This window comes from Ignisphaera sp., from assembly GCA_038735125.1.
Lineage (GTDB): Archaea > Thermoproteota > Thermoprotei_A > Sulfolobales > Ignisphaeraceae > Ignisphaera.
Genome location: JAVYNU010000001.1, coordinates 459015 through 516152, shown reverse-complemented (window position 1 = coordinate 516152; position 57138 = coordinate 459015). Strand labels below are relative to the sequence as shown.

The window sequence follows — 57138 nt, the reverse complement described above, 5'->3', positions numbered from 1 at the left end:
CTCTAATAGCTCTTGCAAACCAGGGCCAGCTAAACAAGCCTATTAATGTTGCTATTACATGGGGTCCTCGCTGCTCTGGCGGTAGGTAAGACGCTATAAGAACGGCTACCAACCAATTCGGAATGGCCAAAAATATATTTGTAAATGACATGAGGATTTCATCTATTATACCACCTTTTATTCCAGCAACAGAGCCTATTACTAGCCCTGTTGGCGTTGCTATTAGAGCTGCTAAAAGCCCTACAAAGAGAGATGTTCTTATGCCATATAAAAATTGTGCAAATACGTCTCTTCCAAATCCATCTGTGCCTAGAGGATATTCTAGAGATGGTGGCATGTTTCTAGGCCCTCTTTTGAATGGGTCTCTAGTATAAACCAAGGGTCCTACAAGACCAAGTAACACTATTATTGTAAACACCGTAATCCCTATTACAAATCTCTTATTTGTTAAAACAGCGTATGCTATTACTGGGATTTTCATTGCATTATACCCCTCCACCCAGTCTAATTCTAGGGTCTATTAAAGCATAGATGAAGTCTACTATGAAATTCGCTAGAAACACTGTTGCTATAACTATTAAGAATATTCCTTGGATTAATGGATAGTCGAGCGATCCTATAGCTCTTGATAGGAAGTATCCCAGCCCTGGGTAGTTAAATACTGTCTCTACTATTAGTATTCCGGTTATTGAAAAGCCAAGACTTAGTGCAAGCCCTGTTACTTGAGGTAATAACGAATTTCTGTAAGCATATCTAAATACAATCTTATCCTTAACCCCGAGCGAATCCACATAAGCTATATAATCTGAGCCCAGCTCGCCCGCCGTTAAAATTCTCATAGAGCTCATCCAACCCGCTGACTCCACAATGAATATTGATAAAAATGGTAACGTATAATGCCATAGATAGTCGGTAATAAACTGAATAGATAGTGAAGGTCTCATCCCAGCAGAGAACATTCCTCCTGTCGGGAATAAACGCAACTGAAATGCAAAAGCAAATAACAACAACATGGCCAGCCAGTAATATGGAATTCTTGATACAACGAGTGAATAGCCAACAACAATCTTCTCTAACAGCCCACCCCTCTTATACCCCACATATGCACCCACAATATTTCCTACAAACCATGACACCAAAACAGCAGGAACTACAAGAGCCAAAGTCCAGGGTAAGGCCATAGCTATAACATCATTAACCTTCATCGGATACATATCTACAGATATACCAAAATCTCCCCTAAAAGCCCTACTCAAAAAAGTTACATACTGTATATACCAAGGCTTATCAAACTGAAATATATTAAGAAGCTCTTTATAGACTTGTGGAATCAACGTTGGATTTGCAATCCACTGCTGAATAATTTGCTGCATTTTAAGAGCCAATGGATTACCAGGAATTGACCTAGGCAATACAAAAACTATTGTTACTGCTATGAAATATGTAATAATAAGCACAGCAATCCTTCTAGCTAAATATATAACTAAAGATTTATCTATGCCTAGTCTAACCATCAAATCTCTCCTTGTTAAGATAAAGTAGTTTTGTAGTAACTAATAAATTTAACTATAATAAGTTTAACTATTGAGCTTATACATAAGCTTATGTATAAATGGTTAAATACAATCAATAAAAATAAGTATATGAATATGTTGCATGATATGGTAATCTAATAGAATTTTGTTTTAAAAATAAATTAATAATTTATTTTCTTTTTATTATCCATCCGATGGCTATTCCGACTATGAGTAGTACTACTGCTAGTATTGTTGTTGTTGTCCAATCTGTTACTATTACTGTTGTTGGCGATATTGATGTTGTGGCAGATATTATTGTTGATAGTGATGTTATTGTTGCTGTAATTGTTTTTGATATTGTTACTGTTGGTGTTGGTATTGGTGTGGCAACGGTCTGTGTTTGTGTTGGTTTTGGAGATGTTGCAGGAGGTGTTGTTGTGGCTGGGGATGTTGTTGGGGGAGTAGTGGTTGTCGCAGTTGTGACAGGAGATGTTGTTGTGGCAGATGGCTTACCTGATTTTACAACAAAGTTTTCCCCTGAATATATCGATTTTCTGAGATATTCGTTGTACATGCTCATAGATATTATGGCTCCTCCTTCATTATATGGCTTTAGCCACCATGGTTTTTCTATTGGTTGTCCGGCTGGCGTTATGAAGAATAGTAATGGGAGTGATCCCCACCATGATGGGATCCACCATGGTCTCCCTGCGTTTGGCCACCCATCCCAGTATTTAGTGTTGTATACCCAGAACATTGGAGTGTAATATAATGGTATTGATGGTAGATCTTCGAATAATATCTCCTGAATTGCATATGCTAACTCTTTTTCTCTCTCTGGATCTATAAGTGATCTCATCATCTCTTCAAATAGAGCATTGAGTCTATCATTTGAGTATCCAATCCACTTTGCCATATTGCCCCATGAGGCGTATAGTGCATTTCCATAGGAGTTTCTGACGTGTCCTACCTCATATGCACCTGCGCTCCAACACAATGTCGCATCGAATTGTCCATTTTGGAAGTTCTGCCACCATACTCTATAGTCAACAGCTTGAACAGTAACCTGAATGCCGATGTCCTTTAGAGCATCTGCTATTAGAGAAGCTATATTGTTTTGCAAAGCATCGCCTGCAACCGTTAATATTGTGAACTTCATTTTTGTTCCATCTGGGAGCTCTAAAATACCATCTTTATCTATATCTTTTGCACCCACCTTCTCAAGCAACTGTTTTGCTTTTGTAATGTTTTGTCGTAGCAAACAGTCTGGGTTACCCCAATACTTCATACAAGCATCATGATTAACATAATCCTTGTAAACACCTTCAGCTACGAAACCTACAACAGGTGCTTGTTCAACCAATCCAAGTAAGCCATATTCGGTAATATCTTTCCATGGTATAGCCCATGCAATAGCTTTTCTTACTTCAACCTTGCTGAATACACGGTTGTTCAGGTTTAGATACAACCAGTAGATGGATGATGGTATGAAATATGGCTTGGTTTCAGACCATGTCTTTATACCATACTTAGCTTTAAGCTCTTCGACATTTGGTACAAACAAGCCTCCAAGTATTGTGAAACCATCAACATCACCATTAACTAGTGCTGATATGGCTAGGTTCACATCTTTGAAGTAGACAAACTGGAGGTACTTGAATTTTGGAAGACCGAAAATGTCCTTACCCCACCAATTGTCTATCCTCTCATATATAACCGTTGTGGCATCCGCGTAATAGAGTTTGAATGGGCCTGCCACAACCTGTTTTGCAGGATCGTCATTTCTCCAATTGACCCTCATACCCTCGCCCATCTGATCAACAATAGGTCTGAATACATGCACTGGCACCGGCCTCACAAATAGAACACATCCTATGGGCCCTCCAAGCCAGTCAAGGCTGATCTCTTCTCTTGGTGGGGGTTCTTGACCTGGTGACCTAGCTATATAGTATTTTAGTGTTTTATCATCGATTATCTCGTAATTATATATACACCAATCACCCCATAGACCGGCACCTATCTGCCTACTCAATCTGTATCCTTCTATTAAATCATTACTTGTTATAGGGGTTCCATCACTCCATTTAGCCTCGTCTCTTATATGAATAGTTATGGTAATGTCACTTCCATTAAATTCTATTCTATCTATGAGAAAGAGAAGCCAGTCTTGTGTTAAGGTATTTTGAAGAGCTGATGGTGGGTATAGGAGGTGCCATGTGCCCCACTCCATACCTCCAGTTCCTCCAGGTGCAAAGGGATTCCAGTTTAATGTTGGTGCCCCGATACCCCCTTCAATAAATGTTTCGCTTCGTCTCAATTGCTGGGCATATGCTGTTTGAGCTATTATCATATAGAATGTGCTTAAAATCATCAGGATAACAAATGCATATACTACCTTTGGTTTTATATCCAAGTTGTTTCACCTAACCTCCTAACAATGATAGTAAAGATTCGGCCGTTAAAAATTTATCTTTTCGTTAAAACTGTAAATGTAGTTTTATTTCTTCTTAGCCTAATTCTTGTAAGATTGTATTAAGGTTACTAATTATAGCGTTTTTCAATTCGGTTCTCAAATTGTCTTCCTTTACTATACCATTGCGTATAGCATTACTGATTTGGCGAGCTTCGTCTAATGAGAATGCTTTTATTTCCCCTGTTGCTGGGTCTTTAAATTTTGGTGGTTGCCCTATCATCCAAATATACTGGTAATATTCTTCAGTACTTATTTGATTTGATGTATATTTTTCAATTAAACGAGTTACAATATCTTTGAGAATATTTCTAACATCTCTATCAGATACTAGTATGTCTGCATAAAGTGTTATAGCTGGAGAGGCCTCTCCTAATGCAAACTCTAAGTCTATTGGGGGTGTAAAGAGGTTTTGTACAGCTTTTTCCTTGTATATAATTCTAGGATTTGTATTATTGAAGCCTAGAACAGGCATGTTGAAGCTCCAACCAGTTCTATTAAGAAGCATCTTATCTTGCATATCTGTTAAAACCCATTTGATTAGTCTATACATGCCATCTAAACCATCTTTACTGACATTAGCTGCTATGGCTATTGGTGTGAACCAGAAGCCTGTTTCATTCTTAGGAAATTCTATACTGAGTTTATCTGGAAACATAGAGTAGGCTGTATATGCTGTGCTAAACTCTAAAGTTGTTAGTAAAGCTCTTCCAAAGGACACAGAGTCGCTTGCAGCTTTACTACTTGTCTCAAACCTTGATGCTGCACCCATTACAACAGCTATTATAGCCCAGCCCTTCTCCCAGCCATATCTAGCAAGAATAGTGTTTACACTATTTACCATGGGAGCCCTATTGGGGACAGGATAGACTGCCATAAGATAACCTCCACGGGTGATTACAGAAAGATATTCCGGTTTTAGCAAATCAGACCATGTGCTAGGTACCCCAATTCCCATTTTATTAGCATAATCTAAATTAACAAGCCATGTATAAGGAACAAAATACATCGCCACCCAACACAGCTTACCATCCTTTGTATAACCTTTGAATACATCAGGAACATTTTTAGCAAGCTTAATTATCTCAGGGTTTTCTATTGGGTGCAAGGCACCTTCATAACACAAGGTGGTTATATTATACCTGTTTTGCCCTACAAAACCATCAATACTCCCATTAAAACCTGCCTTTTTCCATATCTTAGGATCTTCAACATATATAAAGGTTATATTTGTTATATTCAACACCATGGCAGCAGAAGGTAATACTACACCTGCTCTAGGCATACCGCTTTCGGCAAAGAAATATCTCTTGAAATCATCAATGGTCCACTGACTCCATGTGGTCATAATTTTTAGAGCAACAGGTTTAAGTGCAGAGGTTTGTGCCTGCTCTACCTTTCCGGGCTTCAGCCAATAATTATATAGTAATGGCGTAACTATTACTGCTAATATAATAACTATTGCTATAACTAAAATAGTTCTCTTCTTCACAATATTTCACCTAAACAAAAACCACATAACACAGTTTAAATATTTTTATATCAGGTTACAATATAATTAACAATAACTAGTGTCTAGCCAAATTAGTCAAATTTTAACTACCTTACCTCTTCAACATTCCCAAGTATAATTTCATGTGCATCTAAAAGGCTTTCCTTTTAATGACATAACTTCTTGAGATGCCAGATTGAATTAACATAAAGTCAGCTATTTTAAATAAATTGAATAATAATAGGCAATGCGGTGGCCGGGATTTGAATGGGATCTCCGGCTCTGGAGTGTTCATAGACTTGTGTTTCAGTGGTTAATATCAAATTGAATCATTTTGTTGGAGGGTGCTATATTTTCTGAAAAATGCTTGTGTCTAGTGGAATATGTGGGGTCGGAAAAGGTTTTGTTTTGTTCTCTATTTTCTCTTGAGCAAGGCGATTAAGAGGCTCACAGCTATTAGCGCTAGAATGCCACTTGCTGTGATACATGGGGTGTAGCTGTATGCTGTGGGGTATGTAGTGTAAACAAGCTTCTCCGTGGTCGTGAAGGTGTTTGTGTAGGGGCTTGCCACTATAGAGGTGGTTGGCAGTGTTGTGGTCGGCACCCAAGTGGATGACTCGGTAACCGTTGCTGTCTCAGCGGCGGCCACAGTAGTAGTGTATACAGATGGTGTCTGCGATATTTCTACGGTCTCTGTATGCTCTATCTTCTCAACAGGTTTAAGTTCACCAGGTAGAGGTATGGCTGGTGGCGGAGGCTGTGCAACCAGTATTACGATATCTTGGTAAGGTAGATACTTCCTTATTAATGGGTCTAGAGCCTTTACGGAGTTGATAGCATCCTCTACTACTTCATTGAGGCTTCTATTAGTTGCAATAGCTAACTTCTTAATACATGAAATGTCAAACCATATATCGACTCCATAGAGCGATTCTCCCACTCTAACGAAGCAAGAGATCTTTTTCAGATTCTCATAGAGATCTCGGGCGTCAAAGTATGAGGGTACTCCGATACCCATAGTCTCGATAACAACAACCTTATGATTCTTAGCAATATCTGAGAGCTTCTTGGCTATCTTCTCAATATCTAGACCGTTCTCTGCTACAACATCAATTCTAATCACTTTTCCTTCGAGGAACGAGACCAGCGCTTCGCGAGCTCTCGACGCATTGAGTGCCTGCATGATCGCATTCATAATCTCATCGTCTGACGCATCTGAAGCATTCAAAGTGTTAATAGTCTTTGCAGTTCTATAACCATCATCAGCCATGGTTATGTGTAGTCTTGAATAGAGTGTTCTAGAGCCTATGAATTTACCAATTATTTCCTTAACAAGTTCTGACGAGAACGTTACCGCATCTATGTTTGGTAACACTAAGAGCCAATAACCATTATCTAAATATGTGAGCGCAGATCTATTTATAGCAGCTACCACGAGGTTACCATAGTTACGTATAGTATATATTTGTACTATTTGTATATTATCATCAGTCGACGCCATGGGAATGCTAGACACCATGACTAACGTAAGCACTATTGTTATTAACGTTCCAGCCCTCATCATAGTCAACGCCCAGTTATAACGTTACATATTGTAGCTCCGAATACATTGCGTATGGCCCGAGCAAAGACAAAAATAGTTCTTGGACATAAATATGCAAGTTCACCATTAACTATCGCGTGCCTGCAGCTTTCACCTCTTGATAAATGACCTAGGATATATGTAGCAACTAGATCTACCACCAGGTTTTACATGATAGTACAACGGTGAGCCACTATCACCACTAGTAGCCGTAATATTAGTTATTATAGCATCGAGTAGATTGTTGTAGGGATTTCTCTTATCTATGACATATCCGCACATAGTTCCAGTAGTTCTACCAGTCTTACACACATAGTCTCCCACTCTTACACTATCCCAATCTTTATATCCGTAAATAGCTAACACCTCAGATGTACACTTTTGCCTAGAAGGTAATAGTACTCACGTAGAGTGACACAACTGTCACGTAGTTTATGACATATAGGTATTGACTGTTTCAGGTGGGAAGACCGTAGTCTATGTTCATCGATGTGCTATTCAAGACTTTAAAGTTTCCATAACTCTATTCTATCTCAATAACTTTTTCTACGTGTCCAAAACCGTGAAAGACGTGGCTACCGCTATTAGAGTAGAGCGCATCTTAAACAAGTATTTAGCTGCATTTGAGAACGAGTAAGGAGCTACTATATGCTACTACAAGTATAAAAGAGTTCAAGAACTCGAGGTATCTATAGCTACGATAGTATACGAGTTTTCTCCTGTTATGTTTATTATCCATGCTCCCAGTTCACCCTTGTATTTAAGGGTATAAATGCTTCATCAATATCACCAGATATGAGGTAGTATTTATTGGGTCCCACAAGGTAATCAGACCTTGTATAATTTGGTTGGTATACCGAGATCCACACCGGATTTCCGCTAGGCCAGAGATAACTAATACAATGACCCACTGTCACAAAACCATAGCTAGTGTCGTGGCGTACAAAGTATCCGAGAGTGCAGATCACAGATTAAGTTCCATTAGTTATCTGTATTTGTAACCCCCCTCTTAAGGGTCTCATATATTCTCTTGTTGGATAAACTGGAAAGTGATATGACTGCTGGGTAAAGACTATTAACACAGACGATAGAAATATCAACACTAGGGGTATTAGTTGTGCAGAGAACCCTTAGATATCCCAAGAACCTCAACAGTCTTGTTATGGCCAAACCTGTTCTTAACCCTCTCAAGAATGGTTCTACGAACATCATTACCTAAAGCAGAAACATTGATTTTCTCAAACCATCTACCATGAAGCGATAGAGATATTGGTAGTTCACTCAATAGTTCACACCACACAAGTTAAGTGTGAACCCAAGCAGACTAATAAATTCTTTTATGGTGGGAGAGTCAATTCTTTGGTGCGGCGGCCGGGATTTGAACCCGGGATCTCCGGCTTGGCAGGCCGGCGTCCTAGACCAGGCTAGACGACCGCCGCTCTATAGTAAACAATTTTTGTGGTTGTGGTTAAAAGCTGTTTTGGTTTATATCCAATCTTTTCTTACTACTGTTTTTGGTGGAACATCTCTGTATACTGTTACCCCTGGGTATATTATTGAATAAGATCCTATTTTCACGCCTGGCATTATAGATACATTTATACCTGTTTTTACATGTCCTCCTATTACTGCTCCTAGCTTTCTCCTTTCACTATCTATTGCTGTACCTTCTATAATCATTTTCACTGTTTTTTCATCAAATCTTAAATTAGCTAGTTTTGTTCCTGCTCCTAAATTGACGTTTTCAGCTATTATGCTATCCCCAATGTATGTTAGATGCGCTGCATGTGTTCCCTCCATCACTATACTTTCTTTGACCTCTGTCGAGAATCCTATGTGTGATTTGTTGAGTATTGTTGTATATGGTCTTATATATGCGTTTGGTCCTATTGTTGCTTCATCTCCTATGTAAGCTGGGCCCTCTATGTATGTACAACCCTTTATTGTTGCGCCCTCTCCTATGTATACATACCCCTTTATTGTTGAGTGAGCAGATACGTCGCCGAGAACCTTTTTTTCTGATAGCTTTTCAAGAGCTAGCCTGTTGGCTTTTAGCAAATCCCATGGATATCCAATATCCTGCCAATCACTAGAGTCTATCATGATGTATTTGAACTCCTCACCTCTATCCCTAGCAATGGATACAATATCTGTTAGCTCATATTCGCCCCTAGGAGAAGTCTTCAAGTCGTTGACAAGTTCAAGGATATTCGATCTAACAAAGTATATACCAGCGTTGGCAAGACCCTCACCACCCTCAGCAGGCTTCTCAGCTATTCCAAGAACTTTATCACCTTCAACAACAAGTTTTCCATATTTAGAAATGTTGGATACTCTCACACCAACTAAGGTATTCACTTTCTTCTCTATAGATAATTTCATAGAATTAGATACACTGACAGGGTTTATATATAGATCTCCATAGATGATGACAGCATCATCCAAAACCTTGTCAGCAACCTTTTTAACGGCATGCCCAGTGCCCAGCGTATTCTCCTGATCAACAAATTTAACATCAATTGAGAGTTCATTGGCAATGCTCTTAACACTCTTAACAACCAACTCCTTCATATACGAAACAACTACATAAACCTCTTTAATTCCTAGCCTAGCAAGCAAATCAAGAGGGTAGTATATTACAGGCTTGCCAGCAACAGGTATCAGAGCCTTGGGTCTAGTTTCCGTTAATGGCCTTAGTCTCCTACCTTCGCCAGCTGCTAAAACAATACCAATCAAAATACGCACCAAAATAAATTGGATGGTAAGTATCTAGTTTAGCTCTATAGAGATGTGCCATATGGAGCCTCTAGAACACCTGGCTTGGGAATTATAACCGCTTTCTTTAGCCCCTCTGGCGTTGGCACTGCTATTAGCTTTGACTTTGCAAACTCGACTTTTCTTAGAGGATATATCTTCTTTGCTTCGTTAAACAGCGTTTGATTATAGTCTCCGAAGACCATGCCAACAACGAACTCTCCAAATGTTTTCTCAGACGCTATCCTTGATGCGAGATCCATTAAAATCTTTCTTATTGCATGTCTCTGGCTAGTGCCACAGCGGTATGTTGTCCAAGCCATGACATTCAGTCTTAGAACGTAGCCGTCTTTTGTGGTGACATTGAGTATTGCCGATATCTTGCTACTCTTTCTCCTTGTCAAGCTCCTTAGATAGTCTCTTGCAAGTTCATGACCCTTGAACATTGTGTATGCATTCTCTCCCTCAATCTTCCATATCTGGAAAAGTATGTTCACGTGGACTTGTGTTATATCTCCAGTCAAATCATAGAGCGTGACAGATAATCTCCTGCCAAGCAACTTCCAAGACTCGTCAGCAGGTGTTGTAGCTATGGCTACTGATCCAAAATACTCTGGAGCTATGACTGTATACCACTTTTTGAGTCTCCATCTCTCTCTTCCAGTTAGTCTAAACTTTTGTGCTGTAGACAAAGAGCTGAACACCCTAGACTATACAACAACTAGTTCAATATCAAAACTTAAAAGCTTTACTTAAGCTTCGTCACAATAGCACTATTCACAGCAATCAAGATTAAAAACTGTGCATATTTACTCAGCAGTGGTGTAAATAATGATTAGAAAAGCCCTTACTATAGCTGGTAGCGATTCTGGTGGCGGAGCTGGTATCCAGGCCGATCTAAAGACATTTGCTTCTTTAGGAGTCCATGGAATGAGCGTTATAACCTCTATAACAGCTCAGAACACGTACGAGGTTAGAGCTGTTTTCGACTTGCCTCTACACATTATTGAGGCGCAGTTCAGAGCTGTTGTAGAGGATATTGGTGTTGATGCTGCAAAAACTGGCATGCTAAGCAATGCCGATATAGTCAAGCTCGTTTCATCACTTCTGAAGAGCTATGATATACCAACAGTTGTCGACCCCGTTATGATTGCCAAAAGTGGCGCTCCCTTGCTGAGAAGCGATGCTGTAGATGCTGTGATAAGGTATCTCATACCTGTGGCAACAGTTGTTACACCCAATAGATTTGAGGCTGAGAGGATAGTGGGTATGGAGATAAAATCTGTTGAAGATTCTAAGAAAGCTGCGAAATACATTGTTGAAGAGCTTGGAGCAAAAGCCGCTATAGTCAAAGGTGGTCACATAGATGGTGATAAATCTATAGACATTCTATACTACAACGGTAGATTCAAGGAGTTTGAGGCTGACAGAATAAACACGAAGGCTACCCATGGAACTGGATGTAGCTTTTCAGCTGCTATAGCAGCAGAACTAGCAAAGGGAAAAACAATTGAGGACGCTGTAAAGACTGCTAAGGAGTTCATAACCACAGCTATAAGATATGGTTTAAATATTGGGAGAGGGCATGGACCTGTAAACCCTGTTGCATGGGTCATGATACCAGCTGAGAAATATAGAGTTGTAGAGAATGTTGTTAGAGCCGTAGATATTTTAGAGGAGAATGGCGAGCTGGTGGCCCCTCTTGTACCAGAGGTTGGGATGAATATCGTAATGGCTATCCCAAAGCCATATGCACAAAGTATAGATGATGTTGCTGGTATTATGGGCAGAATAGTGAGATTTGGAAAGAAGATAAAAGTTGCTGGAAACATAGCTTTTGGGGCTTCGAGGCATGTGGCAAAAGCTGTTTTAAAGGCTATGGAATTCGATGAGAGGATCAGAGCCGCGGCAAATATAAGATTCGATGAAAGGATTCTGGAGATAGCTAAGCTACTTGGATTCACAACATCATTTTACGACAGGTCTCAAGAGCCTCCAGAGATAAAGAATTTGGAGGGGGCCACAATACCATGGGGCATTGAGCAAGCTATTAAAAGAGTGGGGTTTGTGCCTGACATAGTTTATCACAGAGGTGATTGGGGGAAGGAGCCGATGATAAACATTTTCGGCTTTACAGCTACAGATGTAGCGGAGAAGATAATTAGAATTGCAAAGCTATATAGCAAGAAATAAACTTTATATTTTCTGCAACAGTATAGCTATCGGGGTTAGAATTGCTTGAGGTCTTTAAGGAGGAGCTATTTGAAGATTTCATAATTGTTGAGTATAGGCATATAGAGATTGAAAAACCCAGTTTCGCATTGATATCACTTCCTGATACCGGTCTTGTAAGTGTTATAGGTGCTTGGCACATAATAAAAACCCTTCAACTACCCGAGGTCGGAGGCATTGACTCCTATATTCATCTTCCTCCAGTTGCTGTGATAAGCAATAAAACCCTTAGAACGCCTATCAGGGTTTTTGCAGGCAATAACCTATTCATTATTTATAGTGAGTTTATGCCCTCTCAACCAGGCATGATTAAACTATCAAAGCTTTTGACAAATTATCTAGAAAGAAAAGGTATAGACTACATATTCCTAGCTACGGGAATGCCTATACAAAACAGGTTCGAGGTAGAGAAACTGAGAACATTCTACCTAGCCTCATCGCAAAAAGCTCTTGAACTCGTTAAAAACCTTGATTTGATACCATTTGAAAACGGCTTCTTCGCAGGCCCATACGCAATACTACTGAAAGAGTTTGTCAGAGCAAAGCTGAACACAATCTTGCTCTTGACAGAATCCTTTCTCGAGTTCCCAGATCCAGAGGCTTCAGCAAAAAATGTTGACATAATATCGAGGGTAATAGGAAAGACCATAGATGTCAAAGAACTTCTTGACGAAGCCGAGGCTATTAGAATCAGGGCTAGAGATGCCATGAAAAATGTTGTTAGGGGGTTGGCCCAGATGAGGAAAGATCTTGAGTATACTCCACCACTATACACATAATTAGGTGTAGATATGATCGACGAAGAATTTGATAGGTTGTTCAAGAGAATTAGAGAAATCGAGAAAAGTGTTAGAGATTTGATAGAAAGTGAATTCAGGAGAATCCTAGACGATTTCAGAGAGGATGTGACCCACTTTAAGGAAATGATGTCTCCGATGTGGCATCACGAGGGGTATCTGAGACCTCTGTACACAGTCTATGATAGGGGAAGCTACTATGAGATTTTGATAGATTTGCCAAAATCTGATGAGGGATCAATAGATGTGAGATTTCGTGACAACACCATATACATTAAGGCTAGACTTAAGGAAGAGATTAGATTTAATCATTGGAGTGGTAAAGGAGGAGAGACAAGGTTTCACGAGTACAGGGAAATTATTGAGCTGCCCACGAAAATAGATCCCGATAAGATTAAGGTATCAAAGAAGCATGGCCTAGTCAGAATTGTGATATACAAATAATAAACATTACGCGAAGGCTATGAAAATGAGGGTTGTGCTAGCTGTTCATGGTGGTGCTGGTAGTTGGAGGGTTGACATGGCCACATTAGAAATGGTAAGGAGGGTGATTAAACAGGCTTTGGAAGAGGGGTTCAAGGCATACCACAGCGGATCAAGTTTAGACATGGTGGTATCTGCAGTCGAGGTTTTGGAGAGCTCAGGAGTATTCAACGCTGGTGTTGGGAGTGTTGTTGACTTAAGTGGCTCTGTTTCTATGGATGCTGGTGTAATGTATCGTGGGAAGGCTGGGGCAGTGGCATATGTTAAATATCCCAGGAACCCCATAAAATTAGCTAGATTTGTTCTCGAGAAAACAGATCACGTAATTATCGTTGGTGATGCTGCTGATAAAATAGCTAAAAAGATAGGCTTAGAGCCTCACCCAGGCCCTTCTGAAAAAGTGCTGAAGTTGTATAAAGACTATCTAAATAGGATTGTGAAGGGAGAAGCAAAGAGCGTTCCATATCCAAGAAGCCTGGCCACATGGCTTTCACTAGGAGACACCGTTGGAGCTGTGGCGCTAGATAAGAATGGGGATCTAGCTGCTGCTGTGAGTACTGGTGGGGTGTTTCTGAAGATGCCTGGAAGGGTTGGTGACTCTCCCATACCTGGAGCAGGCTTCTATGCAAATGAGTGTGGAGCTGCTGCAGCGACTGGTGTTGGTGAATACATTATGCTGACCAACGCGACTTTCAGAATTGTTGAGGATATATGCAGAGGCAAAGACGTGGAAGAGGCGGTAGCCAGCATATTGAAGGTTATAGATAGTGTTTATGGATCTGGTGTAGCAGGATTCATAGCATTGGATAGATTTGGTATGGTGGCTGGACTATACAACACACATGCAATGCCGTGGGGCTTCATAACTGAATCCGGGGAGCTACATATCCTCGGAATACAATAGTTGCGAGCAGGTGTCTAGCATATATAGTCTGCTAGGCTATGATAAAAATAGCTATTGTGGTAGATGCGAACAAGAAGTTTCAGCAATTTAATGTAGGGTGATTAGTTTGTGAGCAGAGATGCTATAGTTTTCTATGTTAGAGAGTGGATAGATGACACAGATTTTAAAACATTTTTAAAGTTTGCAAGATATCTTGGAAAGGATTATCACGGAGCCAAATTCGCTATCGACATCAACAAGCTCGCAGACTCTCTACGCAACAAAGAAATTAGCCCCGCAGATGTCCTGGATCTGCTAGCCGGGTATGATGTCGAGTTTGAGAGAGGTTCTATTGAGGATGTCAAGAGACTTGTTGCTAATTACGTTCCTGTGGTTATTGTTGATAAGGATATGGATAGTATATATCTTAAACCCAATTTCTATATAGGGGATCTAGTCAAGGATTTCCGAGAAAAAAACATTATAATCTATAACAAAGATAAGAAGGCATTTAAGATAGCTAAGCCAATGTATTTCTTTGATGTTTTAGAACATTTAAAGAGAAGAGGTATAGAAGTTGTTAATAAGGTTAATATCGAGAAAGAGCTGAAGTTGCCAATAAAAATATCTTTCAAAGGGGATCTAAGAGACTATCAAATAGAGGCTTTAGATGCTTGGAGAAAGAATGGATTCAAAGGAATTATAGCTCTTCCAACAGGTACAGGCAAAACCATCATAGCCATTGCAGCTATTGCAGAGCTTAGCGTAAAAACACTGATTGTTACATATACTAAGGAGCAGATGTTTCAATGGGGAGACAAAATAGTTGAGTTCACAGACACCCCAAAGAGCTTCATAGGATTTTTCTACAGTAGTGAAAAGAAGGTTGCACCAATAACAATATCAACATATCAATCAGCATATAGGTACATAGATAGCCTCGCCCACCAATTTTCTTTGCTTGTTGTTGACGAGGTTCATCATCTTCCTGCCGAAAAGTTTAGGGCCATAGCTGAGAATACCTTTGCCCCAATGAGAATGGGGTTATCGGCAACAGTTGTACGAGAAGATGGTAAACATATTGAATTGTTTCCGCTTATGGGAGGGGTTGTCTATGCAAAAACCCTTCAAGAGCTTGCCGACAGGGGCTATGTAGCACCATTTAAGGTTACAACAGTCAAGGTTTCTCTTACCGAGGAAGAGAAAAAGAGGTATAGAGAGTTGCTGGATAGGTATAGAAAGCTTGCTAGAGGAAGGGAGTTCAACCAGCTTTTAGAGGATGCAAAAAGAGGTGATGCAGAGGCTATGGAGGCGCTTAAAATAAGGAGCGAGATAAGATCGTTGGTAGCCAATGCAAAGCAAAAGATCGATGCAATCAAAAAGATTGTTGAAGAAGAGCTAGCGAAGGGAAGCAAAATACTCATCTTTACACAGTATGTTGACCAAGCCAAGAACATAGCCGATCAGCTAGCAACACACTACATAGTTGGCGAGCTCGACGAAAACACTAGAAAGCGCAGATTGGAACTGTTTAAATCAGGGCTTAACAGAGTGCTTGTCCTAACCACAGTTGGAGATGAGGGCATAGATATACCAGATGCAAATGTTGGCATAATAGCGGCTGGAACAGGGTCTAGAAGACAGTTTATACAAAGATTGGGTAGAATTCTTAGGCCCGCTCCTGGAAAGGAAGCTAGACTATATGAAGTCATAGTTAAGAATACGTTTGAGGAAGCTGAATCGAGGAAGAGAAGAGAGGCTTTGAAGATGTTGTTCGAGGATCTCATAACACTGAGTGAGACTTATTAATCATCTACAGATACTACATTAAGCTATAGGTAAGGCAGTTAGGTTTTGATGATGGATAATTCGCTTTGTAGATCTGACATAGTCATTGGCAGGGTTGGGGAAGAATCGTACCCTAACATGGTTCAGATAATCTCGAAACTCCCAATACCTCTAGGAACATATGTCTCCATACCTTTCGATGCCTACGATATTTCGACAGGCGATAAGAAAAGCCACTGTGTCGTCGGTGTCATCAGCGTAACGTCTTACAGGAAAATAGTTCCTGTCACACCCACATTCATAGCATCTACATCAACAAATATCGGTATTGACGACGAGAATCTGAGGTACGCACCCTCGAGAGCAAGAATCTTTGCAGATATAATCAACGGAAATGTTGAAACACCAACTGTTCCACCCCCACCAGATACAGAAATATATCTTGCACCATCCCATATCCTTTCAAAGATATTTGGATCCGGGAAAACAAGCTCTATCAAACTTGGCCATCTGATAGGAAGAAGTGATGTTGAAATAAATGTTGATATAAATGCACTTTCAAAACATCTATTCATCACAGGAACCACAGGCTCTGGAAAAAGCAATACTGTTGCCATAATAGCAGACAGAATTGCATCCATTGGTGGAACAGTTCTTATATTCGATGTCCATGGCGAATACGGGAATCTTGTACCACAAACACCCGATGTCGATATACAGAGAGTTGATTATAGATTCAATCCTCTGAAAATACCCACCAGAATGCTGGTAAGAATGATGATACCAGAGGCGGGTGCAACAAGACAAAGAGCTTTGGCTGCAAAAGCAATTGATGCTGCTAAAAAGTTCGTAGAAGAAGCTATTAAAAACTTTGGAACAGGTAATGAGCTCATCGAGGCTGTGAAAAGTAATAAAATAAGTGAGCTACCCATATATTCCAATTATAAGCAATGTTTTGAAGAACAAAAAATATTTAATGACATAGATGAGGATATGACCAGTGCTGATGATGTTCTACTTGAATTATTTAAGAAGGTTGTCTCATGTTTCTTAACTAATAAAATATCAGAATCAAACCAAAGAAGGGGGTCGCAAAAGAACCCAAGTAGCGAAAAAGAATCCGCATTAAAGGCATTGTCGAAAATAGAAGAGTTTTTTGATAGCATCTCAGTGAGTTTTTCGATGCCGAGCATAGTAGAGTTTTTGAAGCCAGCCTCTATAACTGTTTTGAATGTTTCTGATCTCACCGATGAGCAAAAAGATTATAGTTTAAAGAGTGTTATGGATGAGCTCTTATCGTATGCAAAACAAATGTTGGCTAGAAACTCTCCTCATCCGATTCTAGTATTCATTGAAGAGGCTCATCTATTTCTATCATCATCAAGGTATACGATATCTAGGAGCTCCATAGAGAGGGTGGCGAGGGAGGGGAGAAAATTTGGGTTGGCACTGGCAATAGTGTCTCAGAGGCCTAGAAATATAGATCCGAATACTGTGAGCCAGGTTCAGAACTTTGTGTTTATGAAGCTTGTTCAAGAGGCTGATCAGCAGGCTATAATGAACATATCGGATATGTTGACAGAGGATATTGCGGCATCACTTGCATCTCTTGGTGTTGGGGAGGCGATAGTCCTTGGCGAGTGGATTGGCAGGTTCCCAGCCTATGTGAAGATAGATAAGCATAGTGGTAAGCGGGCTGGTGCTACACTTGATATAGCAAGTATTTGGAGTGCTTTGAAGACCAGAAAAGACTTGTATAATAGGCTTGCAAAAGAGAGTGAGGATGCGTATAGGGATATATCTAATCTGATATAGCAACTAGTTTATAACATTGCAAGCAGTATCTATATAAATGATTAACTGTGTACAAGGCCGCTGATAATGCTTGCTCTACATGTTAGCGACACGCATTTGGGAGCAATACAATACGGGCTTCTATCCAGAGCTAAGGATGTTTACTCAGCGTTTGGAGAGACTATAGAAATAGCTTTGAGGGAGAGGGTGGACCTTTATATACATGCTGGAGACTTCTTTGATTCTCCAAACCCACCGCCCGAAGCATATATTGTTGCATACAAAGGCTTGAAAAAATTAAAAGAGAAGAACATCAAGGTAGTTGTGATAGCAGGTCAACATGATATTCCAAAGAGATACTCAACCTCACCTCTCCACATGCTACAAGACCTCAACACTGTTGATGCACTCGCCATAAGCGAAATCGTTCAAAGAGATATTGATGCTGGTCAGAACAAAAAGATACATCTGGTGCTGGTGCCCTACCCCCAAAGGCACTCTATATCAAAATTGGTGAAACCCTTGGCAAACAATACAAAGACTGTTATAGTAGCCCATCTACTGTTAAAGGAGCTTGGAATTCCAAGCGAATATGCTGATATCTCGCTTAGCCAATTCCCGAACTGGGCCAATTACATAGCTTTAGGGGATTACCATATAAAAACTGATTTCAGACACGGATCCTGCTACGTTGTTTATCCTGGTGCTACAGAGGTCTTTAGAGTGAATGAGTGTTGCGAAAAATATGTAGCATTGATCGATTTAGATCTTGATTATCCATCGCCACAATACATAAAACTGTCTAGTACAAGACCCTGGATCAGGATTACCTATAGAGATTTTCAAAAGTTCCAAAACGAGCTTAGTGCTATACTCTCTGAGATTAGAAAGCAGAGCTCTAAACAGCCAATGGTTATTGTAGAGATGCTTGGCTCTAACATAGAGGTTCTCGAAAAATATTTGCTATCTCTACGAAGTAATGGTGAGATAGAGTTCTTTAGAATAGTGTCATCAGATGAGAAATCGAAGGAGACTACAACGCAGAAACCAGTTACTGAAGATCTTGAGTATCTAGATTTGCAGAAAATTATGGAGTCTATAGTTAAAGACCATGAACTTGCAACCCTTCTTACCAACCTAGCTAGAGAGCCTTCAAAGGCTATAGCAACCAAGATTATCGATTATCTGAAAGAAAGACCTGAAATAGCAAAAAAGATAGAAATGGAGTTCAACACCAATAGTTTAACAATGTTTATGAAGAACAAGGCAAAGCAGTTGAGGTGATTGCAAACAGTATGAGTGAGACTATACTCATTAAGAGAATTAAGATAAAAAATATTCTATCCCATGAAAACACCGAGATAACCCTGCCAAACGGCTTAATAGCGTTTGTAGGCCCTAATGGAGCTGGAAAAAGCTCTATTATCGACTCTATATTTTATGCACTTTTTGCAACACCCTCTGCAGCTAAAGGCATTAGAGGAGAGGGTAAAAGAGGCATTCTGAGGGTGGGTGCGTCTGATGGTTTTATAGAAGTGGAGATGAATATAGGTGGAAGAAACTACATTGTACAAAGATTTGTTAGTAACCAAAAGACTGACATGGCCTACCTCATAGAGATTGGGCCGGACAGCACAAAAAGAACCTTGGCTACAGGTGTGCAAAATGTTATAAGCACCATAGAAAAGCTTCTTTCTATTCCATCGTCAGACGCCATAAGATTCTCTGTGATTTCCAGGCAAAATGAATTGACTAAGTTCATTGATGAGAGTGAAACAAAGAGGAAGGAGATTATTCTTAAGCTCTTAGGTCTAGACGAGCTTGAAAAAGCAAAGGAGATTTTGAAAGACATTTTAAGTGAGATAAGCAAAGCAAAGACTTTGTATGATGAGAGAAATAGGCAGTTAAATGAAACCAAAAAAGAGTTAGAACACATTGAAAAAGAGCTGGAGAATCTTAAGAAAAGAAAGGAGCAACTCGAAAAAGATATGATCCCACTAGAAAACGAGGTATCAGCACTAGAGAAGGCGAAAAGCGCGTTATACAAGTTTGAAAAGCTTAAACAAGCGAAAGAAATTCTTGATGAAATTTCAAGATATGAGAGATTGGAGAGTGTATGCAAAGAGATAGCAAACTTCGATCTAAGTTCAATGGCCTCAAAACTGGAGATTTACAAAAATGCTAAGAGAAGAGCAGATGAGATAGCGAGGCAATTGAAAGATGAAGAAGCAAACCTTCAAACGCTTCTAAATAACATTAGAGAGTTTCTACACCTAGAGCAAACGCCGCCCACAAACGACATAGAGTCGTATATTAAAATTATAGAAAACAAAATTGATGAGATTAGAGAAAAGAAACAGTTGAAAAAAGTTGAGATTGAGATAAGCGAAAAATCAGCCAATGTTATAGCAACTTCTTCTACATGTCCTGTTTGTGAAAGACCTCTTGAGGAGCATCTTAAGAGATCAATTCTTACAAATATTGGAGGCAGAATTAGGGAAAGCAAGAAGATTCTAAATGAGCTTGACAATATTGAGGCTACCCTAAAGAATTATCTGAATTCTTTGAAATCATCAAAAGAGACATTAGCAAAGCTTCGCACAAACTTGGATATGCTAAACGAACAAATAGAAAAAGCCTTAGAGGAATACTCCAAATATAAGCAACGGGGTACGAAGATAATTGAAGATGCTAAGCTATATGATGAGTTTAGCGAATGCATAGAACTAAACGATTTTGGTATTATTAAAACTATGCAATGTCTACAGAGAAAAGCCATAGAAAGCCTGAAAATATTAAAGGATAGAAGAGAAAAGCTTGAAAAGATGTTGAACGATCTTAAAATAAGTCTAGAAAACCTTTCCAGCGATTTGCAATCACTTCAAAAAACTCTTGTCGAGCTAGGCATAGACATTGAAAAGACAAGATATGAAGATATTGAATTGAAGTACAAGCAACTCAACATGAATTTACAGAAGATTAGAAGTGAAGCCAATTTTATTGAGGGAAGGTTAAAAGAACTTGAAAGTACTAAAGACGGTCTGTTAAAAAAGATAGAGTCTTTAGAAAGCGATATTAAGAGGCTTAGAAAAGATGTTGAGATCATCGAGGCTTTGGACATTATAGCTAACAGTATAATGGGTAGAGATGGGCTAATAGCAAAGACTCTCACAAAAGAGGCTAGGAGACTAATGGAGCTATATACAAATTCTATTCTAAATGAATTGGGAATGGACTTTCAAATAAGAATCGATGAGGACTTCAACATAGATGTCTATAGTCCTTTAGGAAGAATTGATCTGAGGGGGTTGAGTGGTGGCGAGAGCATAGCACTTGCAATTGCTATTCGGATAGCCATAGCATACACCATATTTGGAAAACTGCCAGGTTTCTTCATATTAGATGAGCCAACACAGTTTCTTGATGAGGAGAGGAGAAGGATAGTATTCGAGATTATAAAGAGGCTTTCACAGAGAATGCCACAAGTAATTGTTGTTACACATGATAGAGACGTTATCGATATAGCAGACCACGTGTTTTATGTGTTTAAAGAAGGTAACAGATCTGTTGTTAGAGAAAAAAGCGCTGTTTTTGAAGAGATTGTACCATAATCTACTCTACAACAGGTCCTATAATCTCTTTACCAACCATCTTATTTATTCTCTCGACCTCCTTATCCACCATTTTCTGGATCTCTTCTATATCAGCATCAGTTAGGTGATTGAATCTGCCTTGAAGCCTTATATAATGCTTTACATGCTTTCTCTTGGGCACAGGCACCGTTACCCTAAACTCATCGTGGTCAAGCTCCCAGTTTATCCACATAGCCGTTTCTGTGGCTAGCCTAGCAATCTTTATGCCCAACCTTGGATCAAATCTCCAGCCAGTTGTGCAAGGCTGTATCACGTGGATAAATGATGGACCCTCGACCTCAAGACCTCTCCTAAACTTGTTCATCATATCGAGGAAATAAGCCGGATTCGCCGTAGCTACGTATGGTATCCTGTGGGCTGCTACTATCTCGGCCATAGGCTTTTTAATTTGTAGTTTGCCTTTCAACACCTTTCCGACAGGTGTTGTAGTGGTCCATGCTAGTTTTGGTGTTGCACCACTTCTTTGAATGCCTGTGTTCATGTAAGCCTCATTGTCGTACATTACATACATTACCTTGTGCCCTCTTTCAAGCATTCCACTAAGTGCTTGTATACCAATGTCTGCTGTACCGCCATCGCCTGCAAGCGCAATTATATTCATCTGCTTGTTGGGGTCTATAACACCTTTTTGTTTCAGAATCTTTATGGCGGCTTCTATACCGCTTGCCACGGCTGCAGTGTTTTCAAAGGCTACATGGATGTAGGACACTTTCCACGATGTATATGGGAATGTTGTTGTCGATACCTCTACACAGCCAGTAGCATTGACCACAATGGTGTTAGGTCCTGCAACCTTTAGCAAGAGCCTTACTATCGTTCCTGCTGTACAGCCTGCACACAATCCGTGGCCTGGCGCCTGATACTCTTCTCTAGGTATGTCAAACACAGTTTTATAGCCTTGCTTTGTGGAGGAGCTCATAGTCTAACACCCCAATAAATGGATTTTTCTGTCACCTTCACACCTTTCTCGAGTAAGGCAACAGTGTTCTTGACAATGGCAATAACATCCTCTTCTGTCACAGCTCTTTGACCAATTGATGCTATATAGCTATGCAATGCTATATCCAATCCTTTCTTATAGGCCATAGTAGCCAGCTCCATGGCTACAGGGCCTTCTAATGTTGCCCCGAAACTTATTGCTCTATCGATAACGATAAGGGCTTCTAGGTTTTTAATAGCCTTTAGAAGCTCTTCGTAGGGGAATGGTCTGAAAACCCTAAGCCTAATGGCAGCTACATTCATTCCCATCTTCTTCATATAATCTATGGCCTCTATCACAGTGCCGTACAATCCGCCGTAGGTTAGTATCCCGATTTTACTATTCTCTAGATTGTAAGTCTCAATAAACCCATACCTTCTGCCAAACCTCTTCTCAAACTCTTGAAATGCTTCCTTTAGTACTTCAGGAGATTTTTCCATTGCAACAACTTGCTGATATTTAAACTCGTAATACCAATCAGGGTTAGCAACAACCCCCATAGTGATAGGCTTCTCAACGTCTAGTACATTCCAAGAGGGTCTCTTCTTAGGCACATAGTCTAGTATTATCGACCTGTCCTTGGCTACATAAACAGGCTCATAGGTGTGGCTCATTGTAAAACCATCGTATGCTACCATTACAGGCAGCAAAACATCTGGATTTTCAGCAACTTTGTATGCTTGTATGATGCTGTCGTAAACCTCTTGAGCTGTTGAAGCAATTATTGTTATCCACGAAGAGTCTCTGGTGTTCATAACATCGCTGTAGTCTCCCCAAATGCTTAGAGGGGCTGAAAGAGCTCTAGCAGCTATCGACATGACTATTGGCAGTCTTAGTCCAGATGCTATATGCAACATCTCATGCATGAGCTCTAGCCCCTGAGCTGATGTAGCTGTAAATACTCTTGCCCCAGCAGCCGAAGCTCCAATGCATGCACTAAGAGCTGAGTGCTCACTTTCAACATGAATCATCTCAGCATTTAACTCTCCATTAGCTATAAACTCTGCAATTTTCTCAACAACCGTCGTTTGTGGTGTTATAGGATATGCTGCCACCACATCCACATCAACATCTTTAACAGCGTGAGCAGCAGCATAGTTTGAGCTTAGGGGTATTCTAATCCATAAATCTTTTTCCATTGCCCTACTTCACCTCTTCAATAAAGTCTATTGCTTTGACTGGGCACTCCTCTACGCATATTCCACATCCCTTACAGAAATCATAGTCTACCTCAAAAGTTATCTTCCACTCTCTACCACTTGCCGTCTTATATGGTTTGTCAAGTATTTTTATAGCTGGTTCTGGGCAGAAGACCCAGCAGAGGTAGCATCTAACACACCTTTCCTGGTTTATCACAGGTTTGAAAACCCTCCAATCGCCGGTAGGTCTTTTAACGCTGTTACCAGGCTCTGTAATTGCTCCTCCAATTGGGATCTCTCTCCAGCTAGCTAATCTTTTTGTGCTTGCGCTCACGAAATCTCCACCTCGTTGAATGCTCTTCTCATTGCTTGTATATTTGCCTCTGCTATCTTGGGTCTAAAGTTCTCTTTTATCGCTTCTTCGATATGAGCTGTATCAACAATTGGAACTGCCTTAGCTACTGCGCCTAACATGGCCATATTGACGAAAGGTGCCTTCAAAACCTCTAAAGCTATTTTTGTTGCATCTACACGAGCAATCTTAATATCGCTTCTACCAATATCCTTCACAATATCACCTATACTCTTCCTAGTATTTATAACCAAAACACCATTGCTTTTTAGACCGCCGATGTAAAGCGATTTATCTAGAGATGGATCGAGAACAACTACAACATCTGGTTCTATGATTGGCGCTCTTGAGAGAATAGGTTCTTCCGATACCCTGGTATATGCTCTCACAGGAGCTCCTCTTCTCTCTGCGCCAAACTCTGGAAATGCTTGTGCATACTTTCCTTGGTATATAGCAGCTTCAGCAAGTATCATGGAGGCTGTTACAGCTCCCTGCCCTCCACGACCATGCCATCTGATTTCAACACGCTTTAAATTCAATTGACCCACCTAATTACAGTGCTTAAAGATTTTGTTAGTGAAAAATAAAAGTGTTAATGATTTTAATTCCAGGTCTTCTTAATCAAAAATAAGCTGAGAAGCTGAGGTTTTAAAGTTGCTCAAAGAGCTAGCTGATGTTATTTGGATTGTTTTACCGGCATATGTAGCAAATGGGGCACCTGTCGTAGCGGCAAAGCTTCTATTGAAGCTTGGTCTAAGAAGACATCCAATAGACTTTGGCAAGAATTTTCTAGATGGTAAGAGGATATTTGGTGATAGCAAGAGCTGGGAGGGATTAGTTGCTGGTATAATTGGAGGTGTTTTGACAGGTTTTGTTCAAAGCTCTTTAACGAATAACTTGATTGTGAAGGGCATATTAACGGGTTTTGTTTTGGGCCTTGGAGCTATGATGGGAGATCTAATCGGTGCATTCATTAAAAGAAGGTTGGGTCTGAGACCAGGCGAGCCTTTGCCATTAGTTGATCAGCTACTATTTTTGGTTGTGGCACTATTCCTTGGCATAGCATGCAAACTTATTGTGATAACCTATGAAATGTGGTTATATGCATTGTTATTAACATTGTTGTTGCATATTCTAACAAATTATATTGCATATCTTTTGAAGCTAAAGAATGTTCCTTGGTAAAAGTTTCGGTGAAACAGGTAGAGCGATTGTTTTTGTCACCTACTTGGTCTTATAGTTGAGCATATATATCATCATAGGTTAGTTTTACGTAGTTATGCTAGGGTGTGAGGATGGCGAAACTAAAAATATTTGCATATCTATGTATGGGTTTTGCAACGTCGCTGGTCACATCAAAAATGATGAATATGGAGCAGACAGTCATTGCCATGGTTTCTCTACCACTTATAGGACTGTTACATGAATTAATACATTTAATGATGATTAATGTTGTTAGAGCACAATACAAATTCATGTTAAGGGGCCTCTACGTCGGGTTTAATGTTAGTGTCGAGGGTGTCGAAGATTTCATTGCTATTGCATTAGCTCCACAAGCAATTAGCTTACTTCTTGCAATACTATATATATTCACCTATTCTAATGTTCCACTAGTTCTAATGATTGTCCACATAGCTATTTCAGCAGAGGATTTACACAAAAGTATTAAGTATGTTAGACAAGTTCTTTACTAGACGCCGAATAGTGTTATACAAGGATATTGTGAAATGGTTTTAGAGGAGATAATCAAATATCTGCCTCGAAAAATTAATAGAGAGAAACATAGAAGATTGTATATAAATCGCGAATATATTGATAGCGATAAATTGAGAAAAATAGAAAACTCCATTATAAAAGCTTTTAGGAGGGCCATTATTGAAACACTAAAAAGCAAGGGATATGCTATTCAGAAAGAATTCCTAAGAAATGCAGAAAATCTTGGACCTGATCCCGATGTGCTATGGCTGAAATTCGGTAGCGATAATAGCATAGATGTAATTATTGCTGACACCACATTTCATACACTTGATGACAACTCTGTAGCAACATTCTCAAAGAAGTTTTCCGATACCATCAGGACTATGGGATTTGAGTTGCTCTCACAAAGTTTTACATCTCTCGATAATTTTGATGAATATTTAGTAAAAAGAGTTTTCTATGCAAAAATGAAGTATTATATGTGACTAGGTGACAACACTATAGCCAAAGCCATTGTAATATTTAGTGGCGGCAAGGACAGTGTATTTGCCTTGCATACAGCACTTTTGCAGGGTTTCGAAATAGCTGCGCTAATCACCTTTAAACCTTCTTCTACACATCCATGGTATGTCCATAGTCCATTCGTAGATTATACATGGATTCAGGCCAGGCTATTACATATGGAAGATAGGCACATCATCATTGATATAAACAGTAGTGATAGGTTTAGAGAACAAGCAGAGATTAGAAGGGCTTTAAAGGACATAACCAAAAAAATCGATTTTGACTATATAGTTCTCGGGATTATTGCAAGCGATGCACAGCGAATGCTTTTTGCAGATATTTGCGAAGATCTGGGAGTCAAATTGTATACCCCATTCTGGGGCAAAGACCCCTATAAACATCTACTCGATATTATCTCAAGTGATATCAAATTTATAATAACATCTATAAATACATGGGGACTGCCGAGAGTTTTTCTAGGCCGTGTCATAGACTATGAACTCGCCTTAAAGATTGTAGCACTTTCAAAAAAATATGGTTTTAATCCATCTTTTGAAGGTGGCGAAGCAGAAACATTCGTAATATACACACCACTATTTGGAGCCTATAAAATTTGTATAGAATATGATATCGAAGTGGTAAGCGAATATGAGGGATATGTTAATCCAAAAAAAGTTTCTATATGCCAGCTCCCTCAATTTTAGTCGTGAAATCTGATGCTCTCTTGAGAAGCTTCCATCACATTGTAATTCTGTAGGCATAGCGGTTCCTAGTGTTTAATAGAAACTCTTAACATTGAGAACCTGGAAAACATTTTATTTATATAAACCCTTATCTCAGCTGTTATCTTGAATCCTGGAGGGCAATTCCTCATAGCATTCTCAATTGGGATTCGAATACCATACAACGAAACTTGAGGAAGGTTATGTTCAGGAAGCAGAATCCATGTTCATGCCCTCTTTACACAACTCTATTCCGCTAATTTCATATCTGTGAACACATAGACAGTACTTCTTGTTGTTAGCATCATATATTATTATTTTACCTCCTTTGACAAATTTTATTGCATCAACACGAACCTGTTCTATTCCAACGTTTGTGACATCGGCTAGGCAAGTATTGTAAATGTCCAATGCACAAACATTATCACTACACTCTAAAATTTCATCAGGATCGCAATAAACATTGAATACACTGTTATCAGTTACCAACTCTGTTCTGAATCCTGCACCCTCAACTTCTGGAACATTTTTAGACATGAAAATCTCCAGCAATTTATTCACAGTTATGATATATAAAAGTATTAGTGACCATTTCTAAGGGCTGATTTGACTTTCTCTCTCCGATGAAAAATCTATAGAAAGTGCGAATTGAAACAAAGTGTCGTAGGATCTTCTGAGGAAAGCAATATGGGGCTTATAGAGAGTAAGTTTATCACCTCCACTATATCTGATGCCAAGAATTTTTGCTACTATACTTGCCGCAATTGGATCCTCTATGACTGCAGTTCCTTCACCTAAATCTGGTCTTAGTATAACTATTATGGGGAGAAGCAATTTTTTTGCTTCTTCAGCGTTGAGATAAGATCTAAGCTTTTTGAGCTCAGATTTTTTAAATGTGTGTATTGATCCGTCACGAAGTCTTACATAGGGGTACGACATGTTTATAAGTTCTTCAATTGTTAGTCTCTGAATTGGCAGGTGTTTATTTGCAACTCTGAGCTCAAGCTCTAGCAGTTTATCGATTTTGGAACTATCTTCATTCATGTTTGCTCTTGTTGCTATATATCTTAAGTTAGCTAAAATGTTTTGCGTTTCTAAAATTTGGTTTATAGAACTAGAAACAATAAAATTTATTAACTAGAATTACATATTTTTATTGGAGTAAGAGTTGAAGGTGACTAATTATGTCAGAGATTATGATTGAGAAAAGAAGGAGAAAGAAAAGAAAACTTATGATACTTGATAATAGGGTTGTATTTAGAAAAAGAGTTGAACATTCATTTGAATTGCCTCCAGCAGTTGTAGAATGGGCAAAGATGCACATAGAGTTACTGGACTGGCTCATATTCGATTCAGCTATTGCATCATCGCTTAGACACCCACATAGCATAAGAACTCTAATATACCTCCTCTACGCGAGAGCCAATGGCATTCCAATAGCCCAAATGGCTAAAACAATTGATGTTGCCCATGAACAGCTATACAGACTAGAAAGATTATTGATTAGAGCAGGAATTAAGGATGCTGTATATAAGATGTTGAAGCCTCTTCCACAACAAGAGCTACAGCCAACAGAAGCATTCTGAATGCCATAAAATCAACTAAACATAACAGTTTTTAACGTTGTTTTATTCTTTATCTATGGTGTAAACATATTGTGCAAGGTTTTTCACGAGGTTATAAGAATCTCGACTACGAAACAATTCGAATTAATCGATATAACAGAGTATGTTGAAAATGTAGTGAAAAAGAGCGGTATCAAGAATGGTCTTTGCCTTGTCTTTGCACCTCACGCAACAGCTGCTATAATTGCTAATGAGAAAGAACATGGTCTTATTGATGATATAACAACATTTATTAAAGAGCTTGTAAAACCTGAGAGAGAGTGGAAGCATAACATCATTGATACCAATGCTCATGCACACATAGGTTCAGCTATAATAGGAGCTGAAAAAGTTTTTCCAGTGATAAATGGCAAGCTTGTTAGAGGTACTTGGCAAAACATATTCTTAGTTGAAATGGATGGACCTAGATCTGTTAGAAATATTCTAATTGTTGTTATTGGAGGTTAAGCATTATATTGATTAAGCTTTTTATACTGCTTCTCCCTAACTATATTTGGGGATTAGATTGGCTAAAGCCATAGTATTACTCAATACTGATGTTGGCATGGAGGAAGAAGTTGTAAAACTTTTATCACAAATTCCAGAGGTTAAGGAGGTCCACATAGTTTACGGGATATACGATGTGGTGGCCATAGTCGAAGCTGAAAACTTTGATAAATTGAGAAACGCAGTTATATCGAGGATCAGAAGGTTACCCCATATCAAAGCAACAACAACCCTTATTGTTGTTGAGAAGTAGTGACAGTTTTAAGTATGGTTCTCGACTACAAGCACCAGCGTTACCATAAATTTTTTACTCTCTTCTTTGGATACAATGTATTTGCTGGTCTATTGACAGCCCAGTGATATATAATGAGTCTAACCAGATACAATGATGTTATTGACACAATACTAAAGCTACATAAGTGTTATAGGGTTCAGGGAGTTCTAAGCGGTGAAATGATAAGCAAGGTCGATTTCCTTACCAAACCATATGCAGCTCTAGCGATAGCCATAGCTTTGCATAGTATCAATATTGCTAGAATACATGGTATTAGCTATAGTGATGCAATCTCATTACAAAGAAGGCTGGCACAGTTTCTACTTAAAGCCGAAAAAAGTGAGATAGCTTTTCTAGAGAGACTTGTGGGATTAGCACCATCCAAATTTGGTTTTGATGTGCAGTCTATTTCAAGAAGATGCTTAATAGAATATCAGAAAGTTGCCGATATTATTAAATTGATGAATATACTTAAAGAGGTTCTTTCATTAATCTCCGTTGCCTCGCATCAAACAACTGTTGAGCAAAAGCGGGTTAAGATTCCATGTATAAATAGTGATGATATGCTTCCACCACTAAACGCCTTCGCCGGAGTCGTCACAAAAATTATTTTAAAAGATTTAGAGACTGTGAAAGAACTTGGAGAAGATCCGTATTTTACACAGCTCATAGATTTGATGAAGAGAAAAATTGAAGGATCGAAGATAAATAGTGACGACCTAGCAGCATTTTCATTAACTCTTATAACAATTATGCGTCATCATAAAGATGCTCAGATATGTATTGAGCCTGGAATAGATGTTGAAACCCTAGCCAGAAAAATGTATAACGATTTGATTTTGGCAAACGCAGATCCATCAAAATCAGAACTATATTACCTCTACCAGGAAATAGTCTCAAGGAGTATTACAAAGGGGTAAAGAACATGAGCTGGAGGGAAAGATTTTTAATCATTGCTCATAGAGGGGCCTCTGCACACACGCCAGAGAATACAATAAAATCTTTTAGAAAAGCCATGGAGATGAATGCAGATGCTATTGAATTTGATCTTCGCAGAACTCTTGATGGAGTACCTGTGGTTATACATGACGAGGATTTGAAGAGAGTTGCTGGCATGCCTAAGAAGATTTCTGAGCTACGAATAGATGAGCTGAAAAACATCAAGATTTTTGGAGAGGAAACCATACCCACCTTTGAGGAGGTTTTACAAGAGTTTAGCAATAAGATCCCAATGTTCATTGAGCTAAAGGATGAAGGGATAGAAACTGTTGTCGCATCTTTAATAAAACAGTACAACGTTTATGAAAACTGCCTACTAATATCATTTAATTATGGTGTTTTAGCAAAACTAAAGAACCTAGATGAAAAGCTTGAAGTCGGCCTATTAACGTATTCTCATTTAATGCCAATAGAATTTGCCTTGAAAATCAAGGCATTTGCTATACTACCAAGGTTTAATACTCTTTCCCCAAGGGTGGTTAAGGAAATTCGCTCAAAAAAATTAAGGGTATATACATGGACTATTAATGATGTTGCTATAGCATTAAAGATGATTGGATATGGTGTGGATGGTATTGCAACTGATGATCCACAAATAAAGACCTTCATATCAAAACAGACAACGCTTCAAAAGTTTTTCGGTAGATGATGATACTCCACCCCTCATGAAAATATATGATTGGAATTCCTTTATCTGATACATTCACAAAAGTTTTAGGCTTGTTCCAACACCTTTTCTGATGGCCTCATTGTATATATACCAAGCTGTTATAGCGTCTTGCACGGCTAGCCCAGTTGAAGTGAACACTGTTATCTCCTTATCTGATTCCCTGCCCTTCTTTAATCCAGCAACTATTTCACCGAGTTCAGCATATATATCGCTTGGTTTTAGAAGACCTGATGATATAGGTACGTTGATTTCTCCACTGTGTATAGCTTGGTCGTAGTCGTCAACGACTATTTTAGCCCTCTTTAATATGAGTGGGTCTAACTCTTCTTTGCCTGGTGCGTCAGCGCCCATAGCATTTATATGAACGTCCTCTCCTATCCACTCGTTCTTTATAATAGGGCTTCTAGAAGGTGTTGCAGTTACAATGACTTCAGCTTCTTTTACAACTTCATACGGAGATTCAACTGCTCTTGACTCTATACCATACCTATTCTGAATGTTTTGCGCCAGCCTAGTAGCCTTTTCATGATCAATATCATATATTGCTATAAAGCGTATTTTAATCACATGTCTCAATGCCTCAACAGAATATGCTGCCACAGAACCTGCTCCAACAAGCCCTACATGAGCCTCCTTCGCCCCCCACAAATACTTTGTTGCTACAGCAGCTGCTGCCCCTGTCCTATACCTAGTTATAACAGTTCCATCCATTATAGAAAGTGGTTTCCCTGAAGATGGGTCAACCAATATTATCACAGCCATTACAGTAGGCAGTCCATATCTTTGAGGGTTCTTCGGATGGGAATTAACCACCTTCACGGCTGCTATATCTAGGGACTCTAAATAAGCTGGCATCGTTCTTAAATCTCCATCGTACTTTGTGAAAAACAGGTAGGTTTTGGGAGGCATCTGAACTCTCTTCAAACCCTTTTCCTTAAACGCTACCTCAACTAACTCTATAACCCTCTTCATATCGATAATTTTCTCAATTTCGTTAGCATTCAAAAATAATATGTCAACCATCTTATATCACTTATAACCTGGTTTATGCAGAAGATTAAATTTTTTAATGAGTTATAAAAACAGTAATCTGCGGTCATAAGCAGAGTTATACCTGAATGTAATCTAGTTTGTACCCATTAATAACAACCCTAATAACCTTGTTAAAAAGCTTTGATATAAGTGTGGGCAGAACACTATTCAAAGCCTTTTTAACGTCATCTATACTTGATAGTGGAAATAGAATCCCTGTCGCCTCTCCTGAGCCAAACATAAATCCACCAGAATCCATTACAAGACCTGCTATAGAGTTAAAATTGATTTCTTTTGAAAGGGCATCGCTGAACTCTACTATGAGAGCTATTGGAATTAGCTCATCAGCTAAAGGAGTATATTGAAATACCACATAACTGGATACACCATCTATGTCTAGACTAATCAAAAATTGGATTATGTTATAGCCTAGAGTATTTGCTTCTTCAACTGCAGTAAATACGATCGTATCATTCTCTAAGAAGTTATTCAGAGACTCTATAACTTCTTCAGGCTTCGTAGACTTACACCATATTTTTAAGGTTCTTAAATAGATTTTTAGGCTAAAATAGTGTTATATCTAACCTAGACTAAGGGTGTATATTTGTTGAGCTCAAGCGATAGCAATATTTTAGAGTATTTGGAGCGATTAACGCTTATTAAGTTTAATGAGGAAGAGAAAAAGAGGGTTTATGAAGAGATTAAAAAAGTGATAGAATTATTCAATGAGGTTATGAAGGTTGAAGGTCTTGACAATGTTGAGCCACTATATCATGTTGTTGAGATAGAGCTGCCTCTGAGAGAAGATGAGGTATTGGATGCCATTGACGAGAATCATGAGCTACTCAAGGATAATGCCATTCTAGAGAACGACTATGTTAAAGCTCCTAAAACTGTTGGTGCATAAAAATGAGTAAATATCTGTCGATGCCTATCCACAAACTGATTGAGGAGTTTAAGACAGATCCCTCAAAGACTTTTGACTATCTTGATTCTTTATACGATAATATAAAAAGAGTTGAAAACAAAATCCGGTCCTTTATTACCATCATACCACAAGAGACTTTAGATAGATATGTAGAGAATTTGATCAAGGAAAACAAGCATAGGATTGACAACCTAAAGCTTTTTGGAATACCGATAGCTGTTAAGGATAACATCTCAACCAAAGGTATTAGAACAACTTGCGCCTCGAAGATGCTTGAAAACTATGTTCCTCCATATAATGCCACGGTTGTTGAGAAGATATTGAGAGAAGGTGGTATAATAATAGGCAAGACAAACATGGATGAATTTGCCATGGGCTCTACTACAGAGACAAGTGCTTTTTATCCTACTAAAAATCCTTGGGATACGACAAGAGTTCCCGGTGGATCCTCTGGGGGTAGTGCTACCGCGTTAGCATCTGGAGAAGCTCCTCTTGCATTAGGATCCGATACTGGGGGTTCTATAAGAAATCCTGCATCCTTTTGCGGAGTTTATGGTTTGAAGCCGACATATGGTCTGGTTAGCAGATATGGATTAATAGCTTATGCCAGTAGCATGGATCAGATAGGTCCGATGGCCAGAAACGTAGTCGATTTAGCGATTTTGCTAAGTGTTATAGCAGGTCACGATCCTCGTGATTCAACTTCTGTGCCCTTTGTACAAAGCGTTGATTATGTTCAAGAGCTGTATAAACTTCATCACAAAGAGCCTAAACTTAGAATAGGTGTCATAAAGGAATTTTTCGAGGGATCTGAAGAACCTGTTAAAAAAGCGACTGCTAAAGCCGTGGATTTACTATGTTCGTACCACGAATGCCAAGAAATTTCATTACCATTCTCAAAACAAATAATCGCTGCATACTACATTATTGCAATGGCTGAGGCCAGCTCGAATCTTGCAAGATTTGATGGAGTTAGATATGGTATGAAGATAGATTTTACCAATAGGAGCTGGGACGAAGCTTTTACAGAGGTTAGGACAAAGGGTTTTGGTTACGAAGTTAGAAAAAGAATTGCGATTGGAGCATATATACTTAGTGCTGGTTACCGAGACATGTACTATATTAGAGCTCTCAAATTGAGGAGAGTCCTTAAGGAGAGATTCGACCAAATATTCAAGGGCTACGACATTGTTGTAAGCCCTACAATGCCGATTTTACCACCTAGACTAGGCGAATTTTTTGAGGATCCATTGAGAATCTACCTAGCAGATGTAAATACCGTGGCAGCGAATCTTGTTGGCATACCTGCGATTAGCATTCCGGTGGACTTCTACAATGGTCTTCCAATAGGGCTTCAGGCAATGGCGAAACAGTTTTCTGAACCATTGCTATTGTACATAGCTAAACAACTAGAGGATAGAACTGGCTTTAGAGACATTTTGGCACAGCTTTAGGTGATATTATGAACAATGACCAGACTCTAAAAACAATTATAGGTCTCGAAATCCATGTACAATTAACAAAGTTAAAGACAAAGCTGTTTTGCGCGACCTCGGCTGATTATAGAGAGAAGAAACCGAATACACACGTATGCCCTATCTGCCTAGGGCTTCCTGGAACCCTGCCTACAGTAAACAGAAAAGCTGTTGAATATGCTATTGCTGTTGCCAAAGCGCTGAACTGCGAAATAAGCGATAGACTAATGTTTGTGAGGAAGCACTATTTCTACCCAGATCTCCCTAAGAACTATCAGATCTCCCAGTATATAGGGCCGGGCTTCGCCCCAATTGCTAAAAATGGCTATGTAAAGATAACAGTGGATGGAAAGCCAAAAATTGTGAGAATTAGAAGAATCAATATTGAGGAGGATCCGGGGAGAGTTGTATATATAGGAAGTATTGAGACAAGTCCATATAGTCTCATAGATTATAATAGATCTGGTGTAACGCTTTTGGAAATTGTTACAGAGCCAGATCTTGGGAGCCCCAAAGAGGCTAGAATATTCCTAGAAAAGCTCATAGCAATATTAGAATACCTAGGGGTTACAGATCCAGGGCTTGAAGGAGCATTTAGAGTTGATGCAAATATTTCTTTTGAGGGGTTTGGAAGAGTTGAGATAAAGAATATTGGGTCTATAAGGGATGTTGAAAAGGCTTTAACCTATGAAATTGTTAGGCAGAGAAGAATCATTGCAGGAGGGGGGAAGATAGAAAGAGAGACTAGGCATTGGGATTCTAATAAAGGGGTGACTATATCTTTAAGATCTAAAGAGTTTGAGGAGGACTATAGATATTTCCCAGATCCTGATCTGCCTCCTCTAAGGATAAGTAAGGAATTCATAGAACAGGTAGTAAAGTCTCTTCCAGAGTTGCCAGATGAAAGAATAGATAGATTTATGAAGCAGTATAGCCTAGATGAATATAGAGCAACTGTCCTGGTTCTAAACAAATGGCTTGCCGACTTATTCGAAATGTGCGCCAAGCACTACGACAAATACAAAAAGTTGGCTGATTTACTCATAACAGATTTTCTCAGATGGATAAATGAATTCAATATTGATTATAAAAACTTGAGGCTAGACCTGTTGCAGATAGTCAAACTTTTGAGGTTGTGGGATGAAGGGGTACTTTCAGTTAAAATGGTCAAAGAATTGTTGCCACAGATAATAAAAGGTGGCATCGATGTCGAAGACTATGTTAAATCCTCTGGCTATACAAGACTGGTTGATAAGGAGTATCTAGAGAAGGTTGTTGAAGAGGTTTTTAGAGAAAGCCCAAAGGCTGTTCAAGATGCTTTAGAGAATCCAAAGGCTGTAAATTATCTCATTGGCCTTGTTATGAAGAAGACTAGTGGGAGAGCTGATCCCCAACTCGTAAGAGAGATTATATTAAGTATGCTTGATAAGATGAGAAGCACTGGATCATAGCGTGGGTTTTTCATCAGTTGTCAGATCTTAAAACCTTAATCATCTCCCAAGTTACGAACTGTTTTCATTACTAAAAGCTTTACCTTTATAAGTTTTATAACATCAATGACATTGTTTACAATATCTTGTAACTGAATATTTTCAATATCGTTGATTTTTATGATTTTTTCAATCGAAATCGACTTATAGTGGCATTTGCCTGTCAAATCAATTATGTAGTTTATCTCTCCTGCAAGACCTCGCTTACTCTTTAAAAATTTTCTAGTGCATCACAATCCTTGAATATGACAGCATCTTCTATGCCTATCAAACCTCTTAGCACAAATCCTACGATTTCATCGTCTAGGGTGTCTACTACAAAAATTCTACTTTCTTTCTTTAGTTGCATTTTTCAAAGCCTCTTCAAGTTTTAGAGAAAAATCCTCAACGAGTTTCTGAGCGTCCTGGACAACCTCTTCAAATACCTCTAGGGGTTTCCTGCTCCCATCTGTCAGTATAACAACCTCGGGGTAGGATGTTATTGGATGCTCGAGTATGTAGGCAGCGTAAACCACTCCAGGTTTTCTCAAGGCAAGTTTCGATAATAGGTTTGGCAAGGAATGCTTATCTTCATCATAGATGATTACTCTCAGTTCTCTATCAGTAAGTTTTCTTAGCTCTAAACGTATAGGCAATTGGGTCACCATGCAACTGGCTTAAATATAGTTTTATAGCATAATTGAAGCTTATATTTTTTAAGTCGACATTAGCTTTTCTTCAATGTATTTTAATGCTTCTTGCCATGGGACTTTTAGCTCTAGCTTCTCATCGACGGCGTTTGTTTCGCTCAATAGATCCAGCACCTCGGATGTGCCGACATTATATAGTGCAATTGCTGCTACAATTAATTTTTTTAAATTATATGAGTATTTAGCGTTAGAAACCTTATCAAAAGCTTTTGCTATGTGCTGTGCATACATCTCAATAGTTTCTAAATCTGTGTCTGCATAGATTATGGAGCCTTTTAAGATAACATTTTGTATTCCTTGTCTTCGTAGAACCTCTGCCAAAACATCTAGCGGTATTGTTCTATGCACTAGCTTCGCTAGTTGTTCAGCCGATATTCCATTTTTTGGATTAACTGATTTTATCATTATGAACTGTGATATGTACTCTCTAATTCTTTTTATGGCTGATTCCACAGATGGTTCAAGACCTACTACCCTAAAAACAATTTTATCATGCTTCAGCTCTGCAAATAATTCTGCTTCTAGAGATAGTTCTTCATCTATTTTTTCTAGAATCTCCAAGCACAAGCTTCTTGATGGGCAAGAATATGAAAATGTTCTCTCTATGAATACTCCGCTCATAACTATCACCTTTTATTGACAAACATATAGTCTGGCGCTATTTTCCTTGTCTCAACATTTCCACAGAAACTGCATCTTAGTATATCCCTATCTTTCTCTTTTACTAATGGGGCTCCACATCTAGAGCAATATGCAGCTATAACACCTAGTTTAGCATCTTTGGCTGTTACAACGTATGGTATATAGCTATTAAGTATCCTCACCCTTACTATATCACCAATTCTAACAACATCATATAGACTCTGAATTCTAGAGCTTGATGCTTGTGAAATGTGTAATACGCTTCTAAACTCATGTTTAAACGGTTTATTTATGTCATATCCTATAAGCCTTATCATAGCAATTTCGTCTCTCATCTGCTCCACAAGACCTATTACCACATCTCCGCTTTTCGGCATTTTAACATCCTTTACAGGTTTTATGTATACCCTTCTATTGATTAAGTCGAATACTGGATGACCTGTAATGATCGCTCTTACTACACCATTTTCTGCATAGGTACCAATATATGCTATGAACTCCTCTTCTGTACACAAGAATTCTCCTGGCACTACAATTTTGTTAGCCATTTGTTTACACCTCTTTTTTAATCTTTAGTACAATGATGCGAAACCTATGTACACGTTTTCTATGATGATTATAGGAGGCGTGAATCATTATATTGTCTAAAAACAGTGGTGACACCTTGAAAACATCTTCACACATTCTTAACTTATTTTTTATAATATTAGGTAGCTTTTGAGAGTATTTATGTATTGTGTATATGGCCTTAGGCCTTAATTTCAATGCACTTTCTAAAAACTTCATATCTGATTTTCGCCTATGAACACCAAAAGGAGGGTTCATAACTACTGTATCTATGGCTCTCAGACCCAGAAAGGCTACATCAGCGCATATGAAATTAACATTAAAAAGGTTTTTACTATACAAAAAGTTTTTTGCGATTGAGATGGCCTCACAATCGATATCCACGCATATCACCTCTCTAGAGCCTAGAACGAGAGCTCCGTATGCAAGCATCCCAGTTCCACAACCTAGATCGGCAACAATCTTATCCCTTATGTCGTCAGACACATAGGCGTCCCAAAGCATTTCACTAGCAACTCTACTATCGCATAGATACTGCTCTAGGAATTGCTTTGGCTTTGGAAAGGGAGGAGTTTGACTCAGTAGCATCTCTAACTCTTTCTTGTTTCTTACTACCATGGATATCTGTACCTGGTAATATCCTTGTGTAGAGCCATTAGCGCCTCTCCTACGGTTAACACAGGTTTGCTATAATCCATTAAGTCAAATGCTATGTGCGGACATGCAACAACTATAACAGCATCAAAGCTTTCGTTTGCATATATGTTATCCAAAAGACTCCTATCTATTTTCAATGCCTTAACAACTAGATAGTCTGCGCCACGCCTCTTTATTTCATCTACTAGTAGATCAATTATATGTTGCCTATGTTGCCCATAAAAACCATCGATTATGAGCCACTTCCGCGCTTCAAATGCCTCCCTGACTTTCCATAGTCTAATACGCAAAATTTTTTCGACTTCTTTTTCTGGCTTCCAAAAAGCATTAGTATAAGGATCTATGCAAACAGTTTTTGAGTGCCCATATTTCGAATAATTATTGAGTGCTTGAGTAATACAATGAAATTTGCCGCCAGCTACAATAATATCAACGCTACATTCGTTTGTTTCTATAGGCATACAACCTAGTATAACTCCTTTAAACAACAAATTGCAGGTGTCTACGCTACTTACAATATCGTTTAATTCTTTAACATGTTGAGCCGTTGTTAAAATACAGATGGGTTGCGAATATTTGCAACAGATGTTCATTAACATTTCTCTAACTTTTTCTTTATTAATTTTCTTGTAACCACCTCGTATAAATAGGGTAGGCTTTCTAGGCTTGTATAAAGGGTATTCAACGTGTCCAATATGAATTATTGCATCAACTCCGAGTTCAGAAGCGCTATATTCATCAACAAGACAGGAACCATATGATGGGTTCAGCGAGAGATATATCTCTACTGAACTACCAAGCTTAGTTTTCAAAGAATCTACAATAAGTGATGAGCATACCTGTAGCCCTTCTGGCATCTGCAAAAGAATTTTCTTAGCTTTATTATCCTCAATAAATTTGATTATGTCCTCTATTTCAAAGTCATAGTCATTACAAAAACTCATGGCTTTGCTACTTCAACCGCTTTATCTCTATAGTGCACCTAATGGGAAGCTTTGATGAGGCTCTTCTAAGTGCTTCCTTTAATAGTTCTGCATGTTGTGCCAGACCCCTAATCTCTATTATCTCATCCAAAGGTTCTACCACAGCTCCGACACCAACTGGTTTTCCAAATGCTCTCCTCATACCCTCTTGAAGTCTGTCCGCACCAGCGAATGCCATCATCTTATGCTCTCTTAGCACTTGATGAGGATACTTCCTTATTATTAAGACAAAGTTTTGTTCCCCAATTTCGCTACTAAGGAATTTGTGTGCAATGACTCTTGCTGCCTCTAATGCATTATGTCTTACAACACCTCTTTCCATGGTTTTGAGAACAGCTATTACCTCAGCGTTGAGTTTTGCGTTTCCCATTACAAACTTTGTTATTTTCGGAGGTGGAATCCCATGAATATACTCTTTTCTGGTATATGGAGGCTTTTTCTGGTTGGTATAGCATCTAGCTGGCTTCTGAGGCATTTCCTTAAACCTCTAAATGTTCTTGTCTCTGTACTTTGTTTGCCAACCTCCTTATAAATGTTACTAAAAAACCTATTTCAGCTTTTGATAGTGAAGTTTTTCTAATTAATCTTTTGAGCGTTAGAGAAAACATTTCATATTGTCTCTCATCACTTGCAACAGATTTTGCTAGTAGATCTATATACTTCTCTGCTATCTTCAGGCTCTCTTCATCTGCTCTATCAATTTTCTCTATAAGAGAGGGCTTTTTCAATGCTTTATAAAGCTCATATAGAATAATTGCTACTGCATGGCTAAGATTTAGCACAGGATACTCAGGGTTTGACGCAATATGAACAAGAATATGGCATTTTGATATCTCCTCTCGCGTCAAACCAACACTCTCCCTTCCGAAGACCACTGCAATACTTGAATAGGACGATGCTATTTTGACAAAGTCTTCTAGTTCAATTGCTTTTCTAAGTACATCGCCACCTCTAGTGTCTACAACTGATGATGTGCACGCGGCTACACCAACATCTTTTAAACTATCTTCGAGATTTTGATATATCTTCACTTTGCCACTATGTAGAAAGTCGATACCATTTGCTGCAAATCTTTTAACCTCATCAGACCATACATTGGCTATTGGAGAGACTAATGCCAGTTCATCAACATCAAAATTCCTGCAAAGCCTTATGATAAATCCTAGATTAGCCTCACCTTCAACCCCAACAACAACAACTTTTAGCAATGCAATCACCTGTTGCAACCAACTACACATATTGTCTCAAAAAAGAAGCTTTTACATTTATAAAAATCTACGGCGATGCAGTTTTTCCCCAATGAGCCTAAAGCTTTTTCTATGTTCTGTAGTGTTGATAATGTAAATATTATAGTACATATAGAGTGTTTGCACCTATCCAGGGACTCCTCAAAGAACTTTAACCATACAGATAGGCCATCAATTCCACCACTCCACGATCTTGCAAGCCATGAACCACTATCTTCTACTGGAAGATAAGGTGGATTAAAAACAATTATATCTGCTACAAAGCTACGGATACATGATAAACCATCGCATTGTATAACATCAGAATACATATCTAGATCATTGAGTTTAATAGAATTCCAAGAGCTGGTCACAGCACATGGTGAAATGTCTATAAGTATTGCATGAGGCATGCTTCTTAGCAACATCGTCTTGAGTATTGATATGGTTATGTAGCCCGATCCAGACCCTACCTCTATAAGCAAATTGATTAATCTCTTTGATCTGTGAAGCACCTCATTAAATGCATCAACAACAATATATGTATCGTCAGAGGGTTTGTACACCTCTTCGTTGAGTTCTATCATAATATTATCAATACTTATTGTTTCTATTTCTTTAGCTCTGCAAAAATATGTACTATCTTCTCCAGCTCCTCTACCGATAGTTGATATACTCTTTTCCTCCATATCTCTTTGAGCCCCTCAACTTTTTCATTTATCTCCATATCTATGCATTTAGCTAATGCTTTGGCAATAACCTTTCTTCTATAAGAAAATAAGCATTTAACCATATTTTCAAAAATTTTTGAAAAATTATCATAGCTATGCTTACGCTTGAGAAGCAAAATAGCTGAATGTACTTCTGGCTTAGGATAAAACTTATTTAGTGGAACGGTTTTTATGTAGCTAACCCAGAACATGTGTTGCAAAAAAGCTGTTAGTTTTCCATAGCTTTTGCTACCAGGACTAGAAGCTATTCTTTCGGCTACCTCTTTCTGCACAGTTACAACTGCAGTATCGAAAATGCCCTTTGCAATGGATAATAGTAGCTGAGAGGTTATATGGTAAGGCAGATTACCTACCACAACATTGCAACGCCTTATACTTGTAACAATTTGTCTTGCATCCCCTATGACGATGTCAATATTATGGAAATTCTCTTGCAACTCTTTCAAGATCTTGGCAAACCGCTGGTCATATTCAATCGATATTATAGTTTTGTCTATGTTCTCTTGAGCAAGAAAAACTGTTAAATTTCCTATACCAGAGCCTATCTCCATTATACATGGCTTATTTACAGATTCGTTTTTAACGATTTTAACGATGAAGCTTAGTTCGCCAGGGTCAACTAAAAAGGTTTGGCTCAATTTCTTCCTTATGACTATGGCATTTTCTGCCAATATTTTCCTTAGCCTGTTCTTGAATTCTTGCTTGGATGAAATATTGATGAGCTCTTTTACCATGGTTCATTATATCCAATTCTTCTATATAGTAGCTCTAAATAGTTAAGAAATTTGTATTCAGGTGATGGTGGATATGGTTCAACGAACAGGTAGTACCTTTCTACCCTCTGCAGCTCAGTAATGATTCTGTCAACAAAAAGTTTTATGGGATCCGAGATCTTCACTCTCTTTCTAACGTCTTCGAAGCTGGTAAACGGACTCTTTCTCCTCTCATCTAGTATCATGCTCAAGGTTTTCTTCCCTATACCTGGTAAAAGCTCTAGGCTATGCAACCTTATGTTTATTGGTTCTGCAACGTTAAAGAACTCCACAAAAACCTTCTCTTTCTCTTCAACAATTTTTGTAATAGTCTTACCTAAATTTTCCTTCGCTATTGTGCTTAGATCCTCGTACAAAAGCCTTTCAAAAATCCTTAAACCAGGTCTGTCAGGTGATGTAGAAATTGGAACCCTATCACCAATTATAAGAGCTTGGCCTCTTGCAGGTACAATCTCTACAAGGGAGAAATACTTTGTACCGATACCTTGAGCTATAGGCATAGTTCTATGATGTGTGTGTTTATCATATGGATTGCCCATGGGCATGTAATCCAAAATAATGGCAAACTCGTCTGGCACTACCTGAAATCTCTTGTAACGTGGTCTCATATTCCAAAGCCTGTCCATGAACTATCTTTATTCACTCCACTCCACAGGTGTTTGAAATAATCTCTACAACATTTTTTAGTACATCTTCATCTGGAACCCTCTCTTCAAAGACAAGAAGAGTTCTAAGCTCATCGACTGATCTCGGAAGAATATTTAGAATCATTGCAAGTGTTACTTCTTTGAATCCAAATTTCTTCAACTCATTATACAGATTCTCTATATTCTCATAATCACATTTCTCAACTTTATTCAAATACTCAAGTGTTACTTTCACAATTTCTGATGCTTCTCCCCTCAAATTTGCAATATATTTTTCGAGAATTCTTTTAGCTATCGAATTGGGGATATCATGATACTCTATAATCTCATACGACATGTTTATACACCTCCAAAAATATCATAGAGCTTGATAACAAATTTGCATCAGAAGGCTACTTCTTTAGAAGTTTTAATACTATTGCTCTTTGCTCTTTCCTAGCTTTTGATATTTCAGCTAGTTTCTGTAGCAATTCATTTATTCTTTCCTTAACATCAAATGCTGGCTTTACGTGTTCCGGAAGCAAGAAAAGTTTTTTAACTTTTGAACCAACCTCCACCTCTACTATAAGCGCTCTACCTCTAAACCCAACTACTTTACCAACCTTTCCAATATATCTTCTATGGGGCATCCCTTTATGTATTGCTGGGTTAACATCTATGTAAACTTTATCACCTATCCTATACTCGATTAGCACCTTACTAAGCGGAGGGACAGCTCCCCGCTCCCTAATACTCTTCCTCATTAGTTTTCTTGTTCTGTGTCTTAGCCCTTGGGGTGCTTTAACCATAATTCAAACAACCTACAAAAAATCGTTAACTACATAAAAACCTCTTGAATACCCTTATATGTATTCATGAACGTGTATCACGTCTAGCATTAAACATTGTAGTGATGCTCCTAGAAATTCTGAGAAGCTTGGCGATGTCCTACCATTATCACCTGTTATCAACTCTTTCACGTATAAACCTCCATCACATTTTATAAGCGCTAGGAAGACGTGTGATGAAATAAAAATTGTTTTTACTTGATGCACCATCTTTTTACGAAGTCTGTCACGTTTCCTTCTAAGAACGCGTGTTGGGGTTCTCTGCAAGATCAGCTTGTTTTCAAAGAATTTTTCCAGTGATTGAAGCTTTTCTATGGAGATCTCCTGCTCAGAGAATATCAGAGCTCTATAAATTTTATATGCTTGCCCAGCAAAACTTTTTAGACGTGAGACAAATGCTTTCCTAACCTTCATCTTGATGTCGAATTGGATCCACGGGGTGTAGGAGTTAAGCACTCTATTTAGATGAATCAAATCAATATCTTTTCTACTTGGAGATTTGTACTCTAGAACCACTGGTCTTCCATCCCCAATTATTCTAACATCAACATCTTCTCTACCCCCAATATGCAAAACAACGCTAGAGGCTTTAACGTAATCAAGTGAATATCTTGCAACATCTTCTATCGATAAAGAATATCTTCTTTTCCCATCTTTTCCCACCCATATATTCTGCGATATCAATCTACCCAATTTTCTGTATTTACCATAAACAAGAAAAGATCTTGTCTCTTCCCTCACAGTATTATTATTCACATCTATTATAAATGTTAGCTGAGGATCTTCAAAATCAACCTTAGCCTTTGTGATCATCTGAACCCTTTTTCCTACCTCCCTTTTAATCTCTCTTTTTATGCTCTCCCAGTATGCTAACTGATACTCTCTTACTAAGGCGTTTTCTTTTCTAATTAAATCTTCTGGAACCTTTACCCCTATAATAAAGCTCTCTATATTCTTTTCATTTATGGTCTTCGCAATAACCTCTGCAAAACTATTGATAATGTTATCAAGTCTATCTTCACATATGTAGCATTTTGGTGAATTTGTGTGAGGCTCAACACCAAAAAGTTTGAAAAACTCTTTGGACCCAAGCTTGCTATTTAACACAACTTTTTTTGCTGTATTAATTAGCTCATTGTCGCCATTTAAGATTCTTTTGTGTAGTTCAAGCAAAGATGCTATTTTCAGAGCCTTTCCACGTTCATCATTTCCAAGACCTTTTCCTAAGTGAGCAAATAACCTACCTAAGCATCTATCACATAGAGGATACTTTTCCAGAAGTTTTATAGTGGTGTCTATTATGTTCTCCATTTCCTTCTCCAATGAATACTATTTTTGCTACTCTTTATCAATTTTTGTTAAATCCATCCCAAATTTCCTTAATAATGTTTTCCTCCTCTTGACATTCTTTATCATAGTATTTATGAGCTCATAGTATTTGAGAAGCTCTTTAACGTCTTCAACTGTTGTTCCAGATCCTATAGCAATTTTTAGCATTCTATTCTTGTCAATGGCGCTAGGATTTCTGAGCTCTTCAAGAGTCATAGAATCCATTATAGCTAGCCACTTTTTTATCTTCTCCTCAGTAAGTTTCATTTGTTTATCATCTATTGGCAACATTGATAAACCTGGTATTAGTTGAATAATTTTAGCTAAGGGGCCAAGCTTTCTCATTGTCTGTAGCTGGAGGTACACATCAGCAAGCGTAATCTTGCCTGTAGACAACGCCTTTGCAAATCTCTTTTCGATTTCCTCGCTATGTTCAATCGATTTAAGTTTCTCTATCAACGAGGATATGTCTCCCAGACCCAACAATCTCCCAACAAATCTTCTAGGCTCGAAAACCTCTATCTCTGGTATCTTTTCGCCAGTACCGATAAACTTTATAGTTGCTTTAGTTGCTGCAACAGCTGAGAGTGCGCCCCCACCTTTCGCAGTTCCATCAAGTTTTGTAATAGCTATGGAGCCTATTGGTGTTGCTGAGTGAAATCTAAGTGCCAACTCATATGCTTTTTGCCCCATAGATGCATCGAGGATCATCATTATCTCATCAGGGTTAATGGCCTTAGCTATTTCTTGCATCTCTTCCAGCAACGATTCTTCTTCTCCATATCCATGTCTACCAGCAGTATCTATTATTACTATATTAGAGCCTTGCTTTATGCACCAATCAACACATTTCTTAGCAATCTCCACAGCATTGTTTAATTTTTGATCTCCACAGAAATGTACATCAATTTGCTTGCTAAGCTGGTTAAGCTGGTCATAGGCTGCTGGTCTATATGTATCAGCGCATATGAGACATGGTTTGTATCCATACCGCTTATAGAAATAGGCTATCTTCGCTGCCGTAGTCGTTTTACCTGATCCTTGAACCCCCACAAGCATTATTATATACGGTGTTTTCTGTGGAAATATCTGGGGCTTTATATCGCCGCCAAAAAGATTTGATAGCTCATCGTACACTATTTTTATGAACCATTCATTTCTTGAAACAAGTGGGGGTGGCTTCTCTTTGAGTGCCCTCTCTCTAATTGAGTTTGTAAGTTGGAGAACAAGCTTTACATTTACATCAGCTTTTAAGAGCGTTTTTTGAAGCTCCTTAATAAAGTTTTCAACGGCTACCTCATAAGGGTCTTTGCCACGCAAAAAATCTGCTACAAGTTTTTTTAGTGAATCTAAGACTGTGCTCATTTCGCAATCCTATCAATGCTTACCTAACTCTAACTATGAATCTTCTACCCATAGCGCTCCAGTACTCGACTTCAACTCCTGGAGCTATCTTAGCCCTAACACCTTCATCTGATGGTGCATCAACCTCAAATGTTTCAAAAGTTTCGGTATCCATAAGCTGTATTTTGTCTCCCAATACTGCTACAACCTGCCCTACTCTTTTATCTATTATTGGAACTTCTACTCTTTGATCAGCTGGACCCACAAGTGTTTTTCTAGAACCGGAAAACAAGCTTATTGCAACTACATGAACCTTTGCACTGCCATGCTTCCCTGTTTTGGCTCTCGATACCTCAACTACCCTACACGGCTCTCCATCTATAACAACATAGCTTCCCTCTTTCAGATCTCCAAGCTCTGCATAGTCTACACTCATGAAATCACCGAATAGCTTATTTTTGTGTAGAGATATAAACTATTCGCTTAGCTAATAAGATTTTGTGAAACTGACAGTGGCTTCAAAATGGGTTTAGAAGAGATTAGGCAGAGCCTTGAAATGCTTTCAAATAGAGATGATGTTGATGCAGACGCTCTATACAATCTCTATGTAGAATTTATTAAAGAGGTTTCAACAAAAATAGATAGCAGATTCAAAGATGTTGAAAAGTGGGATATAGAGACATTGGATGAGGCTGTAGAGCTTATATGTGACTATTTGAATGGCAGTAGTAAAGTTCTTGATGTGTGGGATAGCATATGGGACGCAAAGATAGATAAAAGGAAAATTAGTAAGAATGTTGTTATGGATTTCCTATACATAGTAAAATTGGCTGAAAGAATGTATGGCTTTTGAAAAAGCAGCTATATTCAGTGAATTGATGGAGTTCATAAAAACATGTTTTGACGAATATGCTATGAGTAGTATTAAAAATGGTTTTCATATAGCTCTTTTCTCATCATTAAAGGGCTGGACAAAAGTCATGCTATACCCCGCAAGATTCAATGATGCCGTATTTAAATCTATAAGCAGTATTAATGTTGTTGGCGCAGGCATATTGGCTGGGTGGATATGGGGAGGTAGATTCATTCCATCACCACATTTATACAACTTCATAAAAGTGTTTACAAAGAAGATGGGCTGTGGTATTATAGCAAAGCCCCAAGGTATTAAAGCATTTCTTTATGGAAATGATCTGCTTTTAGCATCCTTCGAAGAAGGTTTGCCACCAGTTTTAAAGGGTAGACCAGTTGCAGTCATAGATAGGGAGGATTATACCGCTATAGGTATAGGCATTGCCTCACTTGATCTAAAAGAAATTGAATCCCTTCAAAAGAAAGGAAAAATGCTTATACCAATAGTTAAAAACGTCTTTGATTTAGGAATCCACATACGAAATGAAAAGTTCTTTTATTAGATTTAAGCTTTTTAGCTACAAAATAAGGTGAATATAATCTCCAAACAAAGTAGTAGTGAAACCAAAATGTTTTGCCCAAAATGCGGAACATTGCTTATATTCGATAAAACGAAAAAAGTCTACAGATGCCCAAAATGCGGTTATGAAACCAGAAACCTTAGTAACAAAGTAATCATGACAAAATCGATATCGCATAACGAAAAAGAAAGACTAACAGTAGTCGATTCGTCAACTGTTTCAGCACCACCAACGGCAACATTGGTGAAAGGCCATGTACGATGCCCGAAATGTGGAAGCGAAGAAGTATATGCATGGCAAATGCAAACAAGAGCCGCAGACGAGCCCCCAACAACATTCTATAAATGCGCAAAATGCGGTCACACATGGAGAGAGTACTGAAATTATTAATTTATCCCATCCAAGCAAACCAACTAAAAAGCTAATAACCCAACCTCAAGACAGTAGCTATAAAGGGAAACACGAGTGAAAAGGGCCCGTCGTCTAGTCTGGCAGGACGCCGCCCTTACAAGGCGGAGGTCCGGGGTTCAAATCCCCGCGGGCCCACCAACCCATAGTTCTGTTTACAACCACTAAATCGATTACCTTAGGACTTGGCATCTTCATGTTAATAGCATGCATAAATATGATGTGTTGCTATGCTAACAATATCAACGCAAAACATTACAACACTTCTTTGCTATATGGACTTGACAAACTAGGAATATGTTATTACGTTATTTAGCTAAGAAATGCTATTAATTTTATTTAGAGATGTGTATAATTTCTTTAAGCCTTATTCTAGTTGAAAAATGTTTTATCTTGTGCATGTGAGCTCCACCTCCTTTACACCAGTGATTGGATCCATTTCAATGAATGCTATTGTTTTTGCTCCTAGTTTTGGATATGGATTGTACACAACCAGAGTGTCTTGTGATGGCATGTCCACGTAGGGCTCCACAATATACAGCTTGCTTCCAATTTCTACAATTAAGTAGATTGAGAACCTCACACTGACATTTTCCATTGTCAACATTATTTTCTCTCCCCATCCATCCTTATTCAGGAAGATTATTCCGGCTGCCCCCACCCTCATAAAGTCTATGCTGTCTTTGTTCTTGTATCCTTCTACCCACAGATATGGGTTGTCCCCTAAATACAGCAAGTATACTTTATTGTCTACCTTCATTGCGCATAGTCCAAAGCTACTCTGCTGATTTTGGACAACAACAGTGTTTAGCAATAATAGCACAAACACCGTTGCTAGAACAGCAATAGTTATAATTGAAAATGTTATAGCCTTCTTTACCTTATACATTCATCTTATCACCTATATACAGCATATGAATTTTACTTTATTTCAAAATAAAAATAAGCTTGAGCCGTAGAGACAAGTATAGAAAATAAGTTGACAGAAATGACAGAAACCTGACATAATGTTACTAGCCATTACTACATTCGTCCTAATAATGATCTCTACCATCAGTATGCCACATATTGATTTGATTCAAGCCCTAGCTAAAACTTTTTATTACTATAGAATGCGTTTATTAACCTCAATTTAATGTTTTATACCATTTGACTAGATTCCATAAAACACTAATATGTGGTCTTCAGCCATAACTTATTAGCTTATGCCTTTACGCCATGTTTTTAAGCTTGTTTTCTCTATCTCTTTCTGGTGGTTTGAATGGCCTGTACAAAGCCTGTTAGGGTTAAGCTGCCTGAGGGTGGGGAGAAGGAGCTTGTTCCAAAGAAGGTGTGGAGCCTATCGCCAAAGGGTAGGAAGGGAGTTAAGATAGGGCTGTTCCAAGACCCAGCATCAGGAAAATACTTCAGGGCAAAAGTACCAGACGACTACCCAGAATGCAGCTAAAACAAAAACAAACACACTTATGTAAAAACAAACTTTTTAAACCATTTTTTACCCAAATCTTTGATTTACATCCAGTCTATGTTCTGACTAGGCTAATGTTCTGTTCCTATTCTAATCAATTAAATTTAATCTCTTATAAGTACTAAATACTATGACAAGAAACTACATTCAGAAATTGATTAGAATAAAAATGTTAGTATTGATGCCATTATCGACGGTATCAATCCATATTTCAGAATTTGTGCTAATCCTTGCTCTATTCTGTATCGCCCCATAATATTCTTTATTAATGTTACTACCACTAATAGTAATAGATACTTAATTATTATCATTAATATTCCTTGAAGTGATGTATGGCTATATGGAAGCGGGCCTCCAAGTAATACATATACCCCAGTGATTAGAGATATTGTTAGATCCATATCGTGGAGTAAGTTCATGAGCGCTAAAAGTGGTCCTGAAAACTCTGTTTCGTAGCCTGCTATAATTTCTTGCTCCGCCTCGGGTATGTTAAATGGCTGGTACATTGACTTGGCCTGCACAGCTACAATATATGCTATTAAACATAGTACCATTATTACTACTCCCCTCGGGTCAAGCCATATACGCAACACATTTGTATATGCCGAGCTTATGCTCATGAAAGCCCTGCTTTGTTTGGTTGTCAGATATATTGGAATGATTAGACTTGCAAAGTATGTTGGTTCCGATAGTGTGGCTAGGGATAAGAGTCTTGAAATCCCCATGCTGGTATATGGTCCTGGCATTGAAAGGGATGCTATAACCATCATGAACAACGGCATAACGCTGGTCATGTAGAAGAATATTAGTATATCGAAATCAGAAGCAATGTTGTATAGGCTAAGTGGTAGAAGAACTACAGATGCTACGATAAAGGATATCCCAATAAGTAGTGATATCTCTGCTGCACCTACCAAGCTGTACCTATTCTTAACAATCTCCTTAGATCTGAGCAACTTCCAGAAGTCGTAGAATGGCTGTAAAATTCCTAGGGGGCCAACATAGCTTGGCCCCATCCTTCTCTGGTACCTAGCACTCAGCTTCCTCACAAAATACTGCGTCAAAAAAGATAGCGCAGCTAAGAATAGTAGCCCTGGGAATATCATAATACTTATTAAAATGAGTATCATCTCATTCATTCTCGTCACCTTGCAAATAAAGTGAATAATACAAAGGATATTATGGAGAGTATAATTAGTATGGCAAGCCAAGATGATATGAATTTTTGCCAATCATGTAAACTGCCAGTATGTATCTTCTCAACAAGAACTTCATATAAATGCTTTGCAAACCTCCTCATAAAGCCCCAGTACAACGCACCCACGCTTGGCGTTACCATCGATATGACATTTTCTGGTTCTCCGCCTAGGTAAACAGATGTTATGCGAACTCGCTTAGACTTCAGCGTATAGTACATTGCTACAGTTACCATTAGAGTCGCTATAGTGAAAATTGTTATTAGATATATAGCTGTGAAAGGATCCACTACCTTAGCTATTCTCATGGAATCCACACCCTCAGCTCAGGAGGTATTTCCTTAATGACGGCATCTATATAACTCCAAACCCCTGAAACCAAAGAGTTAGAGGAATAGTCAAAAATGTACATAATGTGCTGGAGAAATATGCCTATGAACAATGTTGTCAAGGACATTACGAGAAGCATTACCTCTACCCACCGTCCAGCAACCTTGCTTTCCTTTGCTTTTCCAACACCAAAAACTATAGCTGAAATTGCCTTCATGTATCCTGGTATGGAGAGAGCAGATATGACTATAATTAGGATTGTACCTAGGACAAACCCTATCTTTAGGTAGCTTAAAGCGATTAGAAGCTTCGAGTAAAAGCCCATAAACGGTATTAGCCCGGCAAGATTTAGGAATCCAAGTATCAGCGATAGAGATGCCAATGGATATCTTCTGCCAATGCCCTTCATCTCATCGAGATCTCTAGAGCCTGCAGCATCTATGAAGATACCGCTAGCCATAAAGAGAACGGCCTTGGAGATGCCATGCGCTACAATATGAATTGATGTTCCCATGAGAGCAAGTTTAACAGCTTCCACACTTCCAATTGCGAATCCTGCTGCAAGACCTATATAGATTATGCCTATATGGCATATCGTGCTATATGCTAACAACCTCTTGACGTCTCTTTGTATCATCATCATTAAAGCTCCTAGAACCCCGCTTACTGTACCAAGTATGAATAGAGCTAGCAACACAAACTCTCTATAGCCGGAAACGGCACTACCATCTCCAAATAACGTGTATAGAAACCTTGCAGAGGCATAAACACCTACATTAACAACAAGACCAGAAAGAGCGGCAGATATTGGTGTAGGAGCCTCTGGATGAGCATCTGGAAGCCAGAAGTGGTTAGGGAATAAAGCTGATTTATATGTGAAGACCCATAATGCAAGTGAAATCGATAACATTGCAAGATACTTTAGAGACTGTGGTAGTCCCGGATGCATTGCAATACTGGATAGTATAGCCATGTTGACAGTGCCAAATCCTGCATAGAGTAGCACCACCGCTATGAAGTACATTGTTGTGGCTACAGCTCCTATTAAAATGTATTTAGCTGCTGCCTCAACAGCCTCTGGCCTATCTCTATGATATGCTACCAACCCATATGCCGATATGCTCAGAACTTCTATCATAACAAATAAGTTGAATGCATCGCCCGTGTATAAGCATCCGAGAATGCCTGCCTCCAACCCTAGGAGAAGTGCAAAGTACCACGTTGGCTCATCTATGTGGTGTCCATACCAAAGCGAGTAGAGCATTATAGCTAACATTGTTAGAGTTGTAAAGACTCCTATGAGGCCATTAAAATAGTCTATTTCATAGGCTATCCCAAAGTGCGGAGGCCAGCCTCCATACATGTAAACCAGAGGACTGTTATTCTTGTACACCATATAGAAGGCCAGTATAGACGCGACAACAGCATATAGCCCTCCTATCATAGCTACTGCAAATGGTGCACGTCTATTGTTGAACGCCCTGCTTATGACAGGTATTGCAAATGCCAATAAAACTAGAAGTGGTGTTGTCATCCCAACTATATGTAACAGGTAATCGGGCATGTCCATCACCCCCTACTCAAAAATCTTTTTACAATATTCTTCAAAAGCTTCAGAAATTTGCTTGCGTGCCTCAATAGGCTCTAGTGTTTTAGCGTCTATCCAGTGAACATAGAAAACACCTTCATTTTGATCAACTTCGAGAACCACAGTACCTGGAGTATTTGTTATACTATTTGCAACAGCTGTAATACCGTAGTCTGTCTTTACATAGAATGGCACCTTTACAACCGCTGGGTTCACAGGTACCTTGGGATGCAATATCCTTTTTATCACATCTACATGTGCCAGCGTCTCATACACAATAATGTATTTGAATGCGTAGATAATTGCGTAGAGCCAGCGACGATGGTTAAACACCTTAGCCGGGTTTTTGACAGTCACATATGAAAACATCAGACCCGTTATCAATGCAGCAACAAAGCCTGTGACAACATCATATGGCGATGTACTACCTGTGAATACTATGTATGTTAAAAATGCAAGCAAAAACACAATGAAGATTCCGAGAGCTTTCATATAGTCTTCACCCCTTGAGCCGTCTTATCTCCCTCATATCCAATGTTTTGTAATGAGTATACAAAACATAGCCGAGGTATACCAGAAACAATGTTGTTGCAAGTCCTATGACTACAGCTGTTAGTACGAGTGCCGGAGGCAGTGGGTCAACAGATCTTCTGACAACATCATATATCCCCTCTATGCTTCTATTGGTAATCACAGGTATTGTTGGAGGAGTTCCATTAACCCATTTCCTATAACCTATGTACAGCGCAATCGTATTTGCAGTATCTGAGAGCATAGATAGTGCGATGATCTTCTTAATGTAGTGAGGCTTGAAGAAAACGCCATAGAGAGACAAAACAAAGTTTACTATCATTGCCGCAAGTGTCACCATTAATAGGTATGTGTTTATCATTGAGACATCCACTTGAATCACCCCCTCGATTCTATGAGGAGGATTGCAATGAAAGCAATCGTAAAAGCTGCTACAACAGCTATGGATTCAAACAGGTTGAAGAACCATAATATTCCGCCCATCAAAGCTCCTTCAACTTCAGATGGAAAACCGAGTGGCGCATCAGGCTTTGGCAAGCTCTGAAACACATATGCATTGATACCTAGCACCAAGCCTATCAAAGCTAATATGATGGATACCAACCCTATCCCAATTAAGGCAAACCCCCTTATTATTGCAAGTCTAGATGGTGTGAAGCCACGCCTAATTAGGGGTGCCAGTGAGAAGATCACTATTATTAGAAGCGGTAAAACAGCCATTGTTGCACCTCCCTGGAACCCTCCACCAGGTGTTAGATGTCCGTGCAAAGCGATTGAAACGCCTACCACTATTATCATAGGTGCTGTAATCTTGGTTACACCTCTAACAATGACAGACAGACCCGAACCAGGTTTTGACGCTTCTTTCTCTTCTTTATAGAGTCCTCGGGCAAGAATGAGGCAGCCGGCCAAGGCTATGTAAAATACTGTTGTCTCAAATAGTGTATCGAGTCCTCTGTAGTCCCATACAATAGCTGTGACAGTTTCTGTTGCGCCTGCTGTATATGTGTAATTTGGATTGAAGTATGTTGTTAGCAAATAGAATTTGGCTAAAGCCCTTATATCATCTGCTGGCACAAGATATTGATAACCCAATGTCAGTAGAAGTGCGAAGCCGAGTATTATGGATATGAGTACAACTATCTCAACTGCCCTCATTCTTTTTCCCACCTCTCAGTTTTGCTGATCAGTATCAGAAAAACCCCTGGTATTAGACCAACAGCTACAGGTAGGTATACCAAGACTACATCTGGTGTGAGAAGCAGGAAGTATATTATTGTGTAGAGTGCGCTTTGAAGAGCTGAATATATAACTGCTTTGACGAGATCCTTTTCCTTTATAGTCATGTACACAGCTATTGTTGATGCGATGCTTGTGCAAGCCATTATCAGATATATTATTGTTTCAGCGATCATTCTCCTCATCACCCACACAGATTTGGATCAAGAGCATCTGATATGCATGGTTGCACCCTTGCCACACGAGCCTTGTGAACAGCCCTAGCAAGAGCATGTGAACCTGCTGGTGCTAGCAGAAATACTATGACTGCTGTAACGATGCTTGCGCCTGCCGCGAACCACTTAGCCTCTCCAAGCTCATCCATAGTCACAGATATTAGTGATGCACCAATCAATGGGAAGACACAGCCCCATATCGTACCCACTGTTGCTGCATGTAATCTCAGATAAAAGTTCTTGAACCTATAGAATCCAATTGCTGATACCAAACCAGCAAAGGCTCCAAGACATAGAAGAGCTGCGCCAACACCCCTTAAAACAGCTTCTATGCTAAGCACCCAGATCACCCTTCTCCAAATATTTTGCAATATAAATATCGAGAGCGTAGATCCACAGAGCAAGGGGTATAGCAATTACTATCAGAAGAGCTGCCTTCATATATATCGATATTAGCACAAAGAGAATTACGGTAATATATGTGATTACGTCTATGGCAAGTACCTGGTCTCCAATGGTAGGACCCTTAATGGCTCTAATGGCTAGCAAAATTATGGATACAATGTAGATGATTATTACTGCCAATATTATTTCTGCTATCATCTGAACTAACCCTTCCTAAGTGTGCTTAGCGAAAGAGAGCTCGAATTAATAGTTTTCTCAGCGTTTGCAAGATCATACATAGGCGTAGTAATATAAGCGTTAAATGGGCATGCTGTTACACATCTATAGCAAAAAACGCATTTCCCATAGTTTATGAGTGGATAAAGCTTGCGTGGATTTGTTTTTGGTGCTTCATAGCCTTGTGGTATAGGAGTCATAGCAATTGCATTTGCAGGACACTCCAATGCACATATAGAGCACCCTGTACACTTTGTTAGATCCGCGTATTGCAGCCCCCTATAGTCAGATTCAACAGGTGTTCTCTTACGTGGGTATTCTATGGTTGCAGGTTTTCTGAATAGGTTCTTCAGAGCTAGTTCCAATAATCTTGGTCTTCTCATGGCTTTTTACCTGCAATTACTTTGAATGGAACTGTGTATTTCACCCCCTTTTCCAAATCAATTACTGTTGCCCTCTCCATGCACGATATGCAGGGGTCTAGCGAAGTGAGTATTACTGGGACATCTGCTATGGTGTGCTTTAGATACATGAATGTAGAGTTTATGATGTTATTGAAACTTGGTGTCCTAATCTTAACCCTATATGGGTTAAGGCTCTTCCCATCGCTCATAACATAGTATGTTAGCTCGCCTCTTGGAGCTTCCACCCTTGTGAAAGCCTCCCCTGGAGGGAATCTTCGTGGTAGCTTTCTCTCATCTGGCACTGGACTGCCATCGGAAGGTAGTTTATCTAGTATATAGATGCTCATTTCAATTGATTCGAGTGTTTCATCCCATCGAACCATCATCCTAGCCCATGTATCCCCCTCATCTCTTGTGATAACCTTAAACGGTATTTCACCATAGGCGTCGTACTTATCGCTAACCCTGCTATCTATTCTAACCCCCGAGGCCCTGGCAACAGGTCCTAGAAGACCATGTGCAAGTACATCTCTACGTTTGACTACCCCAACTCCTGCAAGTCTTTTGAAAATTGTTTCGTCTTCCTCAAAAACCTTTTTGTAGTACTCTACCTTTGGTCTCAACTTGAGTAAAAGGTCCTTTAGTCTAGCCCTCTTCACATCGTCTATATCGCGGCGAACCCCGCCAACCATCATAAAATCGGCCATGACCCTAGCACCAGTCAGTATTTCCTTTGCCTTCATAACCATTTCCCTATCTAGCATTATCTGCATGAACAGATTTTCAAAGCCTATGTTTTCAGCCATTACAGCATTTACCAGCATGTGGCTATGTATTCTCTCTAGCTCCATGGCAAGAACACGAAGATATTTGGCTCTGTTATTCGGTTCTACTCCAAGTATCTGTTCAACTGCTCTAACATAACAGTTAGCATGAACTGCATTGCATATTCCACACACTCTACCAACAATAAATATATCTTTGTAGAACGTGTTCTTCTCACAGAGCTTCTCAATACCTCTGTGGTTATATCCAGTGTTTATCTCTACCCTGACAACCTCTTCGCCATCAGCATAAACCCTTAGCAATAGTGGCTCGTGCAGTGCTGGGTGCTGAGGGCCTATAGGAATCTCTGCTGATATTGAAACCTCTACTATTTTTGTAACTGCCATTTCCATACACCTATAGCATCTTTTCTAAGTGGATACACCCCCTTATCCACAACATCGCTAGATACAAAAAATCCTCTTCTAAGAGCTGGATTACCCTTGAACACAATTCCAAGCAGATCATATGTTTCATTCTCAGCTGAGAAAGCTGCTGGAACAATATCTACTATACTATCGATAACTGGTTGATCTCTTGGTATATACGTTCTTATAACAATCGTTCTCTCCTCTGGCAGCACAACAACATAGTAGTCTAGTCTAAACCTATTCTCTTCTTTCATATCAGCCCCAACAACAGTTGAT

General features: G+C 39.0%; 70 protein-coding genes and 2 tRNA genes (2 of these 72 running past the window's edge). 25 read left to right on the top strand and 47 right to left on the bottom strand.

Annotated features, from left to right (window positions below):
* From QW284_02990 to QW284_02945, 10 genes are all read right to left on the bottom strand, one after another.
* Positions 1-481: the 5' portion of an ABC transporter permease gene (locus QW284_02990; protein MEM0338631.1), read on the bottom strand. Its footprint begins 371 nt before the window's first position; 481 of the gene's 852 nt are visible here — the first part of the coding sequence; it begins with the start codon at positions 479-481; its stop codon lies off the left edge, out of view.
* Between the two features lie 4 nt (positions 482-485).
* Complete coding sequence (locus QW284_02985; GenBank protein ID MEM0338630.1) at positions 486-1514, bottom strand: ABC transporter permease; 1029 nt, start codon at positions 1512-1514, stop codon at positions 486-488.
* 190 nt (positions 1515-1704) lie between these two features.
* Entirely contained in the window at positions 1705-3930 is a 2226-nt protein-coding gene (locus QW284_02980; protein ID MEM0338629.1) for an ABC transporter substrate-binding protein, read from the bottom strand.
* Positions 3931-4024: 94 nt separating this feature from the next.
* The gene (locus tag QW284_02975; GenBank protein ID MEM0338628.1) at positions 4025-5479 is read right to left on the bottom strand and encodes an extracellular solute-binding protein; all 1455 of its coding nucleotides are present in this window, start codon (positions 5477-5479) and stop codon (positions 4025-4027) included.
* A gap of 415 nt (positions 5480-5894) precedes the next feature.
* Positions 5895-7043, bottom strand: a complete 1149-nt coding sequence (locus tag QW284_02970) for a hypothetical protein (GenBank protein MEM0338627.1) — start codon at positions 7041-7043, stop codon at positions 5895-5897.
* Positions 7044-7172: 129 nt separating this feature from the next.
* Positions 7173-7427 carry a hypothetical protein gene (locus QW284_02965; GenBank protein MEM0338626.1) on the bottom strand — a complete coding sequence of 85 codons (255 nt, stop codon included), beginning with the start codon at positions 7425-7427 and terminating at the stop codon, positions 7173-7175.
* 745 nt (positions 7428-8172) lie between these two features.
* Positions 8173-8346, bottom strand: coding sequence for a hypothetical protein (locus tag QW284_02960; GenBank protein MEM0338625.1), 174 nt, complete (start codon positions 8344-8346; stop codon positions 8173-8175).
* Positions 8347-8421: 75 nt separating this feature from the next.
* Positions 8422-8500 (bottom strand) — tRNA-Gly (locus QW284_02955).
* A 46-nt stretch (positions 8501-8546) separates the two neighbouring features.
* Positions 8547-9806, bottom strand: coding sequence for a sugar phosphate nucleotidyltransferase (locus QW284_02950; protein ID MEM0338624.1), 1260 nt, complete (start codon positions 9804-9806; stop codon positions 8547-8549).
* Positions 9807-9841: 35 nt separating this feature from the next.
* Positions 9842-10507: a 30S ribosomal protein S3ae gene (locus tag QW284_02945; GenBank protein MEM0338623.1), complete on the bottom strand. Its 666-nt coding sequence runs from the start codon at positions 10505-10507 to the stop codon at positions 9842-9844.
* A 139-nt stretch (positions 10508-10646) separates the two neighbouring features.
* On the opposite strand from QW284_02945, the gene QW284_02940 reads away from it, so the two are divergent.
* The 8 genes from QW284_02940 to QW284_02905 all read left to right on the top strand — a co-directional run bounded on the left by QW284_02940 (position 10647) and on the right by QW284_02905 (position 21403).
* Positions 10647-12008, top strand: a complete 1362-nt coding sequence (locus tag QW284_02940; GenBank protein ID MEM0338622.1) for a bifunctional hydroxymethylpyrimidine kinase/phosphomethylpyrimidine kinase — start codon at positions 10647-10649, stop codon at positions 12006-12008.
* Between the two features lie 41 nt (positions 12009-12049).
* On the top strand, positions 12050-12826 hold the full coding sequence (locus QW284_02935) for a PAC2 family protein (protein ID MEM0338621.1): 777 nt from the start codon (positions 12050-12052) through the stop codon (positions 12824-12826).
* A 12-nt stretch (positions 12827-12838) separates the two neighbouring features.
* A complete protein-coding gene (locus tag QW284_02930; GenBank protein ID MEM0338620.1) occupies positions 12839-13288 on the top strand; it encodes an Hsp20/alpha crystallin family protein in 450 nt (149 codons plus the stop codon).
* A gap of 25 nt (positions 13289-13313) precedes the next feature.
* Positions 13314-14231 (top strand): isoaspartyl peptidase/L-asparaginase, encoded by a 918-nt coding sequence (locus QW284_02925; GenBank protein ID MEM0338619.1) that lies wholly within the window; start codon positions 13314-13316, stop codon positions 14229-14231.
* 108 nt (positions 14232-14339) lie between these two features.
* Positions 14340-16019 carry a DEAD/DEAH box helicase gene (locus tag QW284_02920; protein MEM0338618.1) on the top strand — a complete coding sequence of 560 codons (1680 nt, stop codon included), beginning with the start codon at positions 14340-14342 and terminating at the stop codon, positions 16017-16019.
* A gap of 51 nt (positions 16020-16070) precedes the next feature.
* Complete coding sequence (locus tag QW284_02915; protein MEM0338617.1) at positions 16071-17813, top strand: ATP-binding protein; 1743 nt, start codon at positions 16071-16073, stop codon at positions 17811-17813.
* 66 nt (positions 17814-17879) lie between these two features.
* A complete protein-coding gene (locus tag QW284_02910; protein MEM0338616.1) occupies positions 17880-19076 on the top strand; it encodes a DNA repair exonuclease in 1197 nt (398 codons plus the stop codon).
* Positions 19077-19087: 11 nt separating this feature from the next.
* The gene (locus QW284_02905) at positions 19088-21403 is read left to right on the top strand and encodes an SMC family ATPase (GenBank protein ID MEM0338615.1); all 2316 of its coding nucleotides are present in this window, start codon (positions 19088-19090) and stop codon (positions 21401-21403) included.
* Between the two features lies 1 nt (position 21404).
* On the opposite strand, the gene QW284_02900 is transcribed toward QW284_02905, so the two are convergent.
* From QW284_02900 to QW284_02885, 4 genes are read right to left on the bottom strand one after another with little or no spacing between them, the layout of a single operon-like run.
* A complete protein-coding gene (locus tag QW284_02900; GenBank protein MEM0338614.1) occupies positions 21405-22364 on the bottom strand; it encodes a thiamine pyrophosphate-dependent enzyme in 960 nt (319 codons plus the stop codon).
* On the bottom strand, positions 22361-23563 hold the full coding sequence (locus QW284_02895) for a ferredoxin oxidoreductase (protein MEM0338613.1): 1203 nt from the start codon (positions 23561-23563) through the stop codon (positions 22361-22363). Before QW284_02895 ends, QW284_02900 begins: the two co-directional genes overlap by 4 nt.
* Positions 23564-23567: 4 nt before the next feature.
* Positions 23568-23897: a 4Fe-4S binding protein gene (locus QW284_02890; GenBank protein ID MEM0338612.1), complete on the bottom strand. Its 330-nt coding sequence runs from the start codon at positions 23895-23897 to the stop codon at positions 23568-23570.
* On the bottom strand, positions 23894-24454 hold the full coding sequence (locus tag QW284_02885; protein MEM0338611.1) for a 2-oxoacid:acceptor oxidoreductase family protein: 561 nt from the start codon (positions 24452-24454) through the stop codon (positions 23894-23896). The genes QW284_02890 and QW284_02885 overlap by 4 nt, the downstream gene beginning before the upstream one ends.
* Before the next feature lie 115 nt (positions 24455-24569).
* Here QW284_02885 and QW284_02880 point away from each other — a divergent pair, with 115 nt between their 5' ends.
* The 4 genes from QW284_02880 (at position 24570) to QW284_02865 (ending at position 26821) form a co-directional block, all read left to right on the top strand.
* Entirely contained in the window at positions 24570-25100 is a 531-nt protein-coding gene (locus QW284_02880; GenBank protein MEM0338610.1) for a CDP-2,3-bis-(O-geranylgeranyl)-sn-glycerol synthase, read from the top strand.
* A 110-nt stretch (positions 25101-25210) separates the two neighbouring features.
* Positions 25211-25609: a metalloprotease family protein gene (locus tag QW284_02875; GenBank protein ID MEM0338609.1), complete on the top strand. Its 399-nt coding sequence runs from the start codon at positions 25211-25213 to the stop codon at positions 25607-25609.
* Positions 25610-25642: 33 nt separating this feature from the next.
* Complete coding sequence (locus QW284_02870) at positions 25643-26098, top strand: hypothetical protein (protein ID MEM0338608.1); 456 nt, start codon at positions 25643-25645, stop codon at positions 26096-26098.
* Positions 26099-26113: 15 nt separating this feature from the next.
* On the top strand, positions 26114-26821 hold the full coding sequence (locus tag QW284_02865; GenBank protein ID MEM0338607.1) for a diphthine--ammonia ligase: 708 nt from the start codon (positions 26114-26116) through the stop codon (positions 26819-26821).
* A 225-nt stretch (positions 26822-27046) separates the two neighbouring features.
* On the opposite strand, the gene QW284_02860 is transcribed toward QW284_02865, so the two are convergent.
* Together QW284_02860 and QW284_02855 are read right to left on the bottom strand one after the other, a co-directional pair.
* A complete protein-coding gene (locus QW284_02860) occupies positions 27047-27376 on the bottom strand; it encodes a hypothetical protein (GenBank protein MEM0338606.1) in 330 nt (109 codons plus the stop codon).
* A gap of 57 nt (positions 27377-27433) precedes the next feature.
* On the bottom strand, positions 27434-27883 hold the full coding sequence (locus QW284_02855; protein MEM0338605.1) for a DUF61 family protein: 450 nt from the start codon (positions 27881-27883) through the stop codon (positions 27434-27436).
* Positions 27884-28023: 140 nt separating this feature from the next.
* Between QW284_02855 and QW284_02850 the strand changes: the two genes are divergently transcribed.
* From QW284_02850 to QW284_02830, 5 genes are all read left to right on the top strand, one after another.
* On the top strand, positions 28024-28425 hold the full coding sequence (locus QW284_02850; protein ID MEM0338604.1) for a hypothetical protein: 402 nt from the start codon (positions 28024-28026) through the stop codon (positions 28423-28425).
* A 69-nt stretch (positions 28426-28494) separates the two neighbouring features.
* The gene (locus QW284_02845) at positions 28495-28911 is read left to right on the top strand and encodes a secondary thiamine-phosphate synthase enzyme YjbQ (protein ID MEM0338603.1); all 417 of its coding nucleotides are present in this window, start codon (positions 28495-28497) and stop codon (positions 28909-28911) included.
* Between the two features lie 58 nt (positions 28912-28969).
* Positions 28970-29203 carry an Lrp/AsnC ligand binding domain-containing protein gene (locus tag QW284_02840; GenBank protein ID MEM0338602.1) on the top strand — a complete coding sequence of 78 codons (234 nt, stop codon included), beginning with the start codon at positions 28970-28972 and terminating at the stop codon, positions 29201-29203.
* 113 nt (positions 29204-29316) lie between these two features.
* Positions 29317-30144, top strand: coding sequence for a hypothetical protein (locus QW284_02835; GenBank protein ID MEM0338601.1), 828 nt, complete (start codon positions 29317-29319; stop codon positions 30142-30144).
* A gap of 5 nt (positions 30145-30149) precedes the next feature.
* Complete coding sequence (locus QW284_02830) at positions 30150-30872, top strand: glycerophosphodiester phosphodiesterase (GenBank protein ID MEM0338600.1); 723 nt, start codon at positions 30150-30152, stop codon at positions 30870-30872.
* A 54-nt stretch (positions 30873-30926) separates the two neighbouring features.
* On the opposite strand, the gene ala is transcribed toward QW284_02830, so the two are convergent.
* Entirely contained in the window at positions 30927-31916 is a 990-nt protein-coding gene (gene ala / locus QW284_02825; GenBank protein ID MEM0338599.1) for an alanine dehydrogenase, read from the bottom strand.
* A gap of 85 nt (positions 31917-32001) precedes the next feature.
* Positions 32002-32298, bottom strand: coding sequence for a hypothetical protein (locus QW284_02820; protein MEM0338598.1), 297 nt, complete (start codon positions 32296-32298; stop codon positions 32002-32004).
* Between the two features lie 234 nt (positions 32299-32532).
* Here QW284_02820 and gatC point away from each other — a divergent pair, with 234 nt between their 5' ends.
* Genes gatC through gatB form a run of 3 tightly spaced genes read left to right on the top strand, consistent with a single transcriptional unit; the run spans position 32533 to position 35779 of the window.
* Entirely contained in the window at positions 32533-32832 is a 300-nt protein-coding gene (gatC, locus tag QW284_02815) for an Asp-tRNA(Asn)/Glu-tRNA(Gln) amidotransferase subunit GatC (protein ID MEM0338597.1), read from the top strand.
* 2 nt (positions 32833-32834) lie between these two features.
* Positions 32835-34307 carry an Asp-tRNA(Asn)/Glu-tRNA(Gln) amidotransferase subunit GatA gene (gene gatA, locus QW284_02810; protein MEM0338596.1) on the top strand — a complete coding sequence of 491 codons (1473 nt, stop codon included), beginning with the start codon at positions 32835-32837 and terminating at the stop codon, positions 34305-34307.
* A gap of 8 nt (positions 34308-34315) precedes the next feature.
* Positions 34316-35779, top strand: a complete 1464-nt coding sequence (gatB, locus tag QW284_02805; protein MEM0338595.1) for an Asp-tRNA(Asn)/Glu-tRNA(Gln) amidotransferase subunit GatB — start codon at positions 34316-34318, stop codon at positions 35777-35779.
* A 250-nt stretch (positions 35780-36029) separates the two neighbouring features.
* Here gatB and QW284_02800 read toward each other — a convergent pair whose 3' ends face one another.
* From QW284_02800 to QW284_02725, 16 genes are read right to left on the bottom strand one after another with little or no spacing between them, the layout of a single operon-like run.
* Positions 36030-36167, bottom strand: coding sequence for a hypothetical protein (locus tag QW284_02800; GenBank protein ID MEM0338594.1), 138 nt, complete (start codon positions 36165-36167; stop codon positions 36030-36032).
* Positions 36145-36453, bottom strand: a complete 309-nt coding sequence (locus tag QW284_02795) for a DNA-directed RNA polymerase subunit L (protein ID MEM0338593.1) — start codon at positions 36451-36453, stop codon at positions 36145-36147. Before QW284_02795 ends, QW284_02800 begins: the two co-directional genes overlap by 23 nt.
* Positions 36454-36513: 60 nt before the next feature.
* On the bottom strand, positions 36514-37128 hold the full coding sequence (locus tag QW284_02790) for a DUF2067 family protein (protein ID MEM0338592.1): 615 nt from the start codon (positions 37126-37128) through the stop codon (positions 36514-36516).
* A 5-nt stretch (positions 37129-37133) separates the two neighbouring features.
* A complete protein-coding gene (locus QW284_02785; protein ID MEM0338591.1) occupies positions 37134-37697 on the bottom strand; it encodes an exosome complex RNA-binding protein Csl4 in 564 nt (187 codons plus the stop codon).
* A gap of 4 nt (positions 37698-37701) precedes the next feature.
* A complete protein-coding gene (locus QW284_02780; GenBank protein ID MEM0338590.1) occupies positions 37702-38334 on the bottom strand; it encodes an METTL5 family protein in 633 nt (210 codons plus the stop codon).
* A complete protein-coding gene (locus QW284_02775) occupies positions 38328-39317 on the bottom strand; it encodes a 2-(3-amino-3-carboxypropyl)histidine synthase subunit 1/2 (protein MEM0338589.1) in 990 nt (329 codons plus the stop codon). Before QW284_02775 ends, QW284_02780 begins: the two co-directional genes overlap by 7 nt.
* Positions 39318-39324: 7 nt before the next feature.
* Positions 39325-39831: a 50S ribosomal protein L16 gene (locus tag QW284_02770; protein MEM0338588.1), complete on the bottom strand. Its 507-nt coding sequence runs from the start codon at positions 39829-39831 to the stop codon at positions 39325-39327.
* Between the two features lie 4 nt (positions 39832-39835).
* Positions 39836-40573 (bottom strand): TrmH family RNA methyltransferase, encoded by a 738-nt coding sequence (locus tag QW284_02765; GenBank protein ID MEM0338587.1) that lies wholly within the window; start codon positions 40571-40573, stop codon positions 39836-39838.
* Complete coding sequence (locus QW284_02760) at positions 40570-41271, bottom strand: methyltransferase (GenBank protein MEM0338586.1); 702 nt, start codon at positions 41269-41271, stop codon at positions 40570-40572. Before QW284_02760 ends, QW284_02765 begins: the two co-directional genes overlap by 4 nt.
* Positions 41193-42047 (bottom strand): 16S rRNA (adenine(1518)-N(6)/adenine(1519)-N(6))-dimethyltransferase RsmA, encoded by an 855-nt coding sequence (gene rsmA / locus QW284_02755; GenBank protein ID MEM0338585.1) that lies wholly within the window; start codon positions 42045-42047, stop codon positions 41193-41195. The genes QW284_02760 and rsmA overlap by 79 nt, the downstream gene beginning before the upstream one ends.
* Positions 42041-42694 carry a DUF655 domain-containing protein gene (locus QW284_02750; protein MEM0338584.1) on the bottom strand — a complete coding sequence of 218 codons (654 nt, stop codon included), beginning with the start codon at positions 42692-42694 and terminating at the stop codon, positions 42041-42043. The genes rsmA and QW284_02750 overlap by 7 nt, the downstream gene beginning before the upstream one ends.
* A gap of 31 nt (positions 42695-42725) precedes the next feature.
* A complete protein-coding gene (locus QW284_02745; GenBank protein ID MEM0338583.1) occupies positions 42726-43070 on the bottom strand; it encodes a hypothetical protein in 345 nt (114 codons plus the stop codon).
* Between the two features lie 55 nt (positions 43071-43125).
* Positions 43126-43521 (bottom strand): 50S ribosomal protein L21e, encoded by a 396-nt coding sequence (locus QW284_02740; GenBank protein MEM0338582.1) that lies wholly within the window; start codon positions 43519-43521, stop codon positions 43126-43128.
* 54 nt (positions 43522-43575) lie between these two features.
* Complete coding sequence (locus QW284_02735) at positions 43576-44871, bottom strand: tRNA pseudouridine(54/55) synthase Pus10 (protein MEM0338581.1); 1296 nt, start codon at positions 44869-44871, stop codon at positions 43576-43578.
* A gap of 27 nt (positions 44872-44898) precedes the next feature.
* Positions 44899-46254, bottom strand: a complete 1356-nt coding sequence (locus QW284_02730) for a signal recognition particle protein Srp54 (GenBank protein MEM0338580.1) — start codon at positions 46252-46254, stop codon at positions 44899-44901.
* A 19-nt stretch (positions 46255-46273) separates the two neighbouring features.
* The gene (locus QW284_02725) at positions 46274-46669 is read right to left on the bottom strand and encodes a translation initiation factor IF-5A (GenBank protein MEM0338579.1); all 396 of its coding nucleotides are present in this window, start codon (positions 46667-46669) and stop codon (positions 46274-46276) included.
* A gap of 87 nt (positions 46670-46756) precedes the next feature.
* On the opposite strand from QW284_02725, the gene QW284_02720 reads away from it, so the two are divergent.
* From QW284_02720 to QW284_02705, 4 genes are all read left to right on the top strand, one after another.
* Complete coding sequence (locus QW284_02720) at positions 46757-47086, top strand: hypothetical protein (GenBank protein MEM0338578.1); 330 nt, start codon at positions 46757-46759, stop codon at positions 47084-47086.
* Positions 47076-47648, top strand: coding sequence for a hypothetical protein (locus QW284_02715; protein ID MEM0338577.1), 573 nt, complete (start codon positions 47076-47078; stop codon positions 47646-47648). The genes QW284_02720 and QW284_02715 overlap by 11 nt, the downstream gene beginning before the upstream one ends.
* A 66-nt stretch (positions 47649-47714) precedes the next feature.
* Positions 47715-48047, top strand: a complete 333-nt coding sequence (locus QW284_02710; protein MEM0338576.1) for a transcription factor S — start codon at positions 47715-47717, stop codon at positions 48045-48047.
* A gap of 91 nt (positions 48048-48138) precedes the next feature.
* Positions 48139-48215: transfer RNA gene (locus tag QW284_02705), tRNA-Val, on the top strand.
* Positions 48216-48462: 247 nt separating this feature from the next.
* On the opposite strand, the gene QW284_02700 is transcribed toward QW284_02705, so the two are convergent.
* The gene (locus QW284_02700) at positions 48463-48963 is read right to left on the bottom strand and encodes a hypothetical protein (protein ID MEM0338575.1); all 501 of its coding nucleotides are present in this window, start codon (positions 48961-48963) and stop codon (positions 48463-48465) included.
* A 372-nt stretch (positions 48964-49335) separates the two neighbouring features.
* Between QW284_02700 and QW284_02695 the strand changes: the two genes are divergently transcribed.
* Positions 49336-49521 (top strand): chromatin protein Cren7, encoded by a 186-nt coding sequence (locus QW284_02695; GenBank protein ID MEM0338574.1) that lies wholly within the window; start codon positions 49336-49338, stop codon positions 49519-49521.
* 179 nt (positions 49522-49700) lie between these two features.
* On the opposite strand, the gene QW284_02690 is transcribed toward QW284_02695, so the two are convergent.
* The 12 genes in view from QW284_02690 to QW284_02635 are tightly spaced (at most 12 nt apart) and all read right to left on the bottom strand, a layout consistent with a single transcriptional unit that may run on beyond the window.
* Positions 49701-50681, bottom strand: coding sequence for a complex I subunit 1 family protein (locus QW284_02690; GenBank protein MEM0338573.1), 981 nt, complete (start codon positions 50679-50681; stop codon positions 49701-49703).
* 5 nt (positions 50682-50686) lie between these two features.
* Positions 50687-51046, bottom strand: a complete 360-nt coding sequence (locus tag QW284_02685) for a sodium:proton antiporter (protein ID MEM0338572.1) — start codon at positions 51044-51046, stop codon at positions 50687-50689.
* Positions 51043-52632 carry a proton-conducting transporter membrane subunit gene (locus QW284_02680; protein MEM0338571.1) on the bottom strand — a complete coding sequence of 530 codons (1590 nt, stop codon included), beginning with the start codon at positions 52630-52632 and terminating at the stop codon, positions 51043-51045. The genes QW284_02685 and QW284_02680 overlap by 4 nt, the downstream gene beginning before the upstream one ends.
* Before the next feature lie 12 nt (positions 52633-52644).
* A complete protein-coding gene (locus QW284_02675; protein ID MEM0338570.1) occupies positions 52645-53148 on the bottom strand; it encodes a Na+/H+ antiporter subunit E in 504 nt (167 codons plus the stop codon).
* Positions 53149-53155: 7 nt separating this feature from the next.
* Entirely contained in the window at positions 53156-53560 is a 405-nt protein-coding gene (locus tag QW284_02670; GenBank protein MEM0338569.1) for a sodium:proton antiporter, read from the bottom strand.
* A gap of 5 nt (positions 53561-53565) precedes the next feature.
* Positions 53566-54345: an MnhB domain-containing protein gene (locus QW284_02665; GenBank protein ID MEM0338568.1), complete on the bottom strand. Its 780-nt coding sequence runs from the start codon at positions 54343-54345 to the stop codon at positions 53566-53568.
* Positions 54342-54611 (bottom strand): hydrogenase subunit MbhD domain-containing protein, encoded by a 270-nt coding sequence (locus QW284_02660; protein ID MEM0338567.1) that lies wholly within the window; start codon positions 54609-54611, stop codon positions 54342-54344. Before QW284_02660 ends, QW284_02665 begins: the two co-directional genes overlap by 4 nt.
* Complete coding sequence (mnhG, locus tag QW284_02655; protein MEM0338566.1) at positions 54611-54982, bottom strand: monovalent cation/H(+) antiporter subunit G; 372 nt, start codon at positions 54980-54982, stop codon at positions 54611-54613. Before mnhG ends, QW284_02660 begins: the two co-directional genes overlap by 1 nt.
* Positions 54975-55244, bottom strand: coding sequence for a monovalent cation/H+ antiporter complex subunit F (locus QW284_02650; protein ID MEM0338565.1), 270 nt, complete (start codon positions 55242-55244; stop codon positions 54975-54977). The genes mnhG and QW284_02650 overlap by 8 nt, the downstream gene beginning before the upstream one ends.
* A gap of 5 nt (positions 55245-55249) precedes the next feature.
* Positions 55250-55645 carry a 4Fe-4S binding protein gene (locus QW284_02645; GenBank protein ID MEM0338564.1) on the bottom strand — a complete coding sequence of 132 codons (396 nt, stop codon included), beginning with the start codon at positions 55643-55645 and terminating at the stop codon, positions 55250-55252.
* Entirely contained in the window at positions 55642-56838 is a 1197-nt protein-coding gene (locus QW284_02640; protein MEM0338563.1) for a nickel-dependent hydrogenase large subunit, read from the bottom strand. Before QW284_02640 ends, QW284_02645 begins: the two co-directional genes overlap by 4 nt.
* Positions 56820-57138 carry the 3' portion of an NADH-quinone oxidoreductase subunit C gene (locus QW284_02635; GenBank protein ID MEM0338562.1) on the bottom strand. 158 nt of this gene lie beyond the right edge of the window, so only the last 319 of its 477 coding nucleotides appear in the window; its start codon lies beyond the right edge, outside the window — the gene reads right to left on this strand; it ends in the stop codon at positions 56820-56822. The genes QW284_02640 and QW284_02635 overlap by 19 nt, the downstream gene beginning before the upstream one ends.

What these genes read in the sequence shown, in the direction of transcription:
- QW284_02985 (MEM0338630.1), bottom strand. Translation starts at nt 1,514, where the DNA reads ATGGTTAGACTAGGCATAGATAAATCTTTAGTTATATATTTAGCTAGA.
- QW284_02970 (MEM0338627.1), bottom strand. Translation starts at nt 7,043, where the DNA reads ATGATGAGGGCTGGAACGTTAATAACAATAGTGCTTACGTTAGTCATG.
- QW284_02940 (MEM0338622.1), top strand. Translation starts at nt 10,647, where the DNA reads ATGATTAGAAAAGCCCTTACTATAGCTGGTAGCGATTCTGGTGGCGGA.
- QW284_02930 (MEM0338620.1), top strand. Translation starts at nt 12,839, where the DNA reads ATGATCGACGAAGAATTTGATAGGTTGTTCAAGAGAATTAGAGAAATC.
- QW284_02925 (MEM0338619.1), top strand. Translation starts at nt 13,314, where the DNA reads ATGAGGGTTGTGCTAGCTGTTCATGGTGGTGCTGGTAGTTGGAGGGTT.
- QW284_02915 (MEM0338617.1), top strand. Translation starts at nt 16,071, where the DNA reads ATGGATAATTCGCTTTGTAGATCTGACATAGTCATTGGCAGGGTTGGG.
- QW284_02910 (MEM0338616.1), top strand. Translation starts at nt 17,880, where the DNA reads ATGCTTGCTCTACATGTTAGCGACACGCATTTGGGAGCAATACAATAC.
- QW284_02905 (MEM0338615.1), top strand. Translation starts at nt 19,088, where the DNA reads ATGAGTGAGACTATACTCATTAAGAGAATTAAGATAAAAAATATTCTA.
- QW284_02900 (MEM0338614.1), bottom strand. Translation starts at nt 22,364, where the DNA reads ATGAGCTCCTCCACAAAGCAAGGCTATAAAACTGTGTTTGACATACCT.
- QW284_02895 (MEM0338613.1), bottom strand. Translation starts at nt 23,563, where the DNA reads ATGGAAAAAGATTTATGGATTAGAATACCCCTAAGCTCAAACTATGCT.
- QW284_02875 (MEM0338609.1), top strand. Translation starts at nt 25,211, where the DNA reads ATGGCGAAACTAAAAATATTTGCATATCTATGTATGGGTTTTGCAACG.
- QW284_02870 (MEM0338608.1), top strand. Translation starts at nt 25,643, where the DNA reads ATGGTTTTAGAGGAGATAATCAAATATCTGCCTCGAAAAATTAATAGA.
- QW284_02860 (MEM0338606.1), bottom strand. Translation starts at nt 27,376, where the DNA reads ATGTCTAAAAATGTTCCAGAAGTTGAGGGTGCAGGATTCAGAACAGAG.
- QW284_02855 (MEM0338605.1), bottom strand. Translation starts at nt 27,883, where the DNA reads ATGAATGAAGATAGTTCCAAAATCGATAAACTGCTAGAGCTTGAGCTC.
- QW284_02850 (MEM0338604.1), top strand. Translation starts at nt 28,024, where the DNA reads ATGTCAGAGATTATGATTGAGAAAAGAAGGAGAAAGAAAAGAAAACTT.
- QW284_02835 (MEM0338601.1), top strand. Translation starts at nt 29,317, where the DNA reads ATGAGTCTAACCAGATACAATGATGTTATTGACACAATACTAAAGCTA.
- QW284_02830 (MEM0338600.1), top strand. Translation starts at nt 30,150, where the DNA reads ATGAGCTGGAGGGAAAGATTTTTAATCATTGCTCATAGAGGGGCCTCT.
- ala (MEM0338599.1), bottom strand. Translation starts at nt 31,916, where the DNA reads ATGGTTGACATATTATTTTTGAATGCTAACGAAATTGAGAAAATTATC.
- gatA (MEM0338596.1), top strand. Translation starts at nt 32,835, where the DNA reads ATGAGTAAATATCTGTCGATGCCTATCCACAAACTGATTGAGGAGTTT.
- gatB (MEM0338595.1), top strand. Translation starts at nt 34,316, where the DNA reads ATGAACAATGACCAGACTCTAAAAACAATTATAGGTCTCGAAATCCAT.
- QW284_02800 (MEM0338594.1), bottom strand. Translation starts at nt 36,167, where the DNA reads ATGCAACTAAAGAAAGAAAGTAGAATTTTTGTAGTAGACACCCTAGAC.
- QW284_02790 (MEM0338592.1), bottom strand. Translation starts at nt 37,128, where the DNA reads ATGAGCGGAGTATTCATAGAGAGAACATTTTCATATTCTTGCCCATCA.
- QW284_02785 (MEM0338591.1), bottom strand. Translation starts at nt 37,697, where the DNA reads ATGGCTAACAAAATTGTAGTGCCAGGAGAATTCTTGTGTACAGAAGAG.
- QW284_02780 (MEM0338590.1), bottom strand. Translation starts at nt 38,334, where the DNA reads ATGGTAGTAAGAAACAAGAAAGAGTTAGAGATGCTACTGAGTCAAACT.
- QW284_02775 (MEM0338589.1), bottom strand. Translation starts at nt 39,317, where the DNA reads ATGAGTTTTTGTAATGACTATGACTTTGAAATAGAGGACATAATCAAA.
- QW284_02770 (MEM0338588.1), bottom strand. Translation starts at nt 39,831, where the DNA reads ATGCCTCAGAAGCCAGCTAGATGCTATACCAACCAGAAAAAGCCTCCA.
- QW284_02760 (MEM0338586.1), bottom strand. Translation starts at nt 41,271, where the DNA reads ATGGAGGAAAAGAGTATATCAACTATCGGTAGAGGAGCTGGAGAAGAT.
- rsmA (MEM0338585.1), bottom strand. Translation starts at nt 42,047, where the DNA reads ATGGTAAAAGAGCTCATCAATATTTCATCCAAGCAAGAATTCAAGAAC.
- QW284_02750 (MEM0338584.1), bottom strand. Translation starts at nt 42,694, where the DNA reads ATGAGACCACGTTACAAGAGATTTCAGGTAGTGCCAGACGAGTTTGCC.
- QW284_02745 (MEM0338583.1), bottom strand. Translation starts at nt 43,070, where the DNA reads ATGTCGTATGAGATTATAGAGTATCATGATATCCCCAATTCGATAGCT.
- QW284_02740 (MEM0338582.1), bottom strand. Translation starts at nt 43,521, where the DNA reads ATGGTTAAAGCACCCCAAGGGCTAAGACACAGAACAAGAAAACTAATG.
- QW284_02735 (MEM0338581.1), bottom strand. Translation starts at nt 44,871, where the DNA reads ATGGAGAACATAATAGACACCACTATAAAACTTCTGGAAAAGTATCCT.
- QW284_02730 (MEM0338580.1), bottom strand. Translation starts at nt 46,254, where the DNA reads ATGAGCACAGTCTTAGATTCACTAAAAAAACTTGTAGCAGATTTTTTG.
- QW284_02725 (MEM0338579.1), bottom strand. Translation starts at nt 46,669, where the DNA reads ATGAGTGTAGACTATGCAGAGCTTGGAGATCTGAAAGAGGGAAGCTAT.
- QW284_02720 (MEM0338578.1), top strand. Translation starts at nt 46,757, where the DNA reads ATGGGTTTAGAAGAGATTAGGCAGAGCCTTGAAATGCTTTCAAATAGA.
- QW284_02715 (MEM0338577.1), top strand. Translation starts at nt 47,076, where the DNA reads ATGGCTTTTGAAAAAGCAGCTATATTCAGTGAATTGATGGAGTTCATA.
- QW284_02710 (MEM0338576.1), top strand. Translation starts at nt 47,715, where the DNA reads ATGTTTTGCCCAAAATGCGGAACATTGCTTATATTCGATAAAACGAAA.
- QW284_02700 (MEM0338575.1), bottom strand. Translation starts at nt 48,963, where the DNA reads ATGTATAAGGTAAAGAAGGCTATAACATTTTCAATTATAACTATTGCT.
- QW284_02695 (MEM0338574.1), top strand. Translation starts at nt 49,336, where the DNA reads ATGGCCTGTACAAAGCCTGTTAGGGTTAAGCTGCCTGAGGGTGGGGAG.
- QW284_02690 (MEM0338573.1), bottom strand. Translation starts at nt 50,681, where the DNA reads ATGAATGAGATGATACTCATTTTAATAAGTATTATGATATTCCCAGGG.
- QW284_02685 (MEM0338572.1), bottom strand. Translation starts at nt 51,046, where the DNA reads ATGAGAATAGCTAAGGTAGTGGATCCTTTCACAGCTATATATCTAATA.
- QW284_02680 (MEM0338571.1), bottom strand. Translation starts at nt 52,632, where the DNA reads ATGCCCGATTACCTGTTACATATAGTTGGGATGACAACACCACTTCTA.
- QW284_02675 (MEM0338570.1), bottom strand. Translation starts at nt 53,148, where the DNA reads ATGAAAGCTCTCGGAATCTTCATTGTGTTTTTGCTTGCATTTTTAACA.
- QW284_02665 (MEM0338568.1), bottom strand. Translation starts at nt 54,345, where the DNA reads ATGAGGGCAGTTGAGATAGTTGTACTCATATCCATAATACTCGGCTTC.
- QW284_02660 (MEM0338567.1), bottom strand. Translation starts at nt 54,611, where the DNA reads ATGAGGAGAATGATCGCTGAAACAATAATATATCTGATAATGGCTTGC.
- QW284_02650 (MEM0338565.1), bottom strand. Translation starts at nt 55,244, where the DNA reads ATGATAGCAGAAATAATATTGGCAGTAATAATCATCTACATTGTATCC.
- QW284_02645 (MEM0338564.1), bottom strand. Translation starts at nt 55,645, where the DNA reads ATGAGAAGACCAAGATTATTGGAACTAGCTCTGAAGAACCTATTCAGA.
- QW284_02640 (MEM0338563.1), bottom strand. Translation starts at nt 56,838, where the DNA reads ATGGCAGTTACAAAAATAGTAGAGGTTTCAATATCAGCAGAGATTCCT.